Below are 57,671 nucleotides of genomic sequence, written 5' to 3'. Positions count from 1 at the left end.
CGCGCCTATTACGGTGAAGAACGTAAAGCCAAGTACGCCATTTTAGGGGGTACCGTTATTGCCCTGAGCCTTTATTTCCTCTGGTTATTCAGTATCTTTGGCAACTTGCCACGTACTGAATTTGGCCCAGTCATTGAACAAGGTGGCAACGTTGATGTGCTCTTAAAAGCGCTAGGTTCAGTGATTGAATCCGAAAAAGTCTCACAAGCCATTAACGCCTTTTCGATGGCTGCTATTTTGTCTTCCTTTATCGGAGTTGGTTTAGGGGTATTTGATTTTCTTGCGGATCTATTCCAATTCAGTAACTGCAAACAGGGCCGAACCAAAACTTGGTTGGTGACTTTCTTACCACCACTCATTCTCTCTTTGCTGTTCCCTTTCGGCTTCATTATTGCGATTGGTTACGCTGGCGCAGCTGCAACCATTTGGGCGTGTATTATCCCTGTACTCCTCGCTCGTAAATCGCGCACTCTCGCCAATGGCGCACAAGGGTTTGTGGTGCCAGGAGGCAATGCTGCACTTGGAATTGTACTGATCTTTGGTGTGCTCACCGCAGTTTTCCATATGATGGCGATGGCCAATTTGTTGCCAACCTTTGCTGGGTAAAATGATAACGCCCCACTTAATTTTCAAGTAGGGCGCTATTCACTTGTTACTCAAGTTTCCAGCATTTTTCTACCTGTGCTTCTGCCACAAAATAATCATCATGACTTACGAGAATCAATGCGCCTTGGTAATACGCCAATGCCTTGGCTAAGGCTTGTTTCGATTCAAGATCGAGATGATTATCCGGCTCATCGAGCAACAAAATAGGTTCATTGGCAACATGGCTGACCATTAACATGGCCAGTTTCATTTTTTCACCGCCACTGAGGTGCTTCACGAGTCGATAAACGGTGTCTTTTCGAAAACCGATCCCTGCTAAAAGCAAGCGTGCATCATTGGCCGTCAAACCTTCACAAAACCCCGTCAAATTGTCGAGCAGTGACTGGTTTAAATCCACTAGGGCATAATGCTGATCGAGATACACCACAGGGGCGTTGCACTGGATATGGCCTTGGTATTGATGATGCAAACCCGCAACCGCTTTAAGGAAACGGCTTTTACCCCCACCGTTTGGAGCTGAGAGACGATAATGCTCTCCCTGCCGTAGAAGCAGAGTAAGTGGCGAATGGTTAACCCCATCAGCGCTGTAACTCTCGACACTCAGCAAGGTGCGTTTTTTACTGTTACCAATATCGGCAAGATAGACTTTTGGATCCGACTCTCGCACTAACTTATCTTGCAACCCTTGCAATTGCTGCTGATTTCGCTGGCGCTGGTTCTGCGCATTCACCAAAGCCGCAGAACGATTTTTCTCGGCACTGTTCTTTTTCATATCCATCAAAATTTTCGGTTGGCTACCCGATTTCAGCGCTTTAACTCCCTGATTTGCCCGTTTTTGCGCTTTTTCCTGACTCTTTTGTATTTCACGCTCAATCGCTTTCTGCTCATTTTGCAATTGACTCACACGTCGGCTCACGGCAGCTTGCTGAAACTGCCACTGCTGTTGATAGTGGGTGTAGTTTCCTTCGAACCAATGCAAACCTTCTGCAGTGATCCGGACAATACGATCCATCTGCATTAACAGTGCTCTATCATGGCTCACCACCAACACCGGACGATCCTCTTGTCGCAACTGGTCAATCAGCCATTGGCGTCTAATCGGATCGAGATGGTTACTCGGTTCATCCAGCACTAACGCATCACAATTCGACAGAAACAGGCGTTTGAGTTTGAGCGCCGCCAATTGCCCGCCGCTGAGAAAACGACAGTTGGCATCCATAGGTAACGCAATACGCAGCTCATCCAGCAGCGCTTGAGTGGTTTCAGCAATGTCCCACTGATCTCCCAACTCATCAAAATGCTGCGCTTCAACACTGCCAGCTTCAATTGCACGTAACGCATTGAGCGCTTTCGCTACGCCAAGAAACTCAGCAAGGCTAACATCCGTTTCGGGATCCGAGGTGTGCTGAGCGTAGTAACCTACCAGACCGTGGCACACCACATGCCCGGACGTAGGTTTTAGCTTATCGAGCAATAACTGAAGCAACACCGATTTACCGATACCATTACGGCCAACAATGGCGGTGCGCCCTTGCGGAAAATGAAAATCAAATGGATGAAACAGCCACTCACCACTTTCTAACTGATAACTTAATTGGTGGGCATGAATAATGGGCATAACGATCCCCTCTACTGTTCAAAGAAAAGTAAAGAAGCCAGTAAGCAGACGACCACGCGGGATAGGCGTTTTCCGGCGAACCATCGCCAATCGCACACCCTAAAATGTGATAAAACGAGTCACACTCAGTGAACAAACAGAAATGCAATAACGCCTACTAACTCCAAGAGCCGAATGAAATTAAGATCATCGGTAATAAGGAAGTTAGATATCCATGTTGGCGTTATCTCCAGAAGAAAGGATGGCGGGAGGTTAACAAGTGAGCAGCGACCTTGTCAATCTTGGCCTCCGCTCACTGCACCATATCGAAAGCACTAGCGCATCACGAATTGTTCTTCATGAAACTGGCGTGATAGATCCACTCGGTAAGGTTTAAGCGCTTTTTTCAGGCTATTGGAAAATGCGATTGGCCCACAGAAATAGATTTCGAAACGGCTTAAATCTCCACATCGGCGCGCAATGTCATCCGCTGACAAATGAGGATCAACACTCGAATCGATGATGGTTAATGAAACCCCAGCCAACTGCGCTTTGTGGCGAAGTTCTGCGCACAAATTGGGATCAATTTGATGGCAACAGAAAAACAGATGCACATGTGGATGTGATCTTTCCATCGTTAACCAATCTAGCCCAGCCATAAATGGCGCAATCCCAACACCGCCGCCGATCCAAATCTGCGGTTGATTAGCCACAAAATCAAACTTGCCATAAGGACCTTCCACCTCCAAAGGCTCACCGTTTTGCAAGCGTTCATGCAACCCCGTTGTAAAATCACCCAACTCTTTAATCAAAAAGCGCAACTGTGAACCGTGATGAGCACAAGCGATGGTGAACGGATGCGGCTCTTCTCCGGGAAATCTCAAATACGCAAACTGCCCAGCCTTGTGACCTTGCCACGGCTTATCCAACTGAATCGTTAAATCCAAGGTTTTACTCTGCGAACAGTAATGAAACGCCTCAACATGGGCAGGATAGCGAGACTGCCGACCAACCAAACCCAGCAGACTATACAATGCAGCCCATGAACCTACGAGGATAAACAGCAGAGTCAGCCAGTAAATTGGCTCACCCCAATAGGCCTTTTTGAGCAAAACAATAGCGTGAAATGCAACGGCTAAATAAACAACGGCCATCATACGATGAGTGAAACGGAACGGTTTGTATTTAATGGCCGACCAAAGGGAAATAGCCAGCAGGCTAATCAATGCATAAAAGCCCCATTCGCCGATTTCCATCGCCAAAGGTTTGGCTTCTTTTAGCCATAAAGCCAAACCGGACAGGTTGCCATGTGGGCCAGAACCGTTAAGGCGTGCGGGTTTCGTCAGCAATTCAAGTGAGATGAGCCACTTAGGCACATGGTAAGCAAGCCAATGGAAGATCCCAAGTAAGAGCGCGGAGATCCCAAGCCATTTATGAATGCGATAGCCTTTGTCTATCCCTTGTGTCCATTGTTCTATCAAGGGTAAACGCAAGGCTAACAGCATCGCCAGCGACATCAGCATGAGTGCCAGAATACCGGAGAACTGCACTAAACCCGATCGCCACTGGAACAAGTTTGTTGACCCAAACAGTGTAGGTTCAGCCTGTACCCATAACAGAGTGACAATGCCAACCATTACCCAGAGAGTGTATTTAACCCTGCTCATAACCCAATTCCACTTTATTAATAAGGTTATTTTAGAGTAACAAGCCTAATGTAAAGCGCTGTCGCAGAAGGGTAAAGTTAAGTAAAGACCCCAAACAGTTTTGATAAAAAGGTTATTTGATGAGTGTGCTGGCGCGGCGTTTTAACTGAAAGCCCAAATTCGTCACAGCTTCAAAGCGATCACCTTTGATGGCGTGAAGTAATTTTTCTGCGGCTCGATTCCCCATCTTTTCATAGTCATATTCAGCACAACTCAAACTTGGGAAAGCATGCTCAGCCATACTTGAACCTTCCAAGCAGATGATTGCCATATCTCCAGGCACTTTGAGCACTCGGCGGTGGCATTCAAATAATGCACCAATCGCAATCTCTTCATGGCTGCACACTAAAGCATCGAGTGACGAATCTCTTAGCAGCAATTTCGCCAAGCCTTCAGCCCCAAGTTGCGCTGATGGTGCCTCATGCGTAGTAAGGAAATGGTCAGGAGTGAGATAGCTTTCAATCATGGCACTTTGCCAACCATGCAGTTTTTTTTGCAGTGTAGAGTGGTTTCCCCTCGCCCCAATAAAGCCAATATTTTTAAAGCCTTGCTCAATGAGGTGACGAGTACACACTTTGCCAACATCAAAATAATCGACGCCGATATTCATGTATCGCGGTACGCTGTTTAACTCCGCAATTTCTAACACATGGGCATTGGCCGAACCGAGCAATTGATGCGTGCGTTCACTATGGTGACTGCCAAAAAGAACCACACCGGCAGGACGATCTTCCAAAAAAGTACAGAGCAGTTTTTCTTCCTGTTCGACCGAATAACCACTGTAGCCAAGCAAAAGCTGATAGCCCGCTTTATTGAGCGTGTGCTGAAAGTTCGGCAAAAAATGGGCGCACGATTTCTCTACCAATGACGGCAGAATCAAAGCGATAGAGTAACTTTCGGCGGAAGCCAAAGCACCTGCGGCTTTGTTTGGGATATAACCGAGTTCATCAACGACTTGCTGAATTTTTTCTCTGAGTTTTTCTGAAACCAGATCCGGCGTTCTTAACGCGCGTGAAACGGTCATCGTACCCACACCTGCCTGTTTGGCGACATCAGCTAGGGTGACATTTCCTGTGCTTCTTCTTTTGCGAGTTTCGCTCATTTCTACTTTGGCTATTTGGCTGGATTTCAGGCTGCGGCATCTTACCACAACGTGGGAATGAGCATGAGTGTAACTCATCCAAGTGTAAAGCCATCATACGAAAACCCTTGGATAAGCTGAAATGATAGCGCTATCACAAATAATGGTAGCGCTATCAGTTAGCGCTACCATTTGTGATCAGCATCGGTTTTTCCTGACAAGATCATCGTTAGAGTAGCGCCATCAAAAATGACAAGTTGGAAAACGTTAATGTTAAGTGAACTGATTACCTCAGACGTGATTCGCATCTACCCCAACGCAGCAGATTGGAAAGAGGCGGTGCAGAAATCCTGTCAGGCACTGATCGATAACGGAGCCGTAGAGCCACGTTATGTGGATGCCATTTTTCGTTCTCATGAAGAGTTAGGTCCTTACTACGTTGTAGGACCCGGCATGGCAATGCCCCACGCCAGACCTGAAGATGGTGTGAACCGCTTATCTTTGGCAATCACTGTGATCCAACAAGGTGTCCACTTCGATTCTGAAGGTAATGACCCGGTCAAAATGTTGGTAACGCTTGCAGCAACCGATAGCGAGAGCCATGTAGGCGCTATCGCTAAACTTGCTGAGCTGTTTATGAATGAAGAGCATGTAGAGCAAATCTGCAATGCTCAAACCATCGAAGATGTCCTTACGGTCATCAAAAACTATTAACTCCTGTTTATCCCCCTACTGATATACAAGAAAACAAAAGGTACAGAATGATGAAAATTATGGTTGTTTGCGGACATGGTTTGGGCACCAGCCTGATGATGGAAATGAGCATTAAGGCGATCGTAAAAGATCTGAATGTGGATGCGGTGGTCGATCATATCGATCTGGGCAGCGCGAAAGGCACGGATTGCGATATTTTTATCGGCACCAACGATATTACCGACCAACTCAAGTCCCTTGGAGTCACACCTAAGATTGTGAGCTTGGCGAACATGGTTGACAAAGTCGCGATGAAAGAGCGTTTGTCTGCGGCACTTCAAGAGTTGGGCGCACTGTAAGGGGGCGTTATGGAATTTTTCAATTTCTTAATGAATGACGTTCTATCCGAACCTGCGGTTCTGGTGGGGCTGATTGCGCTGATCGGTTTGATCGCACAGAAAAAACCTGTCACCGAATGCATCAAAGGCACGGTCAAAACCATTCTCGGTTTTATCATTCTTGGTGCAGGTGCTGGCCTTGTGGTGAGCTCGCTCGGTGATTTCGCCACTATTTTCCAACAAGCCTTTGGCATTACCGGTGTGGTGCCTAACAACGAAGCGATTGTCTCTATTGCCCAAGAAGCGTTTGGTAAAGAGATGGCAATGATCATGTTCTTCGCTATGTTGGTGAATATTTTGATCGCCCGTTTAACCCCTTGGAAATTCATTTTCCTCACTGGTCATCACACTCTATTTATGTCGATGATGGTGGCAGCCATCCTCGCTTCCAGCGGAATGAGTGGTGTACCTCTGATTGCTTTGGGTTCCTTAGTCGTTGGCTCTGTGATGGTGTTCTTCCCTGCCATTGCGCATAAATACATGAAGCAAGTGACAGGTTCTGATGATGTCGCGATCGGCCACTTCTCAACCCTTTCTTATGTGTTGGCTGGCTTTATTGGCAGTAAATTTGGTAACAAAGCACACTCAACTGAAGAGATGAACGTACCTAAAGGTCTGCTGTTCCTGCGTGATACGCCAGTAGCGATATCCTTCACTATGGGCATCATCTTTATGGTGACTTGCTTGTTCGCGGGCGGTGATTTTGTACGCGAAGTGAGTGGCGGCAAACACTGGTTTATGTTCGCGCTGATGCAATCCATCACCTTTGCTGGTGGCGTGTATGTCATCTTGCAAGGTGTGCGTATGGTGATTGCCGAAATCGTCCCAGCGTTTAAAGGCATCTCAGACAAACTGGTACCCAATGCAAAACCTGCACTCGACTGCCCTGTCGTATTCCCATACGCACCGAATGCGGTGTTGGTCGGTTTCCTATCTAGCTTTGCCGCAGGTTTGCTCGGTATGTTCTTGCTGTACGTAATGGGTTTAACCGTGATTATTCCGGGTGTTGTGCCTCACTTCTTCGTGGGTGCGGCGGCAGGTGTATTTGGTAACGCAACGGGCGGTCGTCGTGGTGCTATTCTCGGTGCCTTTGCTCAAGGTTTGCTGATCACCTTCTTGCCTGTATTCCTGATGCCCGTTTTGGGGGATCTTGCTTTGCCAATACTACCTTCAGTGATGCTGACTTTGGTGCTGTGGGTATTTTGCTGGGTTTGATTGTTCGCTAAACGATTCGCTCAAACCAAGATCAAAAAGGCCGCCTGTTGAACTGGCGGCCTTTTTATTTGGAAACAATCGGTATGCTGCGATTAGCGCGCGCGATTCTTCACATATTTTTTGACTTTTTTCATCGCCATTTGCTGTTTGAGCTGTGACAAATAGTCAATGAACAGATTACCGGAAAGGTGATCGATTTCATGCTGCATCACAATAGCCAGAAAATCACTGCTTTCAATTTTCAGTGGCTTACCATCACGATCCAATGCTTCAACCACGACAGAGGTATAACGCTCCACATCAGCGTAGTAGTCCGGAACCGATAGGCAACCTTCTTGACCCATCTCTTTATTGCTGCCGCTCACCACTTTCGGGTTGATCAACACCATTGGCTCGTCACGATTGTCTGACAAATCAATCACCACAATCGCTTCTTCGCGGCCTACTTGCGGCGCTGCCAGACCAATGCCGTTGTCCGTGGCGTACAGGGTATCCAGCAGGTCATCAATTAAGGTTTGCACTGAAGCAACGTCCGTTACCTGTTTGGATTGAACACGAAGTCTTGGATCGGGTGCAGTAAGAATCTCTAGAACAGCCATGGTTTCCTTGGATCATCAGTTGAATAAAAATAACGCGGCGTAAGATAGTGTTTTCTCTCCGACTTGTAAACCAACGGTTATATGTGCCCAAAAATAAAGCCAGTCTTTTCGACTGGCTTTATTAGGTTAAATGGTGAAGATAAGATTAAAACTGCCCCAAATATTCCCATTGATGGTTGCTTGGGTTACTTTCGGTTGGCCAAGGGAAATAGCCGTAACTGGTGGTTTTCAGTCGGTAGTAATGGTAACCGCCACGGAATCCATATTGGTATATGTCGTTCACGTTGCCACGCTGACCATTACTGCCCCATACGCCCATCGCATCTTGTTGATACCATTCGAGCAGCGCACGTTCAAAACTCGCCAAGTCACGATTTAGCTCCGAAAGATAAGCTTGAATGGTGCTATCACTGCCAAGGAAGTACCAATCTTGGTTTGACTCTCCATACGTTGGGAATGCTTCACCTTCACCCGGGCGCTTTTGGATAAAGTAGTGATTTTCACCCTCGATTTGTCCAACAAACACCGCACCTTGCGCATTTTCCCAAGTGGTTGAGGTGCGCTCGTCCCATGTCAGCAAGCGTGACACACCAAAGTAGCTTTTAACGCGTGCTTCAATGCTCACGCCATCGGCTCTCTTGAGCTTAATTGGGTTGAAAGCAACGTTAACGTGGTCATCTGCCGAGCCAAGGTATTTCCAACCTTGATTACTGGTTTGATCGGTTGGGAAATCACCCGCTTCAACCGTACGCATCACAAAGTAATCACGCGTGCCAGTCTCTGGGTTGGCAAATACGTACAATGCTCCTGCTCGACGCTCAGCTTTCGTTACGCCATTATTCAAAATCCCACGGCCATACTGCTCAGCCACAAAAGCATCAAACTCAGCGATAGTGGCAAAATCCGTACTCACTAATGCCTCATTTTGTGCGAAGGTTTTGGTCATATCGATGACTTGGCTGTAACCGTATTCCTGACCAATGATGATCGGGCCTTTCAGCTCATCCAGCGGTGGATTTTGATCCGGCGTAAACTGAGTTAATTCCGTTTCACCATTCACATCGGAACAGCTCAAACTAACTTGCGTCGGTACACCCTTTTCCATGGATAAGTTGACATGGAACTTGTTGCTTTGCGTTGCGTTATGACGAGTTGCACTAAGCGCTACTTGTTGTGTCAAACTGCCAGCAAACTCAACATTCAATTGGCATTGACCTTGCGATTCATAGCTAGGACGCAGCACTTCTGTACCACGAATGGCGTAGCGCCACGTTTTACCATGTTTGTGCATAGCACCCGAGATCTGCTCACAGTAATTACCGACAACAAAGCCCGCACCATCGTGATCATTCCCTGGTTTATTGAGCGTACATAAACTGACTTCGCCGACTTCCGCGTTTGGAGTATAGGTCACCGGGCCACGACCAAACTTGGATAGCATTTCATAATCGAACAAACCAGACTGCATATTGGCGTTGATATGCCACTTCATATCGTTGCTGACTTCGCAGCGTGATGTCGCAGGATTAACTCCCCCCACAAACACAGCACTGTCCCCATTAGCGGCTTGGAAGGTGAATTTGCACAATTTTTGTTGCTGACCATCAATCTTAAGCATTTGCCAAATGTCGCTATTAAGCTGATCTTGCGTCAGATTCGCGACCGCTTGCCAACCTTCTGGCTGATATTGATTCTGCTCAGGTTGTGGCAGTTCAAACAAGTTACCGTAGTTAGAGTACACCAACGGGTAGATCTGGCTTGGTTTCTCGTTCTGCGGATCATAAATCCCCAGTAAAGTAACTACAGGCACACCCGTTTGCTGTGGCTTTGGAGTATTCGTTTCCACCGCTTGGTAACTTTGGGTTGATGGATTCCATTGCACATAGCCGCTTGGACTGCTGCTATCAAGGTTAAAGCCATTGTTCAACCAGCGTTGTGTTTTACGCGACTGAGCCGGATGCTCAAGCGTAAAACGGCTAATGGTACCGACTTTCTCATCTTCACCACCGTTTTGTGCATCACGCGTGAATCTGAAGGCATCTTTGAATGGGGGCACAATGTCATCGCCCTGCTGCTGGGTATACACATCGCCTTTCCAGTGTAAGTTACCGATAAAGCGTTGGTGGAACGCATCCCAGCCCCAGCCTGATTCCATATCATGAATCGAAGCCATGTACGGCCAGTGACCTAAGCCATAGTTGTGACCCAGCTCGTGCGACCATTCATTGCCTGTAGTGGCTTCCAGTGTGACGATACCACCACCACCGCTGCCGCCATGTACAACAACATGAGGAAGATCGGAGCCTTCTTTGGTGTACACACCTACGTTGGTGTGCGCGGTAATGTGGTTAAAACGGCGGTTGTATTGCTGTGAATACCCAGCACTGCTCAGAATGCCGACGTTAGCGTTGTTAATGCCCGTAGAAACCATCGCTTTACCGATCGCCTCACGCATATCACCACTGTGCCAGCCACCTGTACTCGCGCTTTTATCGGTGTAAATCACGCCGTTAGGCAGAGTGACCAGAGGGAAATACGCTGGCGTGTAATCCGCCATCACCAATTTAGACGCTGGAATTTTCTGGAAATAATCTGCGGCCAAGATTGGCAAGTTTTGGATCATGGTGTTGCGGTTACGCGGCTGAGTGAGCATACCCATATCGATATTCTGAATCACCAGTTCAGGCGCGCCACCAAACTGGATTTCTCCTTGGGCGAGTTCGCCTTCACGACCCAAATTATCGACTAAACGTAGCGATAAACCCGGTTTCATCCAGTTCCACTGCAAAGGCAACGACCACGCATGGTGTGAGAACACCACTTTCATACGGCCATTATCCGGTTGATCCGCAGCTGCTAAAGCACTGGGTGGCAACATCAAAGTGCTGTGAACTAATTCACCCTCAAGATACACCTCAGCACGGATTTGGTTTACCTCTTCACTCAGTTGTGGGGTGAACAGCAGCATGGCTTCACGATCCATGACCACATCCAGATGCCCTTGTCCGGTCAGCTCATTGCCGTTTGGTGCAACCGAAGTATGAGTTTGAGTAAAGCTTAAACTTCCCTCTAAGCTACCTTGTAAATGGTTAGGAACTGGGATTTCATCAGCAAAGCCTTCGCGCGCATCCAACGTCGTAAATCGAGCCATTTGCGGCTTGGCACAATCCACCGGATTGCAGGAACTCAAGGCAATTTCATACTGTGTTTGTGGTTTAAGTCCACCAACAAAGAATCCCGCAGAAACATTGTCATAACTTCGTACATCACTTTGATCACTGAGATTGGTGACGGTTAATGCCACTGAATCGGTTTCGTTTTGCCCCAGCCAGTCAAATGAAGCGCCTTGATCGGAGACGCTAGAAACCGTCAAAGAAGAGAGTGTCGGTCGGCTTAACGCACCACAATCTGACGCCTCCGTGCGATAAATAACATCACGCTCCCAAAAGAAACTCCCATCAGGACGCTTGGAGCCATGTGCCGCAGGTATGTACTCAATAAAGCAACCTTTATCGTAGTCAAAAGAACCGAACTCACGATTCATCAAGTAGAAACCGCCGTCATACATCATGAATTCCCAGCTCTGATCGACAAAATCGATGACATTGCGATACGGTGTATCATCACCATTTTGGTAAGGCAGAAACGGGAATCGAAGGTCATTTTTGTAACTTAACCGATACTCCATTCCTTTATAGGTGATCCAGCGTTCACCATTACGTTCAAAGACTCCCTCGCCTCGTTCGGCCATCGCTTTGATTGATTGCAAACGTTCGACGGTTTTTTCACCTATCTGGATCAATGTGAGTTCACTTTGTGCCCACACAGGTGCGCTTCCCAATAGCCCAGCTATCAGGAGTGTCAGTGGTTTCTTGTTCATTATTGAATTCTCGTTTTAGTTAGAGTGACGTTGCCTGAATTTCGGCAGCAGCAACCCACAGAATCTGAGCTAGTTGAGCAGCAACAGACTCCGGACAAAGACAACCGGGTTACGGATTCATTATTAGTTACCGAACATCATTTCGGTAGAATCGCCATATCGGCAACGAGACAAGCATTCCAACTTAGCCAGTGAAACATCTTAGAAATGAGAATTTGTGCCAGAAAACAGGCAACAAGAACAATATAATTCGCGCACATGATTACAATAGAATCAATAAAAAACAATGATAAATAAGAATTTTTAAATATTACCGATTGAAATAGCGGAGAAAATGCTCACTGTAATCAGCGAGCATGAATTGGATTAACTTGGCGATTTCTCAGCGATTTTGTCACACAGATATTCGCCAATGGGCATCGCGGAGGTGGCCGCGGGAGAAGGTGCGTTACACACATGCAAACTGCGTGGGCTTTCAGCAAACAGAAAATCGTGCACCAGCGTACCATCACTTAATACCGCTTGGGCACGAATGCCCGCAGGGTAAGGCTGAAGATCCGCCAGTTCGATACTTGGGCAGTATTTACGTACCAACTGTAAGTAGCCCGCTTTCCACCATGAGTTTTTCATTTCGACCATGCCAGTTTTAAAGTGCTTGGTGCTCACTTTCCAAAAGCCGGGGAAGCGAACCATCTCCCACACATCACGCAGGCTAACATTCCATCTACCATAACCTTCACGCTTAAAACCTTGAACGGCATTGGGACCAACGGTCACGCTGCCATCAATCATGCGGGTTAAATGTACACCGAGAAACGGCAATTCAGGATCGGGGATCGGGTAGATAAGATGACGCACCACTTGGTTATGCCTTGGTGCCAAACGGTAGTATTCGCCACGATAGGGGATGATCTGAAAATCCGTCGGCAAACCGAGCATCTTGGTTAAGCGATCGGCCATTAAGCCTGAGCAGCTAACTAGAAATCTGGTCTGATAACTCACGCGTTGGTTCTTCTGTTGGCAAGTTAGCGTGACCGAGGATGGCGTTTCCTCAAGCCCCACCACTTCCGTGCCAATTTTCACTTCGCCACCCAACTGCATAAAGGCTTCGGCCATTTTCTCAGTCACCAGACAATAATTGACGATACTGGTCGCTTTGACCAAGATCGCCCCCAAACCACGGATATTAGGTTCCGCCAACTTCAACTGCACAGCATCCAGCTTTTCAACGTCGATCTGATTTTGTAAGCAGCGATCATAGAGAGCGTGCATACGTTCAAGCTCTTGCTCATTGGTAGCCACCAGCAACTTGCCGCAGTTCTCGACTGGAATATTGTTTTGCGCGCAAAACGCCAAGGTGCGTTCGACTCCGCGCTTACAAAAATCGGCCTTCAAACTGCCGGGGGCATAATAGACCCCCGCATGGATCACCCCACTGTTGTGGCCGGTTTGATGGCGGGAGAATCCCGCCTCTTTTTCCACCAGCAGAATCGATTTTTCCGGATAACGCTGTTTAAGCTGCCAAGCCGTGGAGACGCCGACAATACCGCCTCCGACAATCACGTAATCATAAATCATGCAGATTTCGCCTCCTGCACCGCCGAATTTGCTCGCTCAACGCGAGTTGATGATTTTCGTGTGTAGATAAAAATCGCCACAAATAACGCCACACAAACTAAACGGATCCAAATCGGTAAATTTGGCCACACCAACACCACACCGATCACCGCCAGCACTAAGCGCAACAGCACATTCAGCGGCCCTTCCAGATAGCCTTCAATCGCGCCAATCATGGCGTAGGTGCCAAAAATCGCAAAGATACCGATAGTGACAACCGTGGTCACGTCCCAACTGATTAGCTGGGTATAGGCAATCAACACGGGGACCAAATACAAGCCTTTGGCAATTTTCCACGCGGTAAACCCAGTACGCATCGGCGGCGTTTTGGCGATGGTGGCCGCTGCAAATGCCGTCAAACACACCGGTGGCGTCACGTTACTGTCTTGCGAGAGCCAGAAAATGATGAGATGCGCCGAAAGCAGAGCCAGACCAATCGCTTCTAACCCTAAGCTTTGTTGTAGCAAGGTTTCCACAAAATCTGCGGGAACAAGACTAATCAGCTCATGGGCTTTTTCCGCCGCCATGGGTGCATTGAGCAAGCTCAGTTGATCCGGCGCCGCCAGCATGAAAATCGCTTTGGCTTGTTCCGGTAACTGACCCGAAACCATTAAGTCCACCAACTGGCTTTCTGCCAGCAGCTTGTACAGCGCAGGCGCAGAAAGCGTACCCAAAACAATGTACGCTGCCGTCACAGGCAGCCCCATACCAAGCACCAAAGAAGCCAAAGTGATCAACACCAGCATGGTCAGCAGATCGCCATTCGCCCAGTTGTTGATCATCAGTGAGAAGGTATTGCCGATGCCCGTTGTACTGATCACGTTAATCACCAAGCCGATGCCGACCAGCAATACCGCGGTGGTTGCCATGTTTTTCGCACCTTGCTCCAACGCTTCAATGATCGCTTTGGGCCCCATTTTGTGATTTTTGGAAAACCAAGAAGCCACAATCACCGACAAAATCGACAAGCCCGCCGCATACGTTGGGGTAAAGCCTACCACCAATAAGGTCACTAACACGGCGAGTGGGATCAAGTTATGCCAACCCGATACCAATACTTTCAGGAAAGGTTCTTGGCTCGCCGCGACAATTTGTACACCCGTGCGTTTGGCTTCAATCCGCACGAAGAACGCGACGGAAAGGAAATAGATGAGTGCAGGAATAAACGACACCGCAACAATATCCACATACGGGATCTGCGTGTACGACGCCATAATGAACGCGCCTGCGCCCATCACTGGCGGCATCAGTTGCCCCCCCGTCGAAGCTGCGGCTTCCACACCTGCGGCGAAACGTGCGGGAAAGCCCGCTTTTTTCATCATGGGAATGGTGATCACACCCGTTGATACCGTATTCGCGACACTAGAGCCTGAAACCGACCCCATCAAACCCGAAGCCAGTACAGCAATAAAACCGGGGCCCCCACCACTTTACCTGCCGCAGCGCGTGACACATCCATGATGTAATCGCCGACACCAGAGCGCACTAAGAAGGCACCAAACAGGATGAACATGAACACGAAGCTCCAACTGATTGCCGCAATCGAGCCAAACATGCCTTCGGAGGAATAGAAACTGCGATACAGCAGCGTTTCGGCACTTAAGCCGGGAAAATGGAAAATGCCGCCTGCCCATTTGCCCCAGACCGAAACATAGGTCAGACAGATCAAAATCAACGTAGGGATAAACCAGCCCATGGTGCGACGGATCATCTCCATCACAATCAAGATCGCGAGAATTGAGAACACCCAATCGCTGGTGACAAACTTCACACCGCGCTCATAGAGCGCATCTTCCTCCAGCATCAAATAGATCAAGCACGCCAGTGCCAGCAGCGCTAACAACACATCAAACGCAAGCGCAACTTTGCTCTCACGCCAACGAGGTAAGGCGGGATACCAAAGCGCGCAAATCATCGCGAACCCCGCGAAGTGGATGGCCGAAATCCACAATTCTGACCACGTGGATAAAGTGTTAAACCAAATGTGCGCCAGCGACAGCAGCACACACAATACGGAAATCGTGCGCGTTACCCAACCAAAACGGGTACGGGTTGGCACTTCGAACTTTTCCAGTTCTTGTTCTACTGAATTGCTCATTGCGTTACTCCAACAGCGAGACAACTAAGCCATACCCCCCGCGCGAAGCAGCCGTATTGCAACCACTTCCGGCGGTTTGGGGATAGACGAATGGAAACAGTGATGCCCTTTAGATTTATCTGATGTGTAAAGGGCAAGACTGCCCGCTCCCGAGCAGTCTTTCGCGTTCACCGAACTTACTGTGGCATCAAGTGAGCTGGAATTTTAATCCCCACTTCTTGGTAGTAACGCGCCGCACCGGCGTGCAGTGGCATGGGCAAGCCTTCGATGGCTTTCTCAATAGCCATATCTTTGGTCGCTTTGTGGATGCCTTGTAAGAAAGCTAAGTTCTCGTACATGGCTTTAGTGAGCTGATATACATCCTCTTCCGAAATGTCGGTGCGCACCGCGAGGAAGTTCGGCTGAGCAATTGTGGTGATGGTTTTATCGACACCCGGATAGGTGTTCGCCGGAATATCAAACTTGGTCCATAAGTTGTAGTTACCGTTGGCTTGTTTGATCTGCTCATCAGTGAAAGAGAGAATCTTGATGTCGTTGCCCATCGCCGCAAAAGCTTGAGTCACCGCACCAACCGGCACACCCGCAGGCGTGTTCATGCCGTCAATGGTGCCATTTTGCAGCGCACTAGCACTGCCGCCGTAACCCAAATAAGCCAGATTAAAGGTATCAGGGTCAACGCCAATCCCTTTCATGATCTGCCGACCAGAAAATTCCGTGCCTGAGTTTTTCGAACCAATCGAAAACTTTTTCCCTTTCATGCTGGCCAGATCGGCAATGGTGCCGGTTGGCGCGAGATCAGAGCGCACAATAAAGTGCTCCACGTTCTGCCACAGCATAGAGACGGAACGCAATTGGTTTTGACGCTCCGCATACGGGCCTTCGCCCGCCCATGCCCAAGCACCGTACAAACCTTGCAAAATCGCGAACTGCGCTTCGTTATCGTTCATCAACTTCACGTTTTCACCCGATCCTGCCGAGCTAATCGCGGAGAGTGAAAAGTGGTAGCTCGGGGTGAGTTTGACTTTAGTCAGGGTCGCCAGAGCTACACCTACGGGGTAATAGGTTCCTCCGGTTGACGCGGTGGCAAGAATGTAGCTACGTTCTTCGGCTGCGTAAGCTCCACCGATTAAACCAAACGAAGTGATGGCGGCTAATAGGGTTTGCGTAAGGCGCTTTTGTTTCATCGTTACTCTCCATGTTGTGATTATTTTTCGATGCTGCACCGTTTCCAAATACGGGTGTCGTACAGCATTGGCAATATCACTAACAGCAAAGAAGATGCCAAAAATTAATTCATTGTTTTATAAGTAATTAATTTTCAACACAGATAAAGATGAGCAGAATCTTGCTGATTGAGCCTACACAGCATCAGCAAAAAACCAGCCGATCATAGCGCGTGTTTTAGGCTCAAAAATCAGGAGAGCGATCACGCGAGGTTAATTAAATGTGATCGATGTTAATAAAAGCCATTGAAAAGTGATGAGCAAAATTTTGCTCATTCCTCTTGCGAAGTAAAATCACCGCGGAGCAAACCAAACTTCTGCATTTTCTGATTCAGGGTGCGCCTAGGCAGATCCAGCTCTTTCATCACTTCACTGATGTTACCTTGATGACGATGCAGCGCCTGAGCGATCACTTTACGTTCAAAATTGTGCACTTGAATGGCCAGCGGTAACCCCGCCGAGGCTTCTTCTTCGGTCATACCCGGACGTGAAACCAGAATTTCCCCAACACTGATGGTGTCGTCATCCAGCGCATAACGCAGCGCGACATTACGCAGCTCGCGCACGTTGCCCGGCCAACGGTAACTGAGCAGCGCCAACCGATCCGCTTCACTCAGGCCGCGCCAAGTCGGTTTCACTTGTACGCAGAAGTGTTCAAACAGCAGCAAAATATCTTCCCCCCGCTCACGCAGCGGCGGTAAATACAGCTGCGCAACATTGAGACGATAGAACAGATCTTGGCGAAATTCCGCGTGCTGCCGCAGCTCTTCCTTAGCCGCCGCAATCACACGTAAGTCAATGGTGATCGGCTGATTACTTCCCACCCGCTCTACCACATGATCTTGCAGCACGCGGAGCACTTTCACTTGCATGGCCAGCGGCATGCTCTCGATTTCATCCAGAAACAGGGTGCCTTTATCGGCCAATTCAAGTTTGCCAATCCGACGCTTCACCGCACCGGTAAATGCGCCTGCTTCATGGCCGAACAGTTCACTTTCAAACAAGTTTTCTGGGATCGCACCACAGTTGATTGCCACAAACTGACCACGCTGACGCTCACTGGCTTGATGCAGACACTGCGCCACCAGCTCTTTGCCACAGCCAGTTTCTCCGTAAATGATCACGTTGGTATCCATCGCTGCGACTTTGGCAATTTGCTCGCGCAGCAGTTGAATCGACTTACACTGCCCAATCAAGATCTGCTCTAACCCTTTGGCAGAAGCAAGATAGTTGGCACGCGACTGCGATGACAGCGCGTTTTGGTACTGACTGACCGCTTGCGCCACGGTGTTGGCAAGGCGCTCCGGTTGGAATGGCTTCTCGATAAAATCGAACGCGCTTGATGCAGCGCTTTCACCGCCATGTCGACATCCCCGTGCCCAGTGATCAAAATTACTGGCGTTAGCGGCTGCACATTTTTCAATGCCACCAACAGACTCAACCCATCGGTATCGGGCAGGCGTACATCACTCACCACGACCGCGAAACTCTGCTGCTCAATCGCCGCTAACGCGGATGTGCCATCAGCAAACATCTCCACGTCAAACCCCGCCAGTTGTAACCACTGGCCTGTGGCTTGGCGCACAATGTCGTCGTCCTCAATCAATGCAATCCGTTGGCTTTCCACGCTTTATTCTCTGTTCTATTTATAGTGCGGCTAAAGTAAGCAAATTTGTCTGGCTTGGAAAGGAGCCGCCTCTCACTTCTGAGTAACCAGCAATTAACATTTATCGCTTTAGTTGTTAAGTTGAATAGCGGTAGTCGACGCACGTTTTAAATAGGATGAAGCTTTGAAACTCAATAAGGCAGGTTGGATTGTTCTGCTCATTTTGCTGATGATCGCGGTGAGATGGAGTTCGCACGCCATCAGTGAAAACTGGCAATTGGGGCAAGCACAGCGCCATGGCGAGCAGCGTTTGCTCGACTACATCAGTGATGTAAGGCGCACTCTAAGTCGCTTTTATCATTTGCCGTACCTGATTACCAATGAAGCCAACACACTCAAACTGTTTCAGGGCGATGATCGCCCACAAGCACAATTACAGCAGCAATTGGCGCAGCTCGATAAAGCCGCAAATACCAAAGGTTGGTACATACTGACACTCTCCGGCTCAGTATTGACCGCCAGTAAAAATGCCGAAAACTGGAAACTCTCTGATGGCAAAGCATCATCAATAAAATTTTGCAGCAGCGTGAAGGGATTTCGATTGTTACCAAATCCGTAGGCACTAAACCTATTTACTTTGTGGCGGCTCCGGTTTACTTAGATTTGGAAATCATCGGCGCAGTCGCGGTACAAGTTGACTTAAATTTGTTGGCCGATCAGTGGTTCGCCAGTGATGAGCTGATTTTATTTCAAAACGCCAACCACCATTATTTTCTCTCCAGCAGCTCCCTATACAGCGCCGATTGGATTGCCACCCATCCTGATGTTGCTCAAGCGGTGCAAAAGCGAACGCTATTTGATAGTACGCGCATCTCACTGTGGAATGTTGAAAAAGCGCCTTACCTTGCCCAATCGGTCACGCTGGATGATTTGAATTGGACCATTACTTATCTGACACCACTCAACACCATCAATGCAACGGTGATGTGGATCAGCACCAGCTCTGTCGTAACCGTTTTATTGCTGCTGTTGCTGGCAAGGCTACGTTATGAGCAGTATCAAAAGCGCCTGAGTGAAGCCAAGATTCAACAGGTGTTACTTGAGGCCGAAGAGCGGCAGCGCAATATGATCAACAAAACCCACGTTGGACTACTGCTGATAGATGGACAAGGCCGCATAGAAGAAATCAACCCGATGGCGAAGCGCTATTTCAGCCTATCGGAAAGCATGGTGCGTCACCTGCAAGCTTGGTCGCTGTTTGATACTGGGAATCCCAATGCTACGGTACCGCTGCTGCTGAAAAACCTCACTCGGCATCAAGAACTGGCTGACATTACTAATGTGGAAACGGTCGCGCGACGCAGTGATGGGAGTTTGTTTCCAGTGCTGTTCTCCCTGATTGCGGTCAGTTGGAAAGACCGCCGTCATTATTTGGTGACTCTGATTGATATCAGTAAGCGTAAAAAGGCTGAAATTGCACTACAGAATGCGAACCGCGATTTGCAACAACGCGTGGAAGAACGCACTGCAGCGTTGAAATCCGCTCAACAAGAGCTGATTGAAGCCAGCAAAATGGCAGCACTGGGCAGAATGTCGAGTGCGATCACCCATGAACTCAATCAACCCCTCACAGGTTTACGTACACTGCTTTCTAGCAATGAATTGCTCCTTGAACGAGGAGAAACACGACTGCTCAAAGCCAATACCAAGCTGGTACATTCTTTGATTGATCGTATGGCGGCGATGACCTCCCAACTTAAGTCCTTCGCGTTTAATCGCCCCGACGCTTTGCAAGCGATCTCGCTACCCGATGCATTACAGGAGATTTTGCGCATCCATCAAGCACGCTTGGCTCCGGTGGATGTTCGAGTTAGGCTTTCGAGCGATCTGCCTTTGGTGATGGGGGAAGAACAACGATTACGCCAAGTGCTCGGCAACTTGGTGTCGAACGCGTTAGATGCGATGGGTAAAACGCCCGAACCGAAGCTCAGCATCAGCGCCGTGAGTGAAGAACATCAAGTGATCGTGCGCGTAAGCGATAACGGCTGTGGTATTGCACCAGAACTCTTAACCACCATATTTGAACCGTTTCAAACCAGTAAGAAAATGGGTGAGGGATTAGGGCTTGGCCTTACGATTGTCGCCAACAGCATGCGTGATATACAAGGCAGTATTGTGGCAACGAATAACCCCGATGCGGGCATGACCTTCGAAATGCGCCTGCAGGCCGCCCAATAACGTCAACTGGATTAGTGTAGGAAAGAAAACAGGTTGTATTAGACAACCTGTTTTAGCTTTTAAAAGAGCCCTTTCACAACATTAAAGTGACTCTCTAACCGTAAAAAGAGGAGTAACGCTTAGCGCCACACACCCCATTCACCTGTGGTTCCTGGTTCTTCACCTTGTGTCCACCATTGTGCTGTCCAGCTTTTGCCATTATGAGTCACAACAGCACCCGCTGAATAAGCTTTACTTTTATCCCAAGCATTGTTGGGTTGAGTCGGTGGCGTGGTATCACCTTTGGTCAGAGACAAACGGTAGGTGAAATTACTGTTCGGTGCGAATACTTGGTTAGCGTAAAGGTTTTGCGTATCAAACATGTAATGGTTCATGGCTTGATGCCAAATACCAATGTACCACTCGCCATTTTTCAGTTGGTTAAATTGCCCAGCCAATTCTGCGGCCCATGTTCCCGTATTGTTCGCGGTAATAGGCAAAGTAATGTCGGTTGTTTCCATGCCTGTTGCATCAAAGGTACGTAAACGCACACTGTCACCCGATTCTACAGGGCCAAAGCCTTGTGGAACGTAGTAACCCAATGCGGTGAGATTAACTGGCTCTGCAGGATCAGTCGGCCCAGGAGGTGTGGTACTGCCACCAAAGGTGATGTCACTACAGTTATAGAAGCCTTCACCGCCCGCATCGACACGTTGCCAACGAGTATAAAGCACCGCATCGCCACTGCGACCTTGCGGCAGTGTGACTTTAAAGCGGTATTTCTTATCGCTTCCTGCAGCAACATCGTCCGAACTGCCCACCAATTCTAAGTCATTCCACGTAAGTGGCTGGCTGTGATCGTAACTGGCTTTACTTAAATAAAATTGCCAATAAGAGGGATTGTGTGGTGTCGCAGCATGGAAGACGACCTCGATTTGGCCATTCGCATCCAGTGTCACGCCCGTTTTTTGCCAATGTGCAGAAGGCACATTCAAACCAGCTTTGGCTTTATCCGCAGCAGAACATAACTCACCATCGACCACCACCGCTTTTACCGCCGCCATATCCCGATAGTTTTGCACGTTAGCTGATACTTCATTGCGCTGCACAAATGGGAAAGCGCCAGAAACATCATAAGCCGCCTGACAAGCTTGGTTAGGGATCGTGTTATCCCAAAAACCGCCATCAAGGTAACAGGTATTTTGCCTTGCGCTAGGAAACTCCACCCACCCATGCGCCTGAACGCTCGTAGAGAGAAGAGAACCTAACACTACGGTGCCTAGCGCACTGATTTTTAGTCCGTATTTCATGATTATTCCTTATCGATTCTGACTATTGTTACTGGCCATCGTTGTTTACAAATGGCCAACAAAAGCTAGCAATAACCAAAAAATAGCGTGTCAATTCCAACGCAAAGTGCTGAGGAAAATGGTCAATTTGCTGACTACTTTCCATCACCGACTTGCAACGTTGTCTGCTTGCGTTAGACCTTCGAGGCACTTCAAACTATACTTTTATCAAATGTTAACCACTGGTTAAGGATTGACAGTGTCAATAAATCCGCCAGTAACTCGGCTTATATCAGAAATCTCAACCGCACTTTTTCGAAAGCTTTACCCAGCATGACGGACTCTTTACAAAGCCATTGATAGGATAGATACATCTCTCGGAAAGAGAGCTAAATCATCACTCTTAAAAATCAAACGAAGTTTGCTAAACAAGAAGGAAATCAATATGAGAAAAATCATTCTAGGCCTTGCTGCTTTAACCCTCAGTGCTAGCGTTTTTGCATCTATGGATACCAGCTATGAAGCTCGTACTCTAGAAGCTGGTGTCTACGCCACTCAAGACCAAGCTTATGCTGCAGGGGTTAAGAAAACAGAGCAGTTACAGACTTTGCCAACCAAAACACTCGCGAATGAACTTTCCGTGTGGGGCAGCAAAGTGTTACCGCAAACCTTAAAAATCGATGACACCGAAGTCTTAGTCGAATCGGTCTCCGCGAAAGCTGGTGATACCCAATATCGTTCTATGGTGAAAGTGAATTACCACTACCAAACGCGTGATACTGGCCGTGACTAATTTACTAACTGTAGATGGCAACGGAATGCCATCACTTTGTTCTTTTTCTTTCCTTTATAAATCATTCACTCATTTCATCTGAATATTTTTCGCTCAACAATTTTATTTGAGCGAATGAAACACAATCCCTTCATAAGACTTGCCTAATTTTCTTAAACATGGATTTTTTGCGATTTAAATCAACAAAATCGAAAATTTACAATTTGTTTTTATTAGTAAAATAATTCACGTGCCACATCAATCACAGTAATAACAATTCAGAAACATAAGAATCTCGTCACTTTCGAACGAAAATAAATTGCTCGTTCGCCATTTCTTTACTGTGGTTATACCCATTTTTGTGCAGCGGAATGCCAGACAGTAAAGGTTTTTATACCATCGCAAAAAACAATGAGGTCAATATGTTTGGGATCTTCAAACCAGCAGCTCATACCGAGCGGCTGTCGTCTGACAAGATCGACAGCGCCTACTCTCGCCTTCGTTGGCAACTTTTCATCGGCATTTTTGTTGGCTATGCCGGTTATTACCTAGTTCGAAAAAACTTCAGCTTGGCGATGCCCTACCTCATCGAACAAGGCTTTAGCCGTGGCGATCTGGGTGTGGCATTGGGCGCGGTTTCGATCGCGTATGGTCTGTCTAAATTTTTGATGGGGAACGTCTCTGACCGTTCTAACCCGCGTTACTTTCTCAGTGCAGGCCTACTTCTCTCCGCTATCGTGATGTTCTGTTTCGGGTTTATGCCTTGGGCAACCGGCAGCATCACCGCAATGTTTATTTTGCTGTTCTTAAACGGCTGGTTCCAAGGCATGGGTTGGCCTGCTTGTGGCCGTACTATGGTGCACTGGTGGTCACGCAAAGAACGTGGGGAGATTGTTTCAGTCTGGAACGTCGCCCACAACGTGGGTGGTGGCTTGATTGGCCCAATCTTCTTGCTCGGTTTGTGGATGTTTAACGATGATTGGCGCACCGCGTTTTATGTGCCAGCCTTCTTCGCCACACTGGTTGCGATCTTTATCTGGATCACCATGCGTGATACGCCACAATCTTGCGGCCTGCCACCGATTGAAGAGTACAAAAATGACTATCCCGATGATTACGATAAATCGCATGAAAACGAGATGAGCGCGAAAGAGATCTTCTTTAAGTACGTTTTCAACAACAAATTGCTGTGGTCAATCGCTATTGCTAACGCCTTCGTTTACCTGATCCGCTACGGTGTACTCGACTGGGCTCCGGTTTACCTCAAAGAAGCCAAACACTTCACCGTTGATAAATCTTCTTGGGCTTACTTCCTGTACGAGTGGGCGGGCATTCCGGGTACTTTGCTGTGTGGTTGGATTTCCGACAAAGTATTTAAAGGCCGCCGCGCGCCAGCTGGCATCCTGTTCATGGTGTTGGTAACGCTTGCCGTTCTGGTTTACTGGTTCAACCCAGCTGGCAACCCAGCAGTGGATATGGCCGCTCTGGTCGCGATCGGCTTCCTGATCTACGGCCCTGTGATGTTGATTGGCCTTTATGCGCTTGAACTGGCTCCGAAGAAAGCCGCTGGTACAGCGGCAGGTCTAACAGGTCTATTTGGTTACTTAGGTGGCGCAGTAGCAGCTAACGCCGTATTGGGTTACACCGTTGACCACTTCGGCTGGGATGGCGGCTTCATGATCCTCGTGGCCTCCTGTGTCATTTCAGTGATCTGTCTGCTTTACGCTTTTGTTGGTGAACGTGCTCACCATAACGAAAAACTGAAACAAGCGGCCGTTTAGAGCACGCCTGTCATCAACTAATAACGTTAGCGTGGTTTTATATCCCCCACCTCGCCGCGCTCTTGCCTGATTAAGAGCGCGGCAACTCAATATCCCCAACCCATAGGAATTGCATGTTTTGCACCTGTTGGCTGGGAATAACAAAAAAGGATTTCATGATGCTTAAACCATTCTCGCTTTCTCTGCTGGCTCTGGCCTGCTCAACTTCTCTATTTTCAGGCATTGTTTCCGCAGAACCGTTAGTGATTGCTCACCGTGGAGCCTCTGGCTACTTGCCAGAACATACTCTAGAAGCCAAAACACTGGCTTATGCGATGAAGCCGGATTACATCGAACAAGATGTAGTGATGACTAAAGACGATCAACTCGTGGTGTTACATGATCACTATTTGGATCGCGTCACCGATGTTGCAGAGCGTTTCCCCAATCGCGCACGAGCCGATGGCCGTTACTATGCGATTGACTTTACGCTGGCCGAAATTAAAACCTTGCGCGTGACGGAAGGCTTCAATATTGATGATCAAGGTAAAAAAGTCGCCGGCTTTCCCGATCGTTTCCCTTTATGGAAAGGGGATTTCACCGTCCCGACTCTGGCAGAAGAAATTGAGCTGATTCAAGGGCTAAACCAAACTCTGGGTTATGACATCGGTATCTACCCCGAGATCAAAGCCCCTTGGTTCCATCGCAAAGAAGGCAAAGACATTTCTCAAGCGGTCCTCAAAGTGCTGAAGCAGTATGGTTACGACAGCAAAGACGACAAAATCTATCTGCAGTGTTTTGATCCTATCGAGCTAAAACGCATTAATGATGAGCTGCTGCCAGCGATGAAGATGGATCTCAACCTGGTACAGCTGCTGGCGTACACCGACTGGGATGAAACCATGGTTTATCAAGGTGACCAAGCCACACCCTATGACTATGACTGGATGTTTGCCGAAGGCGGCATGGCCAAAGTCGCGCAATATGCGGATGGCATCGGCCCGTGGAAACCTATGTTGGTTGATGATGCTTCAACCAAAGGCAACATCATTATTAAGCCGTTGATGAAGCAAGCGAAAGATGCTGGTCTGGTGGTGCATCCTTACACCTTCCGTGCCGATAAAGGGCGCATTGCACCTTGGGCAGACAACTTCGAAGGAATGTTGGATGTGTTCTACAACCAAGTGAAAGTGGATGGTCTGTTCACTGACTTCCCCGATAAAGCGGTGGCTTTCTTAAATCAATAATGCTTTAAGCAAGACTGATTGCGAATAAGCGAGGGACACCTCGCTTATTCAAAGCTGACCACAAAAGCACGCAAAGCTTCAATGTCTTTGATGACGAGCCCACGCTCGCCTTTTTCGACCAATCCCCTATCCACCAACTCTTTCACTGCACGGCGATACACTCGGCTTGACGTACCGAAGCGCTCCGCTTCTGGCTCCATCCTTTCAAAGCCACCCAAATTGACCTGCGTATCGTGGTGTAGCAGCAGATCATGCGCGATGTTAAAACTGATTGAATGCATCAAACGCTGCGTGTAAATGTCCAGCGACTCTTGGTAATCCTGCGCTAAAGCAGACGCAAAAAACAGGCTAAGAACAGGTTGCTGTTCAAGGCACTCTTGCAGCTTCTGAGCACAAATGACCGCTGCTTGAATCGGCTCTTCGGCCACCACATTCCACTGACAAGGCATGGCGGTAAAAAACTCCATCTCGCCAAAAAGGTGATCGTCACACTGCACTTCACCGAGTTGAAAACGGCGTCCATTAGCCGCCAGAATATTCATCGAAACTCGGCCGCAAGACACCACATACAGAGACTCAACAGGTTGGCCTTGCTGCAACAGCGTTTCACCCGCATCAAACCTTTTTGTCGCCGTTTGGCACTGAGCCAACGCCAGACGAAACGCAGGCAGTTGCGTATTCAAATAGCCTGAAAAACGGCCGGTAGTGTTAGCGGTAAGTTGCATAGCGTTTTGAAATTCGATTCACATGGGCATAGGCTACCTGTTTTTTGCCACTAGGCGAAGCTCTACGGTGATGCCTCGCCCAACGAAGAATACCGTTCATTGAGCGAGGCCATATTATGCACCTTAAGAAGATTGGAATTTAAGTGCGTTTAACGCATGCAAAGCAGCACGTGCAGCCAGCGTTTCTCCCTGCATCATCATTTGATCGGCATTGACGTATTGATTCACGCCCTCTTGCACATCTTGCTCATACAACACCACATTATTGAGAACGGAAGCAACCTGTAGACCGCGTAAACGGCCAACCGTAAGCAGTGCAGAGGTTTCCATATCCGCCGCAAGAATCCCCTTGCGATTCCAATAACGGCACAATTCTGCTTCTTCATCGGTGTAAAAGCTGTCATGCGAGCGAACAATACCTCTGTGAGTGGGTACTGCCTGCGCAGCTAGGAAGCGTTGCATCTCCACCACCAATTCGAAACTTGAGTATGCGGGATAAGCGGCATTAATATACGCCTTTGAGCCACCTTCATCACGTACTGCACCTTCCACCAAAATCAGTTCACCTAATCCGATCTCCGGCTGCATTGCGCCTGCGGAACCCACTCGCACAATGGCTTTTGCACCACTTCGCGCTAGCTCTTCCGCCGCAATGATCATGGATGGTGCACCAATTCCTGTGCTGCATACGGTGATCGGTTGCCCTTCAAACTCACCACTGAATAAGCGGTATTCTCGGTTTTCAGCGACAAGCTCTGCGTTATTCAACAAGCTGGCAATACGATTCGCACGATTCGGTTCACCGCAGACCACAACACGTGGCGCAACTTGGGCAACATTAATGTGGGGTTGAATGCTCATGCTGTTGCCTCATTGGTCAGGTTTTTTTCTGCATTATGACGAGCGGTTTGCATCCAAGCTCGAGTGCCATTGGCGGCAATGAACAGCAAAATCGCGTATTCGATAGAGAGGGCATACACTCCTTGCGCCGCATAAATTCCGACACTGATGATGTTGATCACCACCCACAGAATCCAGTTTTCCACATATTTACGCGTCATCAAAATCTGCGCCACCACCGAAAGTACCGTCATCGTCGCATCCCAGAATGGGAAAGCATCCGGAGATAACACTGGGCGATCCAGTTGCGCGCCGAACAGATTCAATACATCAACGGTAATATTGGCTAAAGAAAAGAATACCGGATCGATGTAAATGGTCATCAAGATAATGCTGATCACGCTAATGCATGCTGTGAGCAGCAATTTTTGGCGGCTCATCCAACGCACAACGAGCGTATCCCCTTGAGCATTGGGCCGAGTCCACGCATACCAGCCATAAATGTTGGCGCAGAAGAAAAACAGCTGGAGCAACAAGATTCCATACAGTTGAATCTGATAGAAAATCACCGCAAACAGCGTGACATTAATCAGGCCAAATAAGTAGTTAATAGTTTTCTCTTGGCTCGCAAACCAGATACACAGCAAACCAAACAGCGTTCCCACCGCTTCAATCCACGACATGGCATATCCGCCACCTATCGGAATATTGACTAAGGTGTGGTTAATATCAAAAAAAGTCATCAGTTCCATCGTGTTCTATCTCTCATTGTTATGGGTTTTGTTCACTATAAGGTGTGGAACCATAATGCCAGAGGACATTTGTCCTCTTCGATTGGCTTGGATCATAAATTAGAACAATGGGAAGAATGAAGGCGGCTAGCCGAGTTTTCGTACGCTACTACGCACCACTAAAGTAGGCTCTAACTGTACCACTTGCGCGGTGGTGTCTGGATTTTCCAACCGATAAAGCAGAGTATCGATGGCGGCTTTGCCGAGGCGATATTTAGGCTGATGAATGGTGGTTAAAGCAGGAGACATAAACTTGGCGATATGCACATCATCGTAACCAATCAGGGAGATATCATCAGGCACTCGCAGACCTCGCAGGTTAGCTGCTTGAATCACACCCATCGCCATCATGTCGTTACACACAAACAGTGCGCTCGGCAGTTTTCCACGTTCACAAAGCTTTTCAAATGCGTTGTAGCCACCTTCACACTCAAAGTCAGATTCAACAATCCAATCCGGGTTGATGGCAATTCCTTTTTCCGACAATGCTCTCTTATAGCCTTCATAACGCATTTGCGCTTGATGGCGAATCAGAGGTCCAGTGATACAACCAATTTCTCTGTGTCCGCACTCAATCAGATGTTTGGCCGCCATGTAGCCGCCTTGCAGTGAGTTGTCTTGAATTTTGTCACTGGCAAACAGGATTGGGCCCCAGTCCATGACGACAACAGGAATATCGGGATAACGATCAAACACATCCAACCGTTCTCCCTCAAGGGTTGAACACATCAGCAATAAACCATCAACACGTTTTTGCAGCAAGGTATTGATGCTGGCTTTCATGCGTTGGTTATCGCCTTCAGTGTTGCACAAAATCAGGTTATAACCTTTGTGATAGCAACTGCGTTCTACACCTTTTACTACTTCACCAAAGAAAGGGTTGGTTGAAGTTGTCACCAACATACCGATGGTTTGGGTACGGTTCATTTTTAGGCTACGCGCGAGGGCTGAAGGCGCGTAATTGAGTTGCTGAGCCGCATTATTCACCCGCTCAGCAATTTCATCACTCACAAAACGACTCTTGTTGATCACGTGGCTCACAGTTGAAGTGGAGACGCCAGCAAGTCGAGCGATATCCTTCATGGTGGCCATGTGTTTTCTCCTATGAGTGTTCTGCTAAAAAGGCATCAACTTCCGCACGAGTGGGAATAGAGGTTTGCGCACCAAAGCGTGTTACCGAGATCGCGGCAGCGGCATGGGCAAACTTAATGGCTGATTCTAGAGGCATTTCTTGCAACAAGCCAGTCACCAATGCACCGTTAAAGGTATCACCTGCGGCGGTGGTGTCCGTGGCTTTCACCACAAAACCGGGAATTCGTTGTCCGCGACCATTTTGGCTTAACCACACGCCCTTTGAACCAAGGGTAATAATGACAATCTCGATGCCTTTACAGTGTAAAGCGTCCGCCGCTTGCTGCGCACTGGCCTCATCCGAGACCGTAATTCCGGTGAGCACTTCCGCTTCGGTTTCATTCGGCGTAATCAGATCCACACATTGCAGCAGTTCATCAGGCAACTCACGGGCGGGAGCAGGGTTAAGAATCACATTGGTTTTTGCCGCTTTCGCTTCTTGCGCCGCTTTTAAAATACCATCGAGCGGCGTTTCCAATTGCATCAGCAGATAACGTGCATCACGAATCGCCGCGAGATCGGGCTCAATCGCGGCAGCAGTCAACTTGGCATTGGCTTCTGCTGAAATGCAGATGCTGTTTTCTCCGCTATCTGAAACTTGAATCATCGCAATGCCGGTTGGGCAGTTAGGTTGCAGTTTCACACCGGCAGTATTGATGCCATCTAGCTTAAAACTCTCACGAATATTAATACCAAACGAATCATCACCAACACAGGCGATAAAACCCACATCGGCTTGCATACGCGCGGCGGCAACCGCTTGATTCGCCCCTTTACCACCGGGAATGACTTGATAATTGCGCCCGTGTAAGGTTTCTCCGGGGCGAGGAAATGAAGGCACTTGCAGCACATGGTCTGCATTGACGCTACCCAGAACCACCAACTTATTCATACGGTTATCCTTTGTATTAATGAGGAAAAACAGAGTGGTTTAATGGCTGATACCCTTTCAATTTGTTGGGCAGAGCGAGAGAAGTAAAACCCGTAAACCGCTCGGTTTTCCCTCCTCATGTGAGGAGGGAAAGATCAGATTATTTTGAAATCACTTTCAGTGCTACCGGGATGTAAGCTTCCACTTTTTCACCTTTGAGCATTTTGTCGGCCGTTTCAACACCAATTGCGCCAATCATGTCTGGCTGTTGTGCGACAGTTGCTGCTAATTGGCCGCGCTCTACCGCTGCGATACCGTCATCGGTTCCATCAAAGCCAACAATCATCACTGACTTGCCTGACGCTTGAATCGCACGCAGTGCGCCCAATGCCATTTCATCGTTTTGCGCAAACACAGCTTGTACATTTGGGTTGGCCGCAAGTAGGTTTTCCATGACGTTCAACCCTTTAGTACGGTCAAAATCGGCAGGTTGACTAGCCAGAAGCTGCATTTTGCTGCCTTTCACTGCATTCATGAAGCCTTCACCACGCTCACGAGCCGCAGAAGTTCCGGCGATACCTTCCAGTTGGATCACTTTGGCATCGCTACCAATCTTCTCTTCAATAAAATGGCCTGCCATTTCACCGCCGACTACGTTATCAGAAGCGATGTGGCTCACCACATCACCACGGCTCGCACCACGGTCTAATGTCAAAACTGGAATGTTAGAACGATTAGCAATACGAATCGCGTTAGAAACCGCATCCGAATCAGTCGGGTTGATCAGAATCGCTTTCACGCCGCGCACAGTAAGGTCTTCCACGTTTGAAAGCTCTTTGCTTGGGTCATTTTGCGAGTCCAACACAATCAGGTTGTAGCCAAGTTCTTTGGCTTTCGCTTCTGCCCCATCCTTCATGGTTACGAAGAAAGGGTTATTCAGTGTTGAAAGCACAATCGCCACGGTATCTTGCGCTTGCGCCGCAAAAGAAACCGAAGTGGAAAGTAGAGCAGCAGAGATAAGAGTGGTCAGTTTTTTCATTTTCGTAGTCCTTTTTGGTTTAGCCTCGCAGCCCTTGCCCTGTCGAGGCGGATTCACGTTTTATTTATTTTTGTTGTCTACCAAGACTGCCAGCAAAATAACCACTGCTTTCGCAATCATTTGGTAGTAGGAGGAAACATCGAGCAAGTTCAATGCGTTGTTTAAAAATCCGATGATAAGTGCGCCGATCAGCGTGCCCATAATGCGGCCTTTACCGCCCATCAAACTGGTGCCACCGAGCACGACAGCCGCAATCGCATCCAATTCATAGCCCATACCCGCGGTGGGTTGCGCAGAAGAAAGGCGTGAAGTGACGATGATGCCCGCCAGCGCGGCCAGTAAACCACAGATGGCATACACCCCGATTTTGACGCGATCAACGTTGATACCAGAGAGACGAGTCGCCGATTCGTTGCCGCCCACTGCATACACATAACGGCCAAAACGAGTGTGATTGAGTAGATACCAAGCGCCGGCAAACACCACGACCATCAGCCATACCGGAACCGGAATGCCCAACGCGTAGCCAGTACCAAACCATGCAAAGGTGTCCGCCGTATCAGTGAATCCGGTCGAAATAGGACGCCCATCGGTGTACACCATGGTGACGCCGCGCAGCAGCGTCATGGTGACTAGAGTGGCAATAAACGCCTGCACTTTGCCTTTGGCAATGATGATGCCGCTGATTGCGCCAAGCGCAGCACCGGCCAGTAAAGCCGTGGGTACGGCTACCAGAACAGGGACTTCCATCGCCACTAAGGTTGCCGCAAAAGCGCCACACAAGGCGAGCACCGAACCGACGCTCAAATCAATCCCTGCAGTTAAAATTACCAGCGTCATACCGACCGCAATAATCGCGTTGACTGAGGTTTGGCGCAGAATATTCAGTATGTTATCGACAGTAAAAAAATCCGGGTTTAAGAAGGAGACGACAACCACTAAAAACAGCAGTGCGATCAGCGATTTTTGTTCAATCAACCACTCTTTACTGAGCAGTTTTTTACGGTTATCAGATGTCGTATTGGTCATGGTTCGGGTACTCATGCTGTATCCTTGTTTCATGCTGCGTGAGCAGGGTTACGCCCTACTGCACACGCCATTAATTTCTCTTGATCGGCTTCGCTCGCCATAAACTCGCCGCTAATGCGCCCTTCATGCATCACCAGAATGCGGTCACTCATGCCAAGCACTTCTGGCATTTCTGAGGAGACTAAAATGATGCTCATACCTTCGGCTTTAAATTGGTTGATCAGTTGGTAGATCTCTTTTTTCGCACCCACGTCAACGCCGCGAGTCGGTTCATCCAAAATCAGCACTTTCGGCTTAGTCATCAGCCCTTTAGCGATCGCCACTTTCTGCTGATTACCCCCAGAAAGGTTGCCAATGATTTGCTCACGACTTGGGGTTTTGATGTTGAACAGGCGAATAAAGTCATCCACGGCAATCACTTCATCGGCATGTCGAATTTGCATGCCTTTGCTCAATTGATCGAGCGCGCAGAGTGACATGTTCTCTTTCACCGAAAGGCCAAGCACCAAGCCATCACCTTTACGATCTTCTGAGATATAAGCGATGCCGTTGGCCAAACCATCTTGCGGGCTAACTGGATTAACAGTGCGCCCATTGAGGTTAATCACCCCACGCTCCGAAGGCAGCGCGCCATAAATCACCTTCATCAGTTCAGTGCGCCCGGCCCCCATCAGGCCAGAGACACCAAGAATCTCGCCTTTTTTAAGCGTAAAGCTGACATCGTGTACACCCGAGCCAGTCAGGCCAATCACCTCAAGGCTGATGTCACCTTGCTGCGCAGCAATGCGTGGGTACTGTTCTTCCAGTTTACGGCCAACCATCATCTCAATCAGGCCATCTTCATTGGTATCGCACACGCGGCACTCACCAATAAATTTGCCGTCACGCAGCACTGTGATGTCGTCACAAATCTCAAAAATCTCTTTCAAACGGTGCGAGATATAAACAATGCCGCAGCCTTGTTCGCGCAGTTCATTAATGACATTAAACAGAGATTCGGTTTCGGTATCGGTCAGCGCATCCGTCGGTTCATCCATGATGATGACTTTCGATTCAAACGACAGCGCTTTGGCAATTTCCACCATCTGCTGCTCACCCAAGCTCAGATCTTCGAGCAAGGTTTTCGCACTGTGTTTCACATTCAAACGCGCGAGCAATTGATCGGCTTTGCGGTACATTTCATCCCACAGAATGCGTCCGAATGGCGAAGTCATCTCACGGCCAAGAAAAATATTTTCCGCAATCGTAAGCTGCGGGATCAGGTTTAACTCTTGGTGGATAATGCTGATGCCAGCCAGCTGGGAATCTCGTGGGCCTTTAAAACTCACAGGTTGGCCTTGATACTCGATGCTTCCTGCATCTTTGCTGTAAATGCCGGTCAGCACTTTCATCAACGTTGACTTGCCTGCGCCGTTCTCACCCATTAACGCCATTACCCTCCCCGGATAGACATTCAGGCTCGCTTTGTCCAAGGCTTTCACGCCAGGGAACGCTTTTTCAATTTGGCTCAGGGCTAAAATTGCTTGAGTCATAGTGTTTACTCCATGGTTAGGCGTGGTTAAAACACGACACCTGCTTGGAAAATCACATTGGCATAAGGTGTACATTCACCAGTGCGCACTACCGCGCGACTTTGCAAGGTACGTTGTTTAAACGCTTCATGGCTGATGTATTGGATAGCAATCGGCTTACCGCACAATTGCTCTTCGGCTTTCAATTCACGGCATAAAGCTTCATGTAGTACCGGACTCACTCGAACAAACTCTTCCGCCACGATGGCACTTTCAATCTGTGACTCAGACAAAATCACCCGCACCGTTTCCAAAAAAGAAGGCACACCATGAGTGAGCGCGAGATCAATACGCGTCACTTCATCGGGTATTGGTAACCCAGCATCGCAAATAGTGATTTCATCGGTATGGCCGAGTGTCGCCACCAGATAAGAGAGATCAGAGTTCAGTAGGGTACTTTTTTTCATGGTGATACCTTTTATCAATTCACGTTCAGATAACGACTGCACCACTTCAATCTGATGAAAAAATGCACATCGAAACGTTTCGATGACATAATAGTTTACTCAATTGAGTTTGCACGCGACAAATCGGCAGAGTGTGAAAACGATCAGCAAAATTATTCTTCAGATATACAACTGAATGAACACACTTCGAGTGAGCACGATCTTTTCGCGCTGATTTAACACAGCGGCCTCATGGTTCGGTATAGTGACGCCAACAAACTAAAGCAGTGAATGAGGATCGAATGAAAAACACTCTATTGGTAGTATTGAGTGCGCTAGCGCTTTCAGCCTGTACCGAAGTCGGCAGTAAATCATGGTGTGAAGGAATGCGCGAAAAACCGAAAAGCGAGTGGAATACTCAAGACACTCTCGACTTCGCCAAACACTGTATTTTCAACAATGAAGTCGGCAGCAAATCTTGGTGCGAAGATATGAATGAAAAATCCAAAGGTGACTGGACAGCCAAAGAAGCGGGCTCTTACGCTAAATATTGTGTGCTGTGAGAAGGAAAAACCCCAGAGTTTAATTGCTCTGGGGTTTTAACGACGACCCAATTTAATCGATGTATTTTTAATATCACTGATATTTAATTAACAATCCGTAGTAAACCCAAAGCATTCATTATCACAAACTTATTTGTGATGCTAATCCTAACTATTATCAACATCCTCTATATACTGTTGAATGTAAATATCAAGGCCTTGTAGCATCGAAAGTTCACATTGATTCATTAGCAATTCACCACGTTGGCCACCTACATTTATATAAAGCATACACTTTTCATGAATAGCTAATCTTTGCTTGCTGTAGAAATCATCAGGAAAACCATAATCTATAGACTTAGAAGAAATATTATTTCTAATCTGAGTCTCTGACTTAGCTATCTCATTTAGGATGCACACTAGAATTTTTTGATGTACTCCAGATGTATTATTGCAGCTTTCACTAGCAATAGCGTCACCACTAACACCAAACCATATAAATAAAATAGTAGAATACGCAGAAAGTAAATTATTCACTATAATCAACACATAATTTAGATTCAAACAATCTCTCTATGACTTTATCATTGGTATAGAATGGATATTTAATGATTAATTTCTCATCATCAATTATTCTTCTATAAAAAAAGTCGCCACCATAGAAATATTCATGTTCAAAATTATATTCTCTTCTTACTGAACCAGATTCAATCGTAAAAATATACGGCGTAAACTGAATAAACCAAGGTGTGATATTATCTGAGCTTGCATATCTTGTCTGAATAAAAACCCTCAACTTACTGTCTGATGCTTTACAAGAAAAGACAAATGCATCTTGCCCATATGGATTAAAATCTTTTTGTTCAAACAATAAACTTCGGTTACCAGAGATTGTTATGAATGCGTTAAGGCTACCATCATTGAGACCTCCTTTTTTCATGATACTCTCTTTCTGGAAAGAAATTTGAAACTCTTCTCCTTGGAAATCTTTTATCTTCTCATCTTGAGTTTCTATATATGATGATACAATTAAATCATCAACATTTTCATCATTAGCTTGAGCTATACTGAAACACAGTGTTAAGACGATAAGATACACACAATTTTTCATAAAATCACAATCCCAAGTTATTTTTTATTTTATTAAATTTATCAATGCGGTCATCTAAGCCATTAGAGTGTCCATAACTACCACCATTTACCGCCTGGCTAATTAACTCAACATCATTTGGTGCATTATCAATTAATATGTTTACATCACCATTAGCGTTAAATTTTTTAGATAGTGCCCCCCAATGCCTCCAGTAAATACATGCTGACTCAACTGCATAATTTAAATTTTCGGAAACAAGATCTGGATTTATGACAAAATTTTGAGTGTCATCAGGATTTTTACTATTATGCACACTTGTAAACCTTGAATACTTATCTTTTCCTGTAATCTGAATGAGCCCCCTACCTCTATATTTATATCCATCTCCGGATTTCTCATCTCCATTACCATTACTACTTGAATAAACAAAATTGAACAAATCAGGTTGTTTACATCTTGCTGGGTTATCTTCTCTTATAAACTTGTTTATCGAATCAGATTTTAATGAGTCAACATATGATCTATATTTTGAAAACTTTAGTTTCGCAGCCATATGACTATAATTACTTCCTTCTGTCAAACTACTAAAACATCCACTTTCATGAGCAATTTGAGATAAAAAATGTGCAATTCTAATGGGTGTATCTATTTCGTACATAGGACAGTATTTATTTAATGAATCTAACAACTCCTTATTATTACCTGAATTAGGGCACACTGCATTTAGCATGTCCTTAGTAATAAGAAGATAAACCCAACCATCCATCAAGGCTTCATCTAGTGCTAGTAGTGTACCTTTGCCGACAATACCATCAACGGGGCCAATGCTGTAAGACGGGTGTGTTTGGTGGCTTGGTTGATAGCTTTTTTGGAACTGCTCAATCGCGGTCTTAGTTTTTCCACCAAAGTCACCATCAGCTCCTGCTTTTCCGATATCAAACCCCAGTTTTATTAGCGCTTCTTGTAGTAACTTAACCTCATCGCTGTGATTACCTTGGCGATAAGCACTCGCTTGTCGCTTGGCGAGTTTCTCTAACTCATCGGATGGTTTGAGAAGATCGGATTTTAAAATTCGCTCCGGTGTTTTCTCTTCGGCCACAGGCTCATCATTTGCCGTGTTATTGGCAGAACTCGGCATCATAGTGGGGAGTGATGCAACATCAATAACACGCGCCGCGCCTGATTGCATTGAGGCTGCAATATCCGGCTGAACCAATTCTGCTACTGGTTTAGCTTGCGCTAACATTCTTGGTGCTGCCGCTAATTGCCCACCATAAGCGCTACCGCTGCCTGCACTGCCGCCCGCGTTTAGGTTGATGGCAGGACCGACTAAGTGCACGCCACCTGCATCGACTTTTACAAAACTGCCCCCTGCTTTTAGGGTTAACTCCGCTCCGGCTTCAACCACGATTTTCGCGCCGCTTTTGAGTGAAATCTCTTTACCCGCCTCGACAGCAATGCGTTGCCCTACTTTGTGTTGTAGTGACGCGCCAACTTCATGACTGCTGTCGAGTGCTATCTTGCTACGGCCTTCGCCCTCGACGGTAAGGTGTTGATTGCGTTGGATACGAGTAAAACGGTCATTAACCACGGTTAAATGCTGATCATGACGAATCACTTCGGTGTGGTCGTGTTCAATCAGCGCGTCAAAATCCTTTTGTGCGTGAAGTAGAATTTGCTCAGTGCCCGCTTGATCTTCAAAACTCAGCTCGTTGTAGCCTTGTCCTTGGTGGGTTTCAGTACGAAGCACTGTTTTAGTTTTATTATCAGGCAATGAATAAGGGGAAGTATTGGTCGCATGATAAGTGCGACCAGTAATGATCGGCTGATCCGGATCGCCATTAAGAAACGAAACAATCACTTCATGACCGACACGTGGAATCGCCATACTGCCATACTGACTACCTGCCCACTCTTGCGCGACTCGCACCCAACAGGAGCTTTTTTCATTACTGCTGGAATAGCGATCCCACGGGAAATGGATTTTCACTCGCCCGAATTTATCGCAAAAAATCTCTTCGCCTAAGGGACCAACTACAGTGGCAATCATCGGACCATCAACCTGTGGTTTTACACAGGGTCTTGCTCGCCAAGTGATATGCCCAGGGATAAGTTTGAGCTGATTACTGTATGTGGTCGCTCCACTGCCACCATCTTCCTGCAGAGCTTGTGGTTGAGTACCTTGATGGTTAGCTTGCACCACCAGCCAATCTCGATTCATAGCAGGGTTAAGATGGTCTTGTAGATCAAAACGTACTCCCGCGAGCAAAAGCGGCTGGTCACTTTTCGCTTCCGCAAGATAAGCTTCACGACGCAAGAATTCTAAGCGAATCTGGCTAAACGCTTTACCAGTGACATCATCTTTGTATCGCCCCGGCGCATCGAAATGCTCGTAGGTCGTTTGCTGGTAAGCCATTTCCTGACCTTGAGTACGCTGAGTAAAACCGTAGGCAGGCTTTTTAAAGCTGTAATCTTTCAGCTCAGTATGACTCACTTGAGCAGTGGTTTTGAGTTGCAACCCAACCACATAAGGGATGTTTATCCCACCACCCGCCAAGGCATTGTAAGGAACTGGAGTAGCTAGCCTAGGTTGACAATCGGTACGATCGGTAAATAAGAGTGTGTGCTTGTTCGCTTCATGTAAATGGCTATAAACCAAACCTTCTTCAGCCGCAATACGGTGTAAAAAATGCAAATCTGTTTCACGGTATTGCACACAAAACTCGCGCTTTTCGTACTTGCGTTTTAAGGCAAAAGCGTAGTCTTCAATCCCCATTTCTTGCAGCAAAATGGAGATGATTTCTGGCACAGTTTGCTCTTGGAAAATACGGCTATTACTGCGTAAAGAAAGCCTTTCAAGGGCAGGAACCAAGGTTAACGAATAGAAAGTATGTCGATGACCAGTATCACCTTTGCTGAATTGGCGAATAACACCATTAATCTGCTGCGCAATGTTCCCATCACGTACAATCGTCAAATGAGCCGTTTTATCGACAAACAGCTCAGCTGTATGGCCCGGGATCGCACTAGCCAAATCGATCTGATAACGAAAACCATAACAGGGTTGATCGCGCCATACGCTGTCAGAAAGAGACTCTTGCCCTTCAAATCCGCGTACGACCAACGATTCATCATCAACGCCGTCCACCTGCAATTGGAACTGTAACCTTGCCATCCCGTTTTCCTTGTTCTCTTCTTGTCGACTGCGAAGTTTCGAACCACAGTCATCATATGATTGTTTAAATCTCGTGTGGCAGAGAATGGCAAACTCAATGCCAGCTTTTTGCCAAGTTTTCCGTTACCGAATAAGGCTTTGCTATCACTAACGAGCAATCCCTTGCCTCAAACAAGCAAAAAACTGCCTATGAGCGAGTTTTTGCCTCAGCTTCTCTACCCAGCAATCAGTCACTGTGATTGAGAAGCATCGCGGATGCGTAACTCTAATTCAGCGATTTTCCAACTCAGGCTATCGAGCCTTTGTTTAAGAATGGCAAACTCTTTGGCTGCATTAATGAAATCCCCTTGTTCAAGCAAACCTTGTACATACTCAACTCGTCCATAAATGGGAGAGAGGCTCACGGCAAACTCTTCCAATGACTTGGTTTGCTTTTCCAATTCGCCCCATTTTCCGCGTTTAGCTAACAACGCGATATTGGATATTCTTGTACGAATATCGCTGAACTTAGCAACAAACAGCGCAGTTTGCTCCAGTGCTTCTTGCTGCTGAAGGCTAAACGCTTTATTCAACGCATTGACTTGCTCATTCTCTGGATAAAGAGCACGTAGTAATAGCAAATGACTCATGGCTTGCTGCTTGGAATCACTGAATGAGGTCGCTAAATTGCGTTCAAGTGCCGAGCGATAAAGCGGTACTAACTCATCTTGCCAACGATCCCGTTGAACCTGAGAAGATTCACGGATCAATGCCTGTGCCTGCTCAACATTGTTGAGCGCAGTAACCAATTGTGGTTTGGCGTAAGGTGTGGTGTAAAACCAGGACCAAGCCAAAAAACCTACCGCCCCCCCAATGCTCGATACCCACTAACCCAAGCAAAACTAAACCATATCCCCGCTGCCAAAATTTAAGCTTAGGTGGTTCATTTTTTTCCTGTTTTTTCAACAAGCTGTGATATTGAGTTTCAATGCGGTCAATATGCTCAAAGAGAGCAAAACCAACCCCTTCAAAATCGACTTTGTATTCCGTTTGCTGCAACTCAAACAGTTGATGTAGCCGCTCACAGTGACGCTCCGCACGATATAGATCGCGCAACGACTCATGCGTTGGTTTAAGGGCTTTTAACTCCTGCACTACTCGCGCATTGACCCAATCAAGGATCTCTTTACGTATCTTGGCACTTTTAGCATCGCAATCACCTTGATTAGCTAGGCTCGCGCTCATCAGTTCCATACCAGTGGCATAACCTGCTAGCCCCTGAGTTTTCAAACATGCGACCGCGTAGTAACCGCAGATCAGAAAATCCATGCCGTGATTACAAGCCAGTCGTTCGCAATGCTCTTTCACCACTTGCCAATCCGTGCCCCCTGCAATTGGATTGAAACGACGGTTAATCTCTTCTCGAACCCGTAAATAGGGTTCTAATACACGTATCCCTTCAGAATCATTGGTTAATCGGTAGCAAACATTCTCAATAAAAATCACATTGGACATAACAACTTCGTCCTAAAAAAGCCAGAGCGAGGTTATCGCTCTGGCAAATCTATTTAATAAAGTGTTCTAGACAGTTTGAACGACTTGAATAGACGTTCAGTGAATGGGTTCGCATCGGCTTCGGAATTGATGCGATAAATCATCTCTCCACCATCGACAATAAATTTAAAATCAACGGAAGTTGGGCTAGCCGCGACAACATCGCCTTCATCCAGTAAGCGGAAGAATGCCCACGGACCTTGGATTTGAATGCTGCGTGGCGACATATTGGTTTTGGTCGGGATTAATGTCACTTTAGACACTGCAGAATCACGTAAGGTATTTGGCCAAATCAGCTCAACGTTTTCACGAGGACCATGACTGTATGCCAAGAACTGACCATCGACATTCAGTACACTTCGGCGTTTGTTGTTGCTCAAGCTAAGCGGCTCAACCGAGAAGCTCACATCCAAGATCCCTTTGCGGTTAAAGAAAGCCTCACGGATCTTCTGTGCTTGCTTGATCTGATCCAACACCTCTTTACGGATAAGAGATTGTGCGGAGTCATCCGACGCTACGGTAATGTTCTCTTCGATAAACATCTTCAACTGGTGGTTGTAGAAGTTATCCAACGTACCATTCGGTGCAAAGAAAGACTCAAAATCTTCCAACGATGCATCTTTGCTCGACGCTGGATTGAATGGGTAGCGTCCAGCCAATTTACTTTGGAAGGTCTTGTACACATCTTCTGTCCAACGTACTTCAAGATGTTTGATCGCCTCTTGCTTAACTACATACCAGCTTTCATCCGCAAGCTTAGCTATCATGGTATCCAATGGTTTTGGCAAACCGGAAGAGATGCGTTTCAGGGTATAAATAGGATCAGCATTGACCAGTCTAACTCGTGATTTTGTGGCATCCAACGCTGCCATGCCAACATCTGGTGCATCCTTGATAGATCTTAAATAGCCTTTGACTTCCTCGACGGATGTCAACACTTCATTGAGGTAGGCGGGTTTACTTCCAACTGGCTTGAGCATGCCGTTAAGGTCAGCGAACGGCGTTTCGATCAGTAAGGCCACTTTATATTTTGGGCTTTTCACCAGCTCTTTCAGCGCCGCTTCATCTTTAGGCAATGCGCTATACAGTTGAGTATTGTCATCTAATGTGCGAAGCAAACGCTGCATTGGCTCAAGGTTGCTGGTAATGTTTTCCAGCACCAACACGGCATCATTAATGTCATTGAAATACTTAACATCAATTTCATTGAGCGCCGCACGCCAAGTATTGGTGTAATCCGCTACGTAAAGATCACGAATTTTATCGCGTAACGCTTGTTTATCCGCTTCACTAAACTGCGCCGTTTTGCTCTGCCCCAATACCCAACTGTCGATCAAAGCCAGCTCAGAAACCGATTCTGATTGCGGCATAAAGTAGTCATCAAACCCGCGCTTAGTCAGCATTTGGGGAATGTATAAGCTGCTACTGTTAATTACACGTTCTTCAAACACCACATCGAACACAGGACCAATCAAGCTACGTAGATTGATCGATGGCCCCAATACGGTCTGTGCACTCAATTTCAAGTTACGGTAAACACGCTGATCGTTCGGCATTGAACCAAGCTCAACCTGAGCTCGTGCAATCACCTGATCGTAAGGGCGCATCACCTTTTCAGCACCTTTGTCACCTCTTAGGCGATCAGCAGTCAAATCCGTATGCTGCATTGCGTAATCCAAGTGTCCCAGCAGTTCTTCTTGGATCTGGCGCTGACCAGAAAAAGACCGTTGCCAATATTTAGCAAAATAATCCAACACATAATCTTGGTAACGACCGCTCTTATCGACCAGCATGCGGTACACACGTAACACCGCTAAGCGTTCTTCATCGGTTTGTGCTTGATTGAGCGCCACCACGACATCTGCCATCAATAAAGGCAAGAAGTGAGTTTCCAACAAGTTAAGGTAGGTCTCTTCGACTTTCGGACCAATGGTGTGCCCTTGGTAAAGACCAAAATCCGAGATGTACTGTGGTTTTTCACGGAAGAAACCAAACTCAAGAGTCGCTTCACGGATCTTGTTCAATGGTTCCAACACATCTTGCTGTGACGCCAAATAACGGCTTGATGGGAACTGATTTTTATACTGATTGACCTTCGTCAGTACGGTATCCGCGTGTTGAACGTTATTGAGATAGTTACGATGCCAAGTTCCAACCAGCAACAGCGTCGCAACTGAACACGCCACAAAAGATAACCCCATGATGCGGCGTTTGTTTTTAGCCATTCGGAAGTTGTCCGATGCCAAGCCCGCCTCAGGATAAATAATGTGAGTAAACAGTTTTTGGGTGAAATAGACGGTCGAGTTTTTTGCTCTCTGGGCAGTATTGATCGCGTGCGATAGTCCATAACGACGCGATGCAGCATCATCAAACGCGTTAGTAGGTACACCCTGCTGATAAACAGACGTGAAATAAGCACCACGCACCAAGGCAGACGTTGAGAACTGATCACTTGCTAAAGCCTCTTGGAAGAACTGCTGCAAGATATCTTTCAGACCAGAAATTTGTCGCGTAAAGCTGTATATCGCATTACGCTCTTCAAGAGTCATTGGCGATGCAACCGAATGCGGCAGCATGGTATTCACCCGCTCAACAAACTGGGCATATTCGTTTGCAAACTCTTCCAACCAAGAATCGAGGTTATCCACCGAATCCATAGAGAAAGTGAAACCCAATACATCTTCACGTTGGCTTTTGGTGTAGTGCTTAAAGAATGGTTCAAAGCCGTACAACAAATCGAGCTTGGTTAGCGCGATATAGACAGGAAGACGAGTCGACAGAGTTTCCATCAACTCTCGCAGACGCGCACGCAACAAATTGGCATAAGCTTTGCGTTCAGAAGCCGTTGCGGTTGCTAAATGTGATACATCAAGTGCCAACACAATCCCGTTCAATGGGCGGCGGCTACGTGTGCGCTCTAACCAGTTGACAAAATGTAACCACAAGCGACGTTCCATCGCACCATCGCTGTTTTCACTGCGATTACCTTGAGTTAATAGCTCACCATCGGGATCAATCAGTACCGATTCATCGCCAATCCACCAATCAAATGAGTATGGGTTTTCACTTTTTTGGCCAGATGCACGCATGACCGAAGAAAACACAAAGTTCTGTCCAGAGCGGTTGATCAGGCTGGTTTTTCCAGCATTTTCTAAGCCGAGCACCAAATACCAAGGTAATTCATACAGATAATTGTGCTTATTCAGGCTTTGCTTCATGTTAAGCATGACCTGATTCAGTTCAACTTCCTGACGTTCTTCATAGACTTTAATAGGATCTTGACGCAGTTGCTCTTCGCGTTTTTGTTCCGCTTTAAAGGCTTGTAACTTGCGCCACTGCCAAATACCCCATACGGCTAAACAGCCGAGAGTAAACAAACTGCTCGCTACGGCTCGAGCCAGCATTGACTCTAGCGGTTTATAGCCAGCCACTTCTAACCAAGGGCCTGCCCACCAAATGGCGACGTTCAATAAAATGAACGTAGTGAATAGCAAAATGGGGAGCGCTGCCACCACCGTGGGTTTAAACCGCCTTACTATTCCGACAATGTATTTCCACATGAATTGTGTCCTTGTTTACTCTGACGTTGTATATCTTTGAATTTGTTCAACTAAACTCGGCTCCCACTCAGGTACTGATAGTGTTGTTACCTGTGCGAGCAGAGTCTGATACTGTTCACCAGCCATGGCATCAAGATGATTAGCACGCAGTAAATCGGCCGAAAGCAGTCGCCAATAGAACTTGTCTCGCGGTTCTATCGCACTGACTAAGCCATCATTGAGCATGGAAAGCGCCACCGCGATGCCGCCTTCTTTTGCCAATTGAAATGCTTCTTTGCGTTTTTCCTGCCAATCGCCACCTACCGATTTCCCAGCCAAGCTTTGCGTTTCTCCTACATTCGCGAGCCACTCTTTAACTGAATCGCTCACAAACGGCTCACCGCCTTTGAATTTCAGCTCTAGCAATGAAGGCAAACGGCGTAAGAAATTTTGTGTTTCTTCGGCAATAGCCTGACACCAATCACTTTTCCCAAGCTGCTGGGCTATGGTGTAACTCATCCACTGCCCTTCAAACCAATAAGGTGCCATGGTTAGGCTTTGTTCAACTTTTCGCCACAAAGCTAAATCTGGGTGCCGCTGTTGGTCTTGATAATCTTTGACGCGATCCGCCTGCATTCCACGCAGCAATGTCTCGCCATCAGGTTTGTGATCCGGAAGTGAGGTGATACTGCCCCATACAGCAAAACGACGCAGACGAATTGAAAGCGCAATGCCAAATTCTTGCTCGGCCAAAAAATCAGCTACCTTAAGCAAGGTTTGTTTCGCAGCTTTATCGCTTGAGTTATCCACCACCATGCTGGCAGCTGCTGAAGGAGCCGTTTCACTCGGCACTTCACTTTTCGCACTTTGCACCTTAGCTTGATGTTGCTGCTCAGCACGTTTCAGCTCTGCCTGAATACGAATCACCACTGATTCAACAAGTTCAGATGACAAACCTTGTTTTTCAACGGCTTGCTGCCATTCACCGACCGCAGCTTCCAGAGCCTGACGATCCGCTTCATCGAACCGATGAAAATCAAGCTTATCGACTGCGGCGGCGAAACGTTGCACCATCTGGCTAAAAAATTTACGCCGTGGCAAATTGCCTCGCGCTCCTGGCGCAGGGTAACTTTCAGTCCAGTACTGATTGAGAAACTCACTCATCACCACAAACGAAGTGATAAAGCGCGGTGGCGTCATCTGGTTGTGCAAACACTGCAGTAGATAAACCAGCAACTTGATATCTTTCGTCTGTTCACCCAGTAGCTTGAGTGTGCTGTGTTCAACCTCATCCCACTGCACGGAAGCATGGGAGAGCGAACCGACTTTCATCATCTGATCTTCAATAAAATCGAACAGTGGGTGATCCACCAACCGTTCTCCAACAGGATGACTGCTACTGATGGGTTTTGCGATGCATTGGCGGTATTCGGTAATTTCCATGCTCACTCCTTACCAACCACAACGTTCGCGTAACACATCAAGTGCTTCATTCAGCCCTCGGGTGTCAAACTGTAAACCGTTGGCAAACGCCGCGTTGGAACGCAGTTGCAGACGTGGTTCGCTACCTGCCAATTTCATCATTTCAATCGCTGGCATACCGCGCGCCGAAGAAAAGAGCACGCCGTGATCATCACTGCGCCAGAATTGCGTCTCTTGGCGAATGGAAACTTGAATCCGAGCATCCGCCACTTCTTTTGGCAGCGCTAACTCAATCCGACTGAGATTGTTGATGCAACTAAGCAGCAACACAGGAGGGGTCTGTTCAGACGAGGGACGATTTTGTGCAGGTAAGGCAATCCACGCACTGCTGCCTTGACCTTCACCATCAGTGACCAATGCCCAACCGGACTCTGATGACGTTTGTTCCAAAGCAATCATCGCCCGTTTCCATTCAGCAGGATAAGGGCTCGACGGTTCCACAGTCACCGCTTCTAAAGGCGTGGCAAATACACGATCAAAACAGGCTAAACGCTCTAAACGAGGCGAAACCTCTCGACATTGTTGAGCTTGTTCAAGCACAGATTCGGCAGTGTCGGTTTGTGCCGCAACTGAAAAAGCGACCAAACCCAAGATCAAGCTCGCCAACAAGTATTGTGCTTTCATGGGGTTTTGATCTCCAATTTCAGACACTTGTAAGCCAAAGTCCGCTTAGGAATGCCAAGGCTTTTCGCCGCTTTCGCGCGATCACCAGAAAAACGAGTAAGACGCTCACTGATGATCTGCGCTTCAAACTCATTCAGTGCCTGCTTTAAGTCATTAATCACTGCGAAATTGGGTTCACTGCTCATAATGGAGGCTGGATCTTTGCTTTCTTCGTTAGGCAAAGATGCGCTTACTTGCCCAGATCCATTCAGGCATTCCATTGACTGCAATCGATGGGCAAAGCAATTGGCTTCGACTTCAGTACCATCCGCGGTTTGCGCGCAACCAAATTCAATTAAGTGCTTTAATTCACGGACATTGCCGGGAAAGTCATATTGCTTGAGACAATCAATCGCTCGGTAGTTCAAACCACGAATACGAGTGTTGTGCTGCAAATTAAACACACGCACAAAATGCTCACCCAGCAATTCAATATCGTCTAACCGCGATGCTAGACGTGGCAAAGTAATCGGATATTGAAACAAGCGATAATAGAGATCTTGGCGGAACACTTTTTTACGAACGTGATCGAGCAGATTGACGTGAGTCGCTGAAACCAGTCGAAAATCGGAACTGAGTTCTTGCTTACCGCCCAGTGGACGGAAGGTGCGTGATTCCAATACTCGCAGCAATTTAGCTTGCAAAGTAAGCGGCATATCACCGATTTCATCCAAGAACAAAGTGCCGCCATTGGCTTGCGCTATCAAACCCTGTTTATCTGCATCAGCACCTGAAAAAGCGCCTTTGCAGTAACCAAACAGCTCACTTTCCAGCAAGTGTTCAGGAATTGCTGCACAGTTGATCGCCACAAATGGGGCGGATTTACGCGCAGACAACTCATGTACCGCCGCAGCAACTAATTCTTTCCCTGTGCCAGTTTCCCCTTGCACCATTACCGATAGTTGTGAATTGGCCGCGGAAACAATCTGCTCACGCAGTTTTTGCATAGCAGCACTTTCACCAATCAGGGTGCGAGATAAATCATTTGCCAGTAAGCGCTGCGCTGAATCTCGCTGAATCTCGGTGAGCGACTGTTTTAGCTCAAGGCGGTTTTGCTCTTCACGCTGCATATCATTAAGCAACGACCACTGCTGTGAAAACACTTCAACAAACTTAAGAAAATCCGCATCTGCAAAAGCGTTGACGATGCCGTGGCTTTCTCCCATCAGCAACAAAATGGAGTGCACCTGACGATTACCCATCGGCAAAGGTTGGATCCACACCGAGTCAAACATGCCAACTTTGGCTGTAAATTGGCCAAAAGTGCGGTTTGATTGCCAGAAAACCAGTTCTTCTGCGGTCAGATGCATCGCATTCGACGACTGTAAAACGTGAGCAAACGGCACATCAAAATCGGTCACAGACCAAGCGTATTGTCGCTGCGGATCATGAGGTACAAGTAAACGCCCATCGGATGATGGCAACAACAAAAGGCTGTCACTCAGATCCAAACCTTGAGTCAGCAGATCCACAAATTGCAGCGCAAGCTGGTGGGATTTTCTCACTCCCACCAATTCGGTCGCAAACGCTAACCATTGACTCATGACTACGACACCTCCCCAATAAACTCACCCTCTTCGGCAGCCAAACGAATGTGCTGTACGGGTGCTCTCTCGGCGAGTTTATTGAGCAGCGCCAAGGAAACGGGTGGGAGTAATTGGCCTTCAATGATGGCTTCTAGCATGCGCGCACCATTTTCACTGCGCGTTGCACGGCTTAAGATTTCGTCAATCAAGCTCTCTTCAACCACCACCTCAGCGCTGTAGCGAGTCTTGAACAGCTTCTCGAGACGCGTCAGTTTGCCGCGCACAATTTGCGCCAGCACTTCTTTGCCCAATGGCAAATACGGAATCACTTCCATACGCGCCAACAAAGCAGGTTTAAAGAAAGCCGCTAACTCAGGGTAGAGAGCTTCATCGAGCTTGGCGGGTTCATCTGCATAATCAACGATAGTTTGATAGCCCAAATTCGAAGTCAGGAAGAAAACGATGTTTTGGCAATCAATGACGCGTCCTTCACCATCCGCAATCTCACCCTTATCAAAACCTTGATAGAAGATGTTCAATACTTCTGGATGGGCTTTCTCCACTTCATCGAGCAAGACCACGGAATAAGGCATTTTGCGAATGGCTTCAGTCAGTACGCCACCTTCACCATAGCCAACATAACCAGGAGGAGAGCCAATTAAACGTGAAACAGTATGTTTCTCTTGGTATTCAGACATGTTGATAGTAGTGAGAAATTGCTTACCGCCATAAAGCTGTTCAGCCAATTGCACCACCGTTTCCGTCTTACCTACCCACTTGGGCCTACCAGTAAGAAGGCTCCTTTCGGGCGTCCCGGACGACGCAGATCCGCGCGTGCAGTTAGCAGATGGCGATGAATACGCTCGATTGCTGTTTCTTGCCCTTTGATTGCTTGTCCTAAAATCGAGGTTAGATGAGTAATCTTGTGCAATTCGTCAGTATTCATCTGATCAACCGGCACACCTGTCCAATCAGCGATCACTTCCGCAATCTGAGCCGCATCGACTTGCGGATGCATCAAACGTTTTTCATGAGCAATCGCTTCTAGCGCTTCATACTGCTCTTGCAGTGCCGTACGAACCACCTGCGAATGGTCGGGATCGGGTTCTTCCGCTTGGCTCAGCTCCATCAACTCCGCACGTAGTGCAATGATTGACTCCACCAACTCTTTTTGTTGCTGCCAACTTGCCGTCAGCTCAGCTTTTTCCGCTTCATCGGCTAACTCTTGATTGCGCAATACATCAAGGCGCTCACCATCCACATCTTGGCCTAAGAATTGCGCACGCTCTAGCATATCAATTTCAAGCTGACGCTGATGACAGAGTGTTTCGAGCAACGCCAAGCGCTTTGGAGGGGTCGTCATATTGATAGCAATACGCGCGCAAGCGGTATCCAGCACATCAATCGCTTTATCAGGCAGTTGACGACCTGAAATGTAACGAGCTGACAGCTCAGCCGCCGCTTTAAGCGCATCATCGGTAATTAACACGTTATGTGCTTTTTCATAAACGCCATTGAGGCCACGTAGAATATCTATTGCTTGATCAATAGTCGGTTCATCAAGCTTGACCAGTTGGAAGCGGCGAGTCAGCGCTGGGTCTTTCTCAAAATACTTTTTGTATTCTTTCCAAGTGGTTGCTGCGACCGTGCTCAACTCACCGCGCGCTAAAGCCGGTTTAAGCAAGTTAGCGGCATCACTACCACCTTCTTGGTTGCCTGAACCAATTAGGGTATGCGCTTCATCAATAAACAGAATGATAGGTTTGGGCGACTGTTTAATCGCATCAATGACGCCTTTAAGACGTTTTTCGAATTCACCTTTAACGGATGCTCCGGCCTGTAAACGGCCAAGATCAAGCGCGTAAAGCTCAACATTTTGCAGTTGGGTTGGTACTTTTCCTGTCACGACACGCAGTGCCAAACCTTCAATCATGGCACTTTTTCCCACCCCAGCTTCACCCACTACGATCGGGTTATTTTTACGGCGGCGACACAGAATATCCACCATCAAGTTGAGTTCATTTTCACGGCATAACACAGGATCAAGCTCACCGTTACGAGCCTGCTCTGTCACATTCGTGCAAAAACGTCCAAGTGGTGTTTCAGCTGCTTCCTGCAAAGCACCAGCCGCTTTTTTCTCACCTTGTGAAACAGCGGTTTCCGCAGAGTCGCTTAGGATAACAGCGAAGTGTTTTTTCAGGTTTTCGCGATTAATGCCTTCAAAAAGCTGAATCAGTTTAAAAGAGAAGTAACGATCCGCACGGGTCAACGCCGCTAAGAAAATCGCCCCTGAACGCAGTTCCGTTTGCTCAAGCTCAGTCGTCGACAACAGCCACGCTTCTTGCAGCAACTCAACCAGTAATGGAGAAAATGCTGGATAAGTGTCTAACACCTGTTCGCGAGTGTAAGTTGAAGCAATTGCTTGCTTAACCTGCTCAAGCTCCAATCCTGCTTGCTTGAGTACCAGACGCACGTCAGATAACGGATTATCCAGCAGCACATCTAGGTAGTGTTCTAGGGTGACTTCAGGGTGCTGGCGTTCAATGCAGAGAGAAGCTGCTTGTTCCAGCGCCAATTTGCTTTGTGCATTCAGTTTTGCAATAAGAGTGGGTAATTCAATACGGATCACAACGTACCACCTAGCCTAATTATTATTAAAGTATTTGATTGAGTTGATTGAGCACATCACTGGACTTGCCGTGCAGCACATAGCTGTAGCCAAGAAACAGCCCTACCCAAAGCAAAATGAAGCCAGCAAAAATAGACCAAATCGGCATTTGTCGACTTAGAGTGTATTTAGCACGCACTACATGATCTGTCGGACGAGTTAAGTCTTGCGGCTCACTTTCTCCAAGGCTGCTCAGTAAATTGTGTAAACGGCTAATCACTTTTTCACGTTCGGCATAACCGCCTTCCATGACACGGTATTTGCCTTCAAAGCCCAAAATTAGGCAGTGATAGATAAATGCCAATAAAGCGTGATAACGACTGGGTTCACTCTCTAAACGGCTCAGAATGGTAAACACCTTTTCACCACCCCAAGTTTCATTATGAAAGCGCGATAACATTGAATGCTCAGCCCATACACTGGATGCGCCCCATTCAGTGCCCATCACAGATTCATCCAAAAATGCACATAAAATGTAACGATAAGCCATCAAGATCGCGTGCTCGTAACCTTGCTCAGTCAGTTCGATTTCAATCGCTTTAATCTCTTCAATCGCTTGGTTATAGATCTGTTCAATGTTGTCGCACTCGGTAAGGGTGCGAACTCGCAAAGAGAGACCAAATAGCGGGGTTGCCGCATCAATCAAAGCATTCGGATTATCACCACGCAGTTGAAACCAGTAATCCTGATCGTGGTTTGATTTTTTCCACATCATCGAACAGCAAGCTGGCTAATGGCGTCTCTTTCTTGTTTTGTTGCATGATTAACTCCTGATTGCCCAGAATTGCAGCTCAAGATCATCAAAGGCTGCAGCAACGTGGAACGCGAAACCGCTGGAGTGAGTCAGCATCGTCCATGCGGCACTGGTTTTGTCCAACTGGTAGTAGGTATAACCGGCGTGGTAAGGCAATTGACGTGGTGCAACCGGTAAAGAAATCAACGGAATACCTGGCAATTGCAATGAGATCAGTTCACGAATTTTCTCAACTGAAGCCACTTTCGTTTGTTGAGTGAACAAACGACGCAACTCATCAAGCGGCATACGAGCTTTCACTGCGATGATGAATTCCGCACTTTCCATCAGTTGCGGATCGTGAATTGGTGCAACCATCAAGCCGTACTTACGTTTATCGAGCTGGATAGAAACCGCACGCGGCTCTAACACAACACTCAAACTCTGACGCAGACTGCGGATCAGCGGCTGAAATGATTGGCTCGGTAAGTCATGGTTATAGCTGGGTAAACTTGGGGGTAGTCGGCTTTCATCAGTAAAAGTGGCTAGTTCTCCACAAGCTGAAGACAGGCATTCAAACAGACGATCTGGATGCAAGCTGCGCAGCTCAGCCAAATGCTTCATTTGTGGTTGCAGGCGATTGAGTGCTTGCAACAACATGAAATCAGACACATCCGCTACACCACCCTGTGCTGGAGAGCTGATCCGCTGCGCGATATTTTTTGCGCGCTCCCGCATCAAACCCGACATTTCATTGATAAAGCGGTGTAATGATGAGATGCCAACCACGTTCAAGTGACAAGGAATAAAATCTGGGTCAAGCACCACACTGCCATCAGGACGTTTTTCTAAAATGCGCCCAATAGCAATCGAAGCAAACGAACTGCGATCTTCACGTTCAAGCATCAATTGCAAACGCACAGGTGAGACATCAATCGTAGTGGTATCCCCTTGCACGCTGTGTACATCACGCACTTCTAAACGTCGACTGACGAAACGCCCTGTACCCCGTTCTTCCGGCCAGTTAATTTCCATCAAGGATTCACTGCGCAGCGGAACAGCAAGATAAACAATCTGGTTCGCCAATGACGCATCCATCACTTCCAATGCATCCGGCAGATGATCTTCTTGAGGGATACGAAATGCGGTGCCATCTGGCATGACCCCTACCGCCCTTTCAATCGCGATGCGACCAAAAGAGAGATATTCAGGGTTAAGTGATAACTCAGAAATTCCATACAAATAACGACTTACAGTGCTCAGGCGTTCATCCAGGCAGTACTCCATATATCTCTGCTGTTGCTGAAAATGTTGGGGTTTAATAAATAACCCTTCATTCCAGATCACTCGGTTACGCGCAAACATCGTTTGTTATTCCACCCTATCCATTTTCACATCGTAGTCTTTGAACAGCATCAACAGGTGATACTCTCGACCCTTGTTAAGTACCTTGACGGCCTTCTTCCATTCACTCAGTTCAGGTTCAGCAAAATGTGCCATGACACCGATGTAATTGGTTTCTTCATCAACTTCAAAAGCGTTAACGAACTTGAACTGCCCTGGAGTCAGTACGAAGTCATAGTTTTTGACAAAGTTACTGCGCAGCGCTTTTTTATAATCGGTTCTAAGCTGGTCATAATCGGAAGACATAAACATCGAGTCATCCTTCAGCTCAAACACTTGAATTTCAATCGGTGACGCTTCACCCCAGATGTTCGGGTTCACCCCCTCATCACTGACGAGGCTAAAGGTCACTTTGGTTGGCTCTTTCGCGGGTTCGTACTGTTCCGACGAACTACAAGCGGTCAATACCATCAACGAAAACAGCATCCACAGCACTTTGTTCACGGTTATAGCTCCAGTTGCTTCTCGCGGATTTTGCGATCATAGGCCTGTTCAAAGATCTCCCAGAACAACTTCTCAAACCCGCGCTGGCGGTTAGAGGTCAGTTCTTGGTAGTAGCTGCAATACATATTCCACGCCCACGCGTCAGTAGAGGTTTGCGTAGTATCAGAATTGCGTTTGTAGTGATGGAAGCGGCGCAACATCACTTGTGGTGAGAACGCATTAAGGATTTGACTCAGTGCTTCTGAAGTAGCGAACTGCATCGCTTCATTGTGGTCACGCACAGTTTTCAGGCTTTCTGCAATCGCAGCAGGAGCAGAAAGGTGCACAACACTCTTTTCCGCATCGTACAGAGTGCGGATCGTCTCTTCATAAGAGAGGCCTAAACGGAGTGGGTTGTCTTCAATCGGTTGTAGATTACGGTTCAAAGTACCAAAGCGGCTTTCACTCACCTGCTGGTGTAAATCAAGTAAGCCTCGAACACAGGCTTGTAACGATTCGCCTAACTCTTGCGATAATAGATGCATGCGTGCCATATCATCTTCATCGCTCAGATCGACACCCAGCCCATCCAAAATTGGACCCGTCACTAAATGGTTTGAGTGACTATTCGGGGTAGCGTGTAGATTGGAATACGCGCTTTTTTCCATCTGCGGCTGGAAACTTTTCGCGACTTCCTCTTCTAACAAATCCAGTACTTTTTCATCCATAGTGAAGCCCTCTGATACGTTGTTTTCGCTCGTTTTATATTGAGAAATCGGTGTAGTTTCGCCAGGAGTCACGTTTGGTGTTTCCTGTTTTGCCTGCTTTGAGAAGGAGGCTTTAGCAAAACCAAGAATTTTCTTTAAGCGGATTGATGAGGTCATCTCATATTCACTGTCCGCCTGTGGAGTAAAATCGTTACTTTTCAGTACTAAATTGTCTTGTGGTACTAAACTGGGTTGGGTCGGTTCTTGCGACGTAATTTGCGGCTCATCAATCAGCGATGCGGCACTGCTTTGCTCGCTCATCAGCGTATCCAATGCTTGTAATGGATCGGTATTAGGCTGCAGATCTGCAACTTCCGGCTCTATCTCTAAATCGACATCAGCAAGTAAGTCTTCTTGCTGAGAAGAGAAAAGTGCATCAAGTGAGCCATATTGTTCTTCCACCTCGAGCGCATTGCCAAACAAGACACGTAGGCGATATGGCCCAACGATAATTTCATCTTTGTGGCTCAATCGTGCCATTTGACCAAGCCCCAATGGCATATCGGCACCGTTGATATAAGTGCTGCCACAGTTATCTTTCAAACAGTAGGCTCCATCCACCATCACGACTTCACAATGCACAGGTTTAACTCGGCCTTGCGCATCGACTAAACGCCACTGAGCTGCGGGTGATGCACCAATCACACCGCCTGCAGATGTCCAAGTGTGCTGTGCGGACAAACCTGATTCCAAGTGCTGAGCATTGGTCACTAATAAGGTCAATGTAGGTAAAGTCACAGTGTTCATGGTTATTGCCTTACTTGAATTAAAACGTGTTTATTAGCGTCGTCTTTACCCAAAAATGAGGTCCAGCCCAGCGCGATATTTTGTTTTGAGTCCAGACAAAACTCTGGCGACTCTTGTTCATCCATAGTCAGTTCAAGGTCGTACGCCATTTGCTCACGTAAAATAAACTCCACCAGTTTGCACAGCGGCTGGTGTTCTTTTCCTGATGGAAGGAAATCTGCAAATCGGCCACGGGATAACTTATTGATACAGATGATAAATTTACCAGTACAGTCGACTACGGATTGACCGATAACCGTGTCTACGCCAAGACGGGCATTTTGCTGACCAAGCGACAACTGCTGAGATCGGTCAATGGATACACGTCTTCTCACCCACTGACGGATCGATACATCCGGCAAATCAAAACAGTGCGCTATAATTCCGGCCACCACCTGCGGTGAACGGCTACGTCCCGCCAAAGTGCCTGAGTAGGCCAGCATCTTGCACCAGTTAATCGGTGTTTCACCGCGTAAATCGGGATCACCCAGCCCAACCAAAGCAAACAACTGCGCGGAGAAAGCATCCTGCGCACCTGGCTGAAAACGTACGTAATAGCGATATTTGCGCCATACGCGATACACCAGATTGATCAATCGGTTATTGAAGAAATCCATAAATGGCTGTTTGAAACCGCCCGGTTCCTCTGTGACCAACTGTTCGACAATGAATCCTGGCAGAGGAGATTGAGCACCTGACAAACCAAAAAAATTCGTCAATAGCACCCAGCGTTCATCTTCACGCGCTTCCAACGTCATAACATCACATGGAGAAAAACCTAAGCTTGGGTTAGCACTAAACACCAAACGACATTCGCGCTCCCATTCCTCAGACTCCGGGTTTAAATCTGCCATTTTTTGCAACAACTCAACCAGTTGATAGAAGTTGTATTCCCTTACATTACCGGGCAAGCTCAACGGGGTGGCTTGCACTGGATCTGCTGGCATCAGATCAACGGCTGCATTCCGTTCTGTGTTCCCCATGAGTACTTCTCTTGATTGCTAATGTTCACCACGACCAATTCGTGGAATGAGTTAATGCTGGCGTAAAGAGCAAAGAAATGACTAAGCACTGTGCCAAAAAGGAACAGATCACCTTCTGACCCAAAGCCGGCCTGATCGATGTACAAAGTTGATTGCAAGCCACGCACTGGTAATCCGCGGAGGATTTTATCTACTGGCTTAGACTCGATTTTGACTATGCCATCCAGTCGCATACGAGCAACGCGCTCAGCCTGTCGATCGACTAAGGCGCGAAAATCGTAGGCACGTAGAACACAACTCAGTGCATCTTTTGACAGTAATGAAAGATAGTTCAGTGACAGATTAGAAATAAGCGTCCATAACAGACTGCCATCAAGCACTGGGCGTAAAGATTGCGATGGCACAGTGATGTTTTTAAAGGTGGCAAACGGTGGCGACGTGTCTGTCGGCACACAGATATCGCCAATGCCTAGCTCCAGTGGCAGCAAACGGTTAGTACATGTCAGTTTGAGAGAAACGGCTTCATCAACACCTATAGAAAGTGTTTCATCACCGCGAACAAAAGAGATAAAGGAATCAAAACCATCCCCGCGAATGCTCTCTTTCACTCGAGTGCGATAGTAAAGAGCCTGACGATGCCGAACTCGTTCGACTTCGTGTTGAAAACTTTCAAAAGAAGAATAAACACGTTTTTCACCACGAATCCGTTTCCCTTCAGATTGAGTATCTTGCCAACCGACAACCTGATCCACACTGAAAATCTCATAGTGTGCTGGGTAACGACTCGAAGGTACGATGCGATATTCAGCTCGGCGTCCAGTCAAATCGATCGGATCTGCATCGTGTTCAAACAAATTGATCACGGGAGTGCAGTAAAGCTGAAAGTTATCCTGTCGTACTCGAGTATCGGCGGGAAGTGTTTTTGAAAAATGGATATGTAGCGTAAGTTCGCCACTAACCGATTTCGGCAGTGCTTTAGCCAATCCCTTCACATCAAAGAAGTGAAATGCTTCCGGAAACGACAAGTACTCTTGTAAAATCCGATAGCCATCATAAACGTTTTTAGGATAAGGCAGTAAAGATTGCTCACTATCAAAACCAACGGTAGAAAATGCATCAGCTGGCAAGGAGAATTCAACTCCTTGCACTTCAATCGTCATTTTCTGTAAGTAGTGATGCAGCCATAGATAAAGGGTTTGCGAACTGTATTTATCGCCACCCAAATAAAAACGCAAAGTATCCAACTTGGCATCCCCGACCGTCATATCGCCTAGCATAGCGAGAGATATTTTGATCGTTGTCGCTTCACGGGTATGTTCTGCGTGTACGCCTTGGCACTGCATAGGGTACAAAACTACATCACGACAAGTATTGAAATGGCATGAAGTGCCGAAGACTGGTTTACTATCAAGCTGAGTATTACGCTGAATCACTTGCTTTTCACTGACGCTCTTATCAGGCTCAAAAGCAATCACACTCATGCTAGGGATCGGGCGTAAATAATTAGGCCACAACATGTTAATAATGGAGTGAGTGAGTTCAGGGAACTCATCCTCCACCTTTTCACGCAAACGCGCGGTCAAAAATGCAAAACCTTCCAATAGACGCTCAACGTCAGGATCAGTCGTACGGCCGTGAAGAAAACGCGAAAGCTGAGGGTGAATTTCCGTAAATTCTTTCCCTTGCTCTTTTAAGAAAGCGAGTTCTTCCCTGAAATACTTGTCTTGCGTCATAGAAGTTAAAACACTCGATATTTTCTGTTTTGATCCAACAACAGACTGAACTGAACCTTATCGTGCAACGCTTCGCTATTGATTGTCGCTGTAATATGAAACCTTAAAGTGAGCGGATTAAAGCTATCTTGCTCAGCGCGTACGAGAACACGGGTCAAACGCGGCTCATAACGTTCAAGGCAGTTTTGAATCGCGAGCTTAATACGCACAGACAGATCTAAGGTTTCCAAAGTTGCATCGTTAAAATCTATCAACCCGAGATGAGGAGCACTTTGTGCACCACCAATCCGAGTGTTCAGAATGTTGGAGACATTCCGTTTGATCGACTCGAGTACATCCCACGCATCTGGCCCACGGGTCAGAGACATTGGTCTGGCGTTGGCTTCCAAACGTTCGAAAAAGCCAACACCAAATGCACTCTCTTCAGGTGCGATGTACGTCATAATCAGGCTTGATCAAGACGTCCGACCAAGGACAGCTCAAAGTTAGCACCCATATACTTAAAGTGAGGGCGAACGGCGAGCGACACTTGATACCAACCTGGGTTGCCTTCGACATCCATAACTTCAATGCGTGCAGCGCGTAAAGGACGGCGACTACGAACATCCGCTGGTGGGTTTTCCTGATCGGCAAC

38 protein-coding genes and 7 pseudogenes (2 of these 45 running past the window's edge) are annotated in these 57,671 nt (G+C 47.3%); 9 read left to right on the top strand and 36 right to left on the bottom strand.

Going from position 1 to position 57,671, the window contains the following annotated elements; translation table 11 throughout:
• Positions 1-606, top strand: partial view of an aromatic amino acid transporter gene (locus D908_RS11305; protein ID WP_005524076.1) — the 3' portion only. It extends 609 nt beyond the left edge of the window; the window shows 606 of its 1,215 coding nt (coding positions 610-1,215); its start codon lies off the left edge, out of view; it ends in the stop codon at positions 604-606.
• A 46-nt stretch (positions 607-652) separates the two neighbouring features.
• Here D908_RS11305 and D908_RS11310 read toward each other — a convergent pair whose 3' ends face one another.
• From D908_RS11310 to D908_RS11320, 3 genes are all read right to left on the bottom strand, one after another.
• The gene (locus tag D908_RS11310; RefSeq protein ID WP_005524075.1) at positions 653-2,224 is read right to left on the bottom strand and encodes an ATP-binding cassette domain-containing protein; all 1,572 of its coding nucleotides are present in this window, start codon (positions 2,222-2,224) and stop codon (positions 653-655) included.
• 314 nt (positions 2,225-2,538) lie between these two features.
• Complete coding sequence (locus D908_RS11315; protein WP_005524074.1) at positions 2,539-3,870, bottom strand: ferredoxin reductase family protein; 1,332 nt, start codon at positions 3,868-3,870, stop codon at positions 2,539-2,541.
• A 112-nt stretch (positions 3,871-3,982) separates the two neighbouring features.
• Positions 3,983-5,011 carry a LacI family DNA-binding transcriptional regulator gene (locus D908_RS11320; protein ID WP_032467578.1) on the bottom strand — a complete coding sequence of 343 codons (1,029 nt, stop codon included), beginning with the start codon at positions 5,009-5,011 and terminating at the stop codon, positions 3,983-3,985.
• A 249-nt stretch (positions 5,012-5,260) separates the two neighbouring features.
• Here D908_RS11320 and D908_RS11325 point away from each other — a divergent pair, with 249 nt between their 5' ends.
• The 3 genes and pseudogenes from D908_RS11325 (at position 5,261) to D908_RS11335 (ending at position 7,307) form a co-directional block, all read left to right on the top strand.
• The gene (locus D908_RS11325) at positions 5,261-5,704 is read left to right on the top strand and encodes a PTS sugar transporter subunit IIA (protein WP_000947728.1); all 444 of its coding nucleotides are present in this window, start codon (positions 5,261-5,263) and stop codon (positions 5,702-5,704) included.
• Positions 5,705-5,754: 50 nt separating this feature from the next.
• Positions 5,755-6,042: a PTS sugar transporter subunit IIB gene (locus D908_RS11330; protein ID WP_000700029.1), complete on the top strand. Its 288-nt coding sequence runs from the start codon at positions 5,755-5,757 to the stop codon at positions 6,040-6,042.
• 9 nt (positions 6,043-6,051) lie between these two features.
• Positions 6,052-7,307: pseudogene (locus tag D908_RS11335) on the top strand (PTS ascorbate transporter subunit IIC).
• Positions 7,308-7,388: 81 nt separating this feature from the next.
• Here D908_RS11335 and def read toward each other — a convergent pair.
• From def to D908_RS0119260, 6 genes and pseudogenes are all read right to left on the bottom strand, one after another.
• A complete protein-coding gene (def, locus tag D908_RS11340) occupies positions 7,389-7,895 on the bottom strand; it encodes a peptide deformylase (RefSeq protein WP_005524069.1) in 507 nt (168 codons plus the stop codon).
• A 145-nt stretch (positions 7,896-8,040) separates the two neighbouring features.
• Positions 8,041-11,775, bottom strand: a complete 3,735-nt coding sequence (locus D908_RS11345) for a M66 family metalloprotease (protein WP_005524067.1) — start codon at positions 11,773-11,775, stop codon at positions 8,041-8,043.
• Positions 11,776-12,141: 366 nt separating this feature from the next.
• A complete protein-coding gene (lhgO, locus tag D908_RS11350; RefSeq protein ID WP_005524065.1) occupies positions 12,142-13,353 on the bottom strand; it encodes an L-2-hydroxyglutarate oxidase in 1,212 nt (403 codons plus the stop codon).
• Positions 13,350-15,490, bottom strand: a pseudogene (locus D908_RS0119270) (TRAP transporter permease). Before D908_RS0119270 ends, lhgO begins: the two are co-directional and overlap by 4 nt.
• 176 nt (positions 15,491-15,666) lie before the next feature.
• Positions 15,667-16,674, bottom strand: a complete 1,008-nt coding sequence (locus D908_RS11355) for a TAXI family TRAP transporter solute-binding subunit (protein WP_000810877.1) — start codon at positions 16,672-16,674, stop codon at positions 15,667-15,669.
• Positions 16,675-16,985: 311 nt separating this feature from the next.
• Positions 16,986-18,340: pseudogene (locus D908_RS0119260) on the bottom strand (sigma-54-dependent transcriptional regulator).
• Positions 18,341-18,503: 163 nt separating this feature from the next.
• On the opposite strand from D908_RS0119260, the pseudogene D908_RS0119255 reads away from it, so the two are divergent.
• Positions 18,504-20,557, top strand: a pseudogene (locus D908_RS0119255) (sensor histidine kinase).
• Positions 20,558-20,676: 119 nt separating this feature from the next.
• Here the strand turns inward: D908_RS0119255 and D908_RS11360 are convergent.
• Positions 20,677-21,846, bottom strand: a complete 1,170-nt coding sequence (locus tag D908_RS11360) for a lytic polysaccharide monooxygenase (protein WP_000873603.1) — start codon at positions 21,844-21,846, stop codon at positions 20,677-20,679.
• A 424-nt stretch (positions 21,847-22,270) separates the two neighbouring features.
• On the opposite strand from D908_RS11360, the gene D908_RS11365 reads away from it, so the two are divergent.
• The 3 genes from D908_RS11365 (at position 22,271) to glpQ (ending at position 25,604) form a co-directional block, all read left to right on the top strand.
• On the top strand, positions 22,271-22,618 hold the full coding sequence (locus D908_RS11365; protein WP_001226296.1) for a DUF3316 domain-containing protein: 348 nt from the start codon (positions 22,271-22,273) through the stop codon (positions 22,616-22,618).
• A 401-nt stretch (positions 22,619-23,019) separates the two neighbouring features.
• Positions 23,020-24,378 (top strand): glycerol-3-phosphate transporter, encoded by a 1,359-nt coding sequence (gene glpT / locus D908_RS11370; RefSeq protein ID WP_000466972.1) that lies wholly within the window; start codon positions 23,020-23,022, stop codon positions 24,376-24,378.
• 158 nt (positions 24,379-24,536) lie between these two features.
• Positions 24,537-25,604 carry a glycerophosphodiester phosphodiesterase gene (gene glpQ, locus D908_RS11375; RefSeq protein WP_005524061.1) on the top strand — a complete coding sequence of 356 codons (1,068 nt, stop codon included), beginning with the start codon at positions 24,537-24,539 and terminating at the stop codon, positions 25,602-25,604.
• Positions 25,605-25,648: 44 nt separating this feature from the next.
• On the opposite strand, the gene D908_RS11380 is transcribed toward glpQ, so the two are convergent.
• The 9 genes from D908_RS11380 to rbsD all read right to left on the bottom strand — a co-directional run bounded on the left by D908_RS11380 (position 25,649) and on the right by rbsD (position 34,008).
• Positions 25,649-26,329, bottom strand: coding sequence for a Crp/Fnr family transcriptional regulator (locus D908_RS11380; RefSeq protein ID WP_005524060.1), 681 nt, complete (start codon positions 26,327-26,329; stop codon positions 25,649-25,651).
• 123 nt (positions 26,330-26,452) lie between these two features.
• Positions 26,453-27,190, bottom strand: a complete 738-nt coding sequence (locus D908_RS11385) for a nucleoside phosphorylase (RefSeq protein WP_005524058.1) — start codon at positions 27,188-27,190, stop codon at positions 26,453-26,455.
• Entirely contained in the window at positions 27,187-27,921 is a 735-nt protein-coding gene (pnuC, locus tag D908_RS11390) for a nicotinamide riboside transporter PnuC (RefSeq protein ID WP_032467576.1), read from the bottom strand. The genes D908_RS11385 and pnuC overlap by 4 nt, the downstream gene beginning before the upstream one ends.
• A gap of 126 nt (positions 27,922-28,047) precedes the next feature.
• On the bottom strand, positions 28,048-29,052 hold the full coding sequence (locus tag D908_RS11395) for a substrate-binding domain-containing protein (protein WP_005524056.1): 1,005 nt from the start codon (positions 29,050-29,052) through the stop codon (positions 28,048-28,050).
• Positions 29,053-29,062: 10 nt separating this feature from the next.
• A complete protein-coding gene (gene rbsK / locus D908_RS11400) occupies positions 29,063-29,983 on the bottom strand; it encodes a ribokinase (RefSeq protein ID WP_005524055.1) in 921 nt (306 codons plus the stop codon).
• A 139-nt stretch (positions 29,984-30,122) separates the two neighbouring features.
• A complete protein-coding gene (gene rbsB / locus D908_RS11405) occupies positions 30,123-31,001 on the bottom strand; it encodes a ribose ABC transporter substrate-binding protein RbsB (protein WP_000737184.1) in 879 nt (292 codons plus the stop codon).
• A gap of 60 nt (positions 31,002-31,061) precedes the next feature.
• Positions 31,062-32,045, bottom strand: coding sequence for a ribose ABC transporter permease (gene rbsC, locus D908_RS11410; RefSeq protein ID WP_032467575.1), 984 nt, complete (start codon positions 32,043-32,045; stop codon positions 31,062-31,064).
• A 14-nt stretch (positions 32,046-32,059) separates the two neighbouring features.
• The gene (gene rbsA, locus D908_RS11415) at positions 32,060-33,562 is read right to left on the bottom strand and encodes a ribose ABC transporter ATP-binding protein RbsA (RefSeq protein WP_005524053.1); all 1,503 of its coding nucleotides are present in this window, start codon (positions 33,560-33,562) and stop codon (positions 32,060-32,062) included.
• A 26-nt stretch (positions 33,563-33,588) separates the two neighbouring features.
• Entirely contained in the window at positions 33,589-34,008 is a 420-nt protein-coding gene (rbsD, locus tag D908_RS11420; RefSeq protein ID WP_000749916.1) for a D-ribose pyranase, read from the bottom strand.
• A 281-nt stretch (positions 34,009-34,289) separates the two neighbouring features.
• Here rbsD and D908_RS11425 point away from each other — a divergent pair, with 281 nt between their 5' ends.
• Positions 34,290-34,550 carry a DUF3012 domain-containing protein gene (locus D908_RS11425; RefSeq protein ID WP_000799243.1) on the top strand — a complete coding sequence of 87 codons (261 nt, stop codon included), beginning with the start codon at positions 34,290-34,292 and terminating at the stop codon, positions 34,548-34,550.
• Between the two features lie 147 nt (positions 34,551-34,697).
• On the opposite strand, the gene D908_RS11430 is transcribed toward D908_RS11425, so the two are convergent.
• The 17 genes and pseudogenes from D908_RS11430 to tssC form a co-directional block, all read right to left on the bottom strand.
• Positions 34,698-35,066, bottom strand: a complete 369-nt coding sequence (locus tag D908_RS11430; protein ID WP_005524052.1) for a hypothetical protein — start codon at positions 35,064-35,066, stop codon at positions 34,698-34,700.
• On the bottom strand, positions 35,059-35,628 hold the full coding sequence (locus D908_RS11435; RefSeq protein WP_235047350.1) for a hypothetical protein: 570 nt from the start codon (positions 35,626-35,628) through the stop codon (positions 35,059-35,061). The genes D908_RS11430 and D908_RS11435 overlap by 8 nt, the downstream gene beginning before the upstream one ends.
• A 16-nt stretch (positions 35,629-35,644) precedes the next feature.
• A complete protein-coding gene (tssI, locus tag D908_RS11440) occupies positions 35,645-38,797 on the bottom strand; it encodes a type VI secretion system tip protein TssI/VgrG (protein WP_005524049.1) in 3,153 nt (1,050 codons plus the stop codon).
• A gap of 230 nt (positions 38,798-39,027) precedes the next feature.
• Positions 39,028-40,291, bottom strand: a pseudogene (locus D908_RS0119245) (type VI secretion system ImpA family N-terminal domain-containing protein).
• Between the two features lie 53 nt (positions 40,292-40,344).
• A complete protein-coding gene (gene tssM, locus D908_RS11445) occupies positions 40,345-43,890 on the bottom strand; it encodes a type VI secretion system membrane subunit TssM (RefSeq protein ID WP_005524048.1) in 3,546 nt (1,181 codons plus the stop codon).
• Between the two features lie 15 nt (positions 43,891-43,905).
• Entirely contained in the window at positions 43,906-45,312 is a 1,407-nt protein-coding gene (tssA, locus tag D908_RS11450) for a type VI secretion system protein TssA (RefSeq protein WP_005524047.1), read from the bottom strand.
• A 9-nt stretch (positions 45,313-45,321) separates the two neighbouring features.
• Positions 45,322-45,975: a type VI secretion system-associated protein VasI gene (gene vasI, locus D908_RS11455; RefSeq protein ID WP_005524046.1), complete on the bottom strand. Its 654-nt coding sequence runs from the start codon at positions 45,973-45,975 to the stop codon at positions 45,322-45,324.
• Positions 45,972-47,558 carry a sigma-54 interaction domain-containing protein gene (locus D908_RS11460; RefSeq protein ID WP_005524045.1) on the bottom strand — a complete coding sequence of 529 codons (1,587 nt, stop codon included), beginning with the start codon at positions 47,556-47,558 and terminating at the stop codon, positions 45,972-45,974. Before D908_RS11460 ends, vasI begins: the two co-directional genes overlap by 4 nt.
• Before the next feature lie 2 nt (positions 47,559-47,560).
• Positions 47,561-50,169 (bottom strand): annotated as a pseudogene (tssH, locus tag D908_RS0119240) (type VI secretion system ATPase TssH).
• A gap of 25 nt (positions 50,170-50,194) precedes the next feature.
• A pseudogene (gene icmH / locus D908_RS11465) lies at positions 50,195-50,969 on the bottom strand (type IVB secretion system protein IcmH/DotU).
• 2 nt (positions 50,970-50,971) lie between these two features.
• Positions 50,972-52,306 (bottom strand): type VI secretion system baseplate subunit TssK, encoded by a 1,335-nt coding sequence (gene tssK / locus D908_RS11470; protein WP_005524043.1) that lies wholly within the window; start codon positions 52,304-52,306, stop codon positions 50,972-50,974.
• A gap of 6 nt (positions 52,307-52,312) precedes the next feature.
• Entirely contained in the window at positions 52,313-52,789 is a 477-nt protein-coding gene (gene tssJ / locus D908_RS11475) for a type VI secretion system lipoprotein TssJ (RefSeq protein WP_001045316.1), read from the bottom strand.
• 2 nt (positions 52,790-52,791) lie between these two features.
• Positions 52,792-54,282 carry a type VI secretion system-associated FHA domain protein TagH gene (tagH, locus tag D908_RS11480; protein ID WP_005524041.1) on the bottom strand — a complete coding sequence of 497 codons (1,491 nt, stop codon included), beginning with the start codon at positions 54,280-54,282 and terminating at the stop codon, positions 52,792-52,794.
• Between the two features lie 2 nt (positions 54,283-54,284).
• Positions 54,285-55,304, bottom strand: a complete 1,020-nt coding sequence (tssG, locus tag D908_RS11485; protein WP_032467574.1) for a type VI secretion system baseplate subunit TssG — start codon at positions 55,302-55,304, stop codon at positions 54,285-54,287.
• The gene (gene tssF, locus D908_RS11490; protein WP_005524039.1) at positions 55,268-57,037 is read right to left on the bottom strand and encodes a type VI secretion system baseplate subunit TssF; all 1,770 of its coding nucleotides are present in this window, start codon (positions 57,035-57,037) and stop codon (positions 55,268-55,270) included. The genes tssG and tssF overlap by 37 nt, the downstream gene beginning before the upstream one ends.
• 5 nt (positions 57,038-57,042) lie before the next feature.
• Positions 57,043-57,480, bottom strand: coding sequence for a type VI secretion system baseplate subunit TssE (tssE, locus tag D908_RS11495; protein WP_000221002.1), 438 nt, complete (start codon positions 57,478-57,480; stop codon positions 57,043-57,045).
• Positions 57,481-57,482: 2 nt separating this feature from the next.
• Positions 57,483-57,671, bottom strand: the 3' portion of a protein-coding gene (gene tssC, locus D908_RS11500) for a type VI secretion system contractile sheath large subunit (protein ID WP_000072257.1). Its footprint extends 1,287 nt past the window's final position; only the last 189 of its 1,476 coding nucleotides appear in the window; its start codon lies beyond the right edge, outside the window; it ends in the stop codon at positions 57,483-57,485.

Source organism: Vibrio mimicus CAIM 602 (assembly GCF_000338875.1).
Lineage (GTDB): Bacteria > Pseudomonadota > Gammaproteobacteria > Enterobacterales > Vibrionaceae > Vibrio > Vibrio mimicus.
This window is presented reverse-complemented; position numbering and strand designations above follow the sequence as displayed.

What these genes read in the sequence shown, in the direction of transcription:
- D908_RS11310 (WP_005524075.1), bottom strand. Translation starts at nt 2,224, where the DNA reads ATGCCCATTATTCATGCCCACCAATTAAGTTATCAGTTAGAAAGTGGT.
- D908_RS11315 (WP_005524074.1), bottom strand. Translation starts at nt 3,870, where the DNA reads ATGAGCAGGGTTAAATACACTCTCTGGGTAATGGTTGGCATTGTCACT.
- D908_RS11320 (WP_032467578.1), bottom strand. Translation starts at nt 5,011, where the DNA reads ATGAGCGAAACTCGCAAAAGAAGAAGCACAGGAAATGTCACCCTAGCT.
- D908_RS11325 (WP_000947728.1), top strand. Translation starts at nt 5,261, where the DNA reads ATGTTAAGTGAACTGATTACCTCAGACGTGATTCGCATCTACCCCAAC.
- D908_RS11330 (WP_000700029.1), top strand. Translation starts at nt 5,755, where the DNA reads ATGAAAATTATGGTTGTTTGCGGACATGGTTTGGGCACCAGCCTGATG.
- def (WP_005524069.1), bottom strand. Translation starts at nt 7,895, where the DNA reads ATGGCTGTTCTAGAGATTCTTACTGCACCCGATCCAAGACTTCGTGTT.
- D908_RS11345 (WP_005524067.1), bottom strand. Translation starts at nt 11,775, where the DNA reads ATGAACAAGAAACCACTGACACTCCTGATAGCTGGGCTATTGGGAAGC.
- lhgO (WP_005524065.1), bottom strand. Translation starts at nt 13,353, where the DNA reads ATGATTTATGATTACGTGATTGTCGGAGGCGGTATTGTCGGCGTCTCC.
- D908_RS11355 (WP_000810877.1), bottom strand. Translation starts at nt 16,674, where the DNA reads ATGAAACAAAAGCGCCTTACGCAAACCCTATTAGCCGCCATCACTTCG.
- D908_RS11360 (WP_000873603.1), bottom strand. Translation starts at nt 21,846, where the DNA reads ATGAAATACGGACTAAAAATCAGTGCGCTAGGCACCGTAGTGTTAGGT.
- D908_RS11365 (WP_001226296.1), top strand. Translation starts at nt 22,271, where the DNA reads ATGAGAAAAATCATTCTAGGCCTTGCTGCTTTAACCCTCAGTGCTAGC.
- glpT (WP_000466972.1), top strand. Translation starts at nt 23,020, where the DNA reads ATGTTTGGGATCTTCAAACCAGCAGCTCATACCGAGCGGCTGTCGTCT.
- glpQ (WP_005524061.1), top strand. Translation starts at nt 24,537, where the DNA reads ATGCTTAAACCATTCTCGCTTTCTCTGCTGGCTCTGGCCTGCTCAACT.
- D908_RS11380 (WP_005524060.1), bottom strand. Translation starts at nt 26,329, where the DNA reads ATGCAACTTACCGCTAACACTACCGGCCGTTTTTCAGGCTATTTGAAT.
- D908_RS11385 (WP_005524058.1), bottom strand. Translation starts at nt 27,190, where the DNA reads ATGAGCATTCAACCCCACATTAATGTTGCCCAAGTTGCGCCACGTGTT.
- pnuC (WP_032467576.1), bottom strand. Translation starts at nt 27,921, where the DNA reads ATGGAACTGATGACTTTTTTTGATATTAACCACACCTTAGTCAATATT.
- D908_RS11395 (WP_005524056.1), bottom strand. Translation starts at nt 29,052, where the DNA reads ATGGCCACCATGAAGGATATCGCTCGACTTGCTGGCGTCTCCACTTCA.
- rbsK (WP_005524055.1), bottom strand. Translation starts at nt 29,983, where the DNA reads ATGAATAAGTTGGTGGTTCTGGGTAGCGTCAATGCAGACCATGTGCTG.
- rbsB (WP_000737184.1), bottom strand. Translation starts at nt 31,001, where the DNA reads ATGAAAAAACTGACCACTCTTATCTCTGCTGCTCTACTTTCCACTTCG.
- rbsC (WP_032467575.1), bottom strand. Translation starts at nt 32,045, where the DNA reads ATGAGTACCCGAACCATGACCAATACGACATCTGATAACCGTAAAAAA.
- rbsA (WP_005524053.1), bottom strand. Translation starts at nt 33,562, where the DNA reads ATGACTCAAGCAATTTTAGCCCTGAGCCAAATTGAAAAAGCGTTCCCT.
- rbsD (WP_000749916.1), bottom strand. Translation starts at nt 34,008, where the DNA reads ATGAAAAAAAGTACCCTACTGAACTCTGATCTCTCTTATCTGGTGGCG.
- D908_RS11425 (WP_000799243.1), top strand. Translation starts at nt 34,290, where the DNA reads ATGAAAAACACTCTATTGGTAGTATTGAGTGCGCTAGCGCTTTCAGCC.
- tssI (WP_005524049.1), bottom strand. Translation starts at nt 38,797, where the DNA reads ATGGCAAGGTTACAGTTCCAATTGCAGGTGGACGGCGTTGATGATGAA.
- tssM (WP_005524048.1), bottom strand. Translation starts at nt 43,890, where the DNA reads ATGTGGAAATACATTGTCGGAATAGTAAGGCGGTTTAAACCCACGGTG.
- tssA (WP_005524047.1), bottom strand. Translation starts at nt 45,312, where the DNA reads ATGGAAATTACCGAATACCGCCAATGCATCGCAAAACCCATCAGTAGC.
- vasI (WP_005524046.1), bottom strand. Translation starts at nt 45,975, where the DNA reads ATGAAAGCACAATACTTGTTGGCGAGCTTGATCTTGGGTTTGGTCGCT.
- D908_RS11460 (WP_005524045.1), bottom strand. Translation starts at nt 47,558, where the DNA reads ATGAGTCAATGGTTAGCGTTTGCGACCGAATTGGTGGGAGTGAGAAAA.
- tssK (WP_005524043.1), bottom strand. Translation starts at nt 52,306, where the DNA reads ATGTTTGCGCGTAACCGAGTGATCTGGAATGAAGGGTTATTTATTAAA.
- tagH (WP_005524041.1), bottom strand. Translation starts at nt 54,282, where the DNA reads ATGAACACTGTGACTTTACCTACATTGACCTTATTAGTGACCAATGCT.
- tssG (WP_032467574.1), bottom strand. Translation starts at nt 55,304, where the DNA reads ATGGGGAACACAGAACGGAATGCAGCCGTTGATCTGATGCCAGCAGAT.
- tssF (WP_005524039.1), bottom strand. Translation starts at nt 57,037, where the DNA reads ATGACGCAAGACAAGTATTTCAGGGAAGAACTCGCTTTCTTAAAAGAG.
- tssE (WP_000221002.1), bottom strand. Translation starts at nt 57,480, where the DNA reads ATGACGTACATCGCACCTGAAGAGAGTGCATTTGGTGTTGGCTTTTTC.